The 57,671-nt window shown below is 40.1% G+C and carries 59 protein-coding genes (2 of these 59 running past the window's edge); 19 read left to right on the plus strand and 40 right to left on the minus strand.

Annotated features, from left to right (window positions below; translation table 11 throughout):
- The 3 genes from CH365_RS13780 to CH365_RS13790 form a co-directional block, all read right to left on the minus strand.
- On the minus strand, positions 1 to 184 hold the 5' portion of the coding sequence (locus CH365_RS13780; protein ID WP_208861212.1) for a trifunctional serine/threonine-protein kinase/ATP-binding protein/SpoIIE family protein phosphatase. It extends 5,084 nt beyond the left edge of the window; only the first 184 of its 5,268 coding nucleotides appear in the window; the start codon lies at positions 182 to 184; its stop codon lies beyond the left edge, outside the window.
- A 69-nt stretch (positions 185 to 253) separates the two neighbouring features.
- Positions 254 to 934 carry a transmembrane-type terpene cyclase gene (locus tag CH365_RS13785; protein ID WP_100769150.1) on the minus strand — a complete coding sequence of 227 codons (681 nt, stop codon included), beginning with the start codon at positions 932 to 934 and terminating at the stop codon, positions 254 to 256.
- A gap of 3 nt (positions 935 to 937) precedes the next feature.
- Positions 938 to 2,062: an oxygenase MpaB family protein gene (locus tag CH365_RS13790; protein ID WP_100769151.1), complete on the minus strand. Its 1,125-nt coding sequence runs from the start codon at positions 2,060 to 2,062 to the stop codon at positions 938 to 940.
- A gap of 98 nt (positions 2,063 to 2,160) precedes the next feature.
- Here CH365_RS13790 and CH365_RS13795 point away from each other — a divergent pair, with 98 nt between their 5' ends.
- Positions 2,161 to 3,549: an OmpP1/FadL family transporter gene (locus CH365_RS13795; RefSeq protein ID WP_100769152.1), complete on the plus strand. Its 1,389-nt coding sequence runs from the start codon at positions 2,161 to 2,163 to the stop codon at positions 3,547 to 3,549.
- Here CH365_RS13795 and CH365_RS13800 read toward each other — a convergent pair.
- Complete coding sequence (locus CH365_RS13800; protein WP_100769153.1) at positions 3,546 to 4,022, minus strand: hypothetical protein; 477 nt, start codon at positions 4,020 to 4,022, stop codon at positions 3,546 to 3,548. The two genes, CH365_RS13795 and CH365_RS13800, sit on opposite strands and share 4 nt — an antisense overlap.
- Before the next feature lie 120 nt (positions 4,023 to 4,142).
- On the opposite strand from CH365_RS13800, the gene CH365_RS13805 reads away from it, so the two are divergent.
- Positions 4,143 to 4,895 (plus strand): enoyl-CoA hydratase/isomerase family protein, encoded by a 753-nt coding sequence (locus CH365_RS13805; RefSeq protein ID WP_100769154.1) that lies wholly within the window; start codon positions 4,143 to 4,145, stop codon positions 4,893 to 4,895.
- On the opposite strand, the gene CH365_RS13810 is transcribed toward CH365_RS13805, so the two are convergent.
- Entirely contained in the window at positions 4,896 to 5,795 is a 900-nt protein-coding gene (locus CH365_RS13810; protein ID WP_100769155.1) for a haloalkane dehalogenase, read from the minus strand.
- Positions 5,796 to 5,956: 161 nt separating this feature from the next.
- On the opposite strand from CH365_RS13810, the gene CH365_RS13815 reads away from it, so the two are divergent.
- Positions 5,957 to 7,084, plus strand: a complete 1,128-nt coding sequence (locus tag CH365_RS13815) for an MBL fold metallo-hydrolase (protein ID WP_100769156.1) — start codon at positions 5,957 to 5,959, stop codon at positions 7,082 to 7,084.
- A gap of 34 nt (positions 7,085 to 7,118) precedes the next feature.
- Here the strand turns inward: CH365_RS13815 and CH365_RS13820 are convergent, their stop codons facing one another.
- The 6 genes from CH365_RS13820 to CH365_RS13845 form a co-directional block, all read right to left on the minus strand.
- Positions 7,119 to 7,994 (minus strand): sterol desaturase family protein, encoded by an 876-nt coding sequence (locus CH365_RS13820; protein WP_100769157.1) that lies wholly within the window; start codon positions 7,992 to 7,994, stop codon positions 7,119 to 7,121.
- Positions 7,995 to 8,096: 102 nt separating this feature from the next.
- Positions 8,097 to 9,176 carry a helix-turn-helix domain-containing protein gene (locus CH365_RS13825; RefSeq protein WP_100769158.1) on the minus strand — a complete coding sequence of 360 codons (1,080 nt, stop codon included), beginning with the start codon at positions 9,174 to 9,176 and terminating at the stop codon, positions 8,097 to 8,099.
- Between the two features lie 3 nt (positions 9,177 to 9,179).
- Entirely contained in the window at positions 9,180 to 9,791 is a 612-nt protein-coding gene (locus CH365_RS13830) for a LuxR C-terminal-related transcriptional regulator (protein ID WP_100769159.1), read from the minus strand.
- Between the two features lie 3 nt (positions 9,792 to 9,794).
- On the minus strand, positions 9,795 to 10,988 hold the full coding sequence (locus CH365_RS13835) for a sensor histidine kinase (RefSeq protein WP_100769160.1): 1,194 nt from the start codon (positions 10,986 to 10,988) through the stop codon (positions 9,795 to 9,797).
- A 235-nt stretch (positions 10,989 to 11,223) separates the two neighbouring features.
- Positions 11,224 to 11,904 carry a class I SAM-dependent methyltransferase gene (locus CH365_RS13840; protein WP_100769161.1) on the minus strand — a complete coding sequence of 227 codons (681 nt, stop codon included), beginning with the start codon at positions 11,902 to 11,904 and terminating at the stop codon, positions 11,224 to 11,226.
- Complete coding sequence (locus CH365_RS13845; protein ID WP_100769162.1) at positions 11,901 to 13,232, minus strand: hypothetical protein; 1,332 nt, start codon at positions 13,230 to 13,232, stop codon at positions 11,901 to 11,903. The genes CH365_RS13840 and CH365_RS13845 overlap by 4 nt, the downstream gene beginning before the upstream one ends.
- 107 nt (positions 13,233 to 13,339) lie before the next feature.
- Between CH365_RS13845 and CH365_RS13850 the strand changes: the two genes are divergently transcribed.
- From CH365_RS13850 to CH365_RS13865, 4 genes are all read left to right on the plus strand, one after another.
- A complete protein-coding gene (locus tag CH365_RS13850; protein ID WP_100769163.1) occupies positions 13,340 to 15,355 on the plus strand; it encodes a protein meaA in 2,016 nt (671 codons plus the stop codon).
- 3 nt (positions 15,356 to 15,358) lie between these two features.
- The gene (locus CH365_RS13855) at positions 15,359 to 16,312 is read left to right on the plus strand and encodes a P-loop NTPase family protein (protein ID WP_100769164.1); all 954 of its coding nucleotides are present in this window, start codon (positions 15,359 to 15,361) and stop codon (positions 16,310 to 16,312) included.
- A gap of 53 nt (positions 16,313 to 16,365) precedes the next feature.
- Positions 16,366 to 17,595, plus strand: a complete 1,230-nt coding sequence (locus CH365_RS13860; protein WP_100769165.1) for an ankyrin repeat domain-containing protein — start codon at positions 16,366 to 16,368, stop codon at positions 17,593 to 17,595.
- 168 nt (positions 17,596 to 17,763) lie between these two features.
- Positions 17,764 to 18,570 (plus strand): acyl-CoA desaturase, encoded by an 807-nt coding sequence (locus CH365_RS13865; RefSeq protein WP_100769166.1) that lies wholly within the window; start codon positions 17,764 to 17,766, stop codon positions 18,568 to 18,570.
- 52 nt (positions 18,571 to 18,622) lie between these two features.
- On the opposite strand, the gene CH365_RS13870 is transcribed toward CH365_RS13865, so the two are convergent.
- A complete protein-coding gene (locus tag CH365_RS13870; RefSeq protein ID WP_100769167.1) occupies positions 18,623 to 19,102 on the minus strand; it encodes a hypothetical protein in 480 nt (159 codons plus the stop codon).
- Positions 19,103 to 19,324: 222 nt separating this feature from the next.
- Here CH365_RS13870 and CH365_RS13875 point away from each other — a divergent pair, with 222 nt between their 5' ends.
- The 3 genes from CH365_RS13875 to CH365_RS13885 are packed head-to-tail and all read left to right on the plus strand — an operon-like array spanning position 19,325 to position 22,996.
- Entirely contained in the window at positions 19,325 to 21,706 is a 2,382-nt protein-coding gene (locus CH365_RS13875; protein ID WP_100769168.1) for a SpoIIE family protein phosphatase, read from the plus strand.
- 47 nt (positions 21,707 to 21,753) lie between these two features.
- Positions 21,754 to 22,656: a diacylglycerol kinase catalytic domain-containing protein gene (locus CH365_RS13880; RefSeq protein WP_100769169.1), complete on the plus strand. Its 903-nt coding sequence runs from the start codon at positions 21,754 to 21,756 to the stop codon at positions 22,654 to 22,656.
- Positions 22,649 to 22,996, plus strand: coding sequence for an STAS domain-containing protein (locus CH365_RS13885; RefSeq protein ID WP_100769170.1), 348 nt, complete (start codon positions 22,649 to 22,651; stop codon positions 22,994 to 22,996). Before CH365_RS13880 ends, CH365_RS13885 begins: the two co-directional genes overlap by 8 nt.
- Here CH365_RS13885 and CH365_RS13890 read toward each other — a convergent pair.
- The gene (locus tag CH365_RS13890) at positions 22,993 to 24,663 is read right to left on the minus strand and encodes a PhoX family protein (protein WP_100769171.1); all 1,671 of its coding nucleotides are present in this window, start codon (positions 24,661 to 24,663) and stop codon (positions 22,993 to 22,995) included. The genes CH365_RS13885 and CH365_RS13890 overlap by 4 nt on opposite strands.
- A 109-nt stretch (positions 24,664 to 24,772) precedes the next feature.
- Here CH365_RS13890 and CH365_RS13895 point away from each other — a divergent pair, with 109 nt between their 5' ends.
- A complete protein-coding gene (locus CH365_RS13895) occupies positions 24,773 to 25,267 on the plus strand; it encodes a hypothetical protein (protein ID WP_100769172.1) in 495 nt (164 codons plus the stop codon).
- Here CH365_RS13895 and CH365_RS13900 read toward each other — a convergent pair.
- From CH365_RS13900 to CH365_RS13980, 17 genes are all read right to left on the minus strand, one after another.
- Positions 25,248 to 25,769 (minus strand): hypothetical protein, encoded by a 522-nt coding sequence (locus tag CH365_RS13900; protein ID WP_100769173.1) that lies wholly within the window; start codon positions 25,767 to 25,769, stop codon positions 25,248 to 25,250. The genes CH365_RS13895 and CH365_RS13900 overlap by 20 nt on opposite strands.
- A 57-nt stretch (positions 25,770 to 25,826) precedes the next feature.
- Positions 25,827 to 27,656 (minus strand): molecular chaperone HtpG, encoded by a 1,830-nt coding sequence (gene htpG / locus CH365_RS13905; RefSeq protein ID WP_100769174.1) that lies wholly within the window; start codon positions 27,654 to 27,656, stop codon positions 25,827 to 25,829.
- Complete coding sequence (locus CH365_RS13910) at positions 27,653 to 29,248, minus strand: BatD family protein (protein ID WP_100769175.1); 1,596 nt, start codon at positions 29,246 to 29,248, stop codon at positions 27,653 to 27,655. The genes htpG and CH365_RS13910 overlap by 4 nt, the downstream gene beginning before the upstream one ends.
- The gene (gene batB, locus CH365_RS20165) at positions 29,245 to 30,954 is read right to left on the minus strand and encodes a VWA domain-containing protein BatB (protein ID WP_100769176.1); all 1,710 of its coding nucleotides are present in this window, start codon (positions 30,952 to 30,954) and stop codon (positions 29,245 to 29,247) included. Before batB ends, CH365_RS13910 begins: the two co-directional genes overlap by 4 nt.
- Positions 30,951 to 31,895: a VWA domain-containing protein BatA gene (batA, locus tag CH365_RS13920; RefSeq protein WP_100769294.1), complete on the minus strand. Its 945-nt coding sequence runs from the start codon at positions 31,893 to 31,895 to the stop codon at positions 30,951 to 30,953. The genes batB and batA overlap by 4 nt, the downstream gene beginning before the upstream one ends.
- Positions 31,892 to 32,794 (minus strand): LB_053 family protein, encoded by a 903-nt coding sequence (locus CH365_RS13925; protein ID WP_100769177.1) that lies wholly within the window; start codon positions 32,792 to 32,794, stop codon positions 31,892 to 31,894. Before CH365_RS13925 ends, batA begins: the two co-directional genes overlap by 4 nt.
- Complete coding sequence (locus CH365_RS13930) at positions 32,791 to 33,615, minus strand: DUF58 domain-containing protein (RefSeq protein ID WP_100769178.1); 825 nt, start codon at positions 33,613 to 33,615, stop codon at positions 32,791 to 32,793. The genes CH365_RS13925 and CH365_RS13930 overlap by 4 nt, the downstream gene beginning before the upstream one ends.
- A gap of 14 nt (positions 33,616 to 33,629) precedes the next feature.
- A complete protein-coding gene (locus CH365_RS13935) occupies positions 33,630 to 34,640 on the minus strand; it encodes an AAA family ATPase (protein WP_100769179.1) in 1,011 nt (336 codons plus the stop codon).
- A gap of 11 nt (positions 34,641 to 34,651) precedes the next feature.
- On the minus strand, positions 34,652 to 35,299 hold the full coding sequence (locus tag CH365_RS13940; protein WP_100769180.1) for an LIC20036 family protein: 648 nt from the start codon (positions 35,297 to 35,299) through the stop codon (positions 34,652 to 34,654).
- 124 nt (positions 35,300 to 35,423) lie between these two features.
- On the minus strand, positions 35,424 to 36,710 hold the full coding sequence (locus CH365_RS13945) for an LIC20035 family adhesin (protein ID WP_100769181.1): 1,287 nt from the start codon (positions 36,708 to 36,710) through the stop codon (positions 35,424 to 35,426).
- A 102-nt stretch (positions 36,711 to 36,812) separates the two neighbouring features.
- A complete protein-coding gene (locus tag CH365_RS13950) occupies positions 36,813 to 37,901 on the minus strand; it encodes a DUF1574 domain-containing protein (RefSeq protein ID WP_100769182.1) in 1,089 nt (362 codons plus the stop codon).
- 44 nt (positions 37,902 to 37,945) lie between these two features.
- Complete coding sequence (locus tag CH365_RS13955; RefSeq protein WP_100769183.1) at positions 37,946 to 38,311, minus strand: PLU-1-like domain protein; 366 nt, start codon at positions 38,309 to 38,311, stop codon at positions 37,946 to 37,948.
- 156 nt (positions 38,312 to 38,467) lie between these two features.
- On the minus strand, positions 38,468 to 38,890 hold the full coding sequence (locus CH365_RS13960; protein ID WP_100769184.1) for an SRPBCC family protein: 423 nt from the start codon (positions 38,888 to 38,890) through the stop codon (positions 38,468 to 38,470).
- 15 nt (positions 38,891 to 38,905) lie between these two features.
- Positions 38,906 to 39,718, minus strand: a complete 813-nt coding sequence (locus CH365_RS13965) for an SDR family oxidoreductase (protein ID WP_100769185.1) — start codon at positions 39,716 to 39,718, stop codon at positions 38,906 to 38,908.
- A gap of 50 nt (positions 39,719 to 39,768) precedes the next feature.
- Positions 39,769 to 41,055 carry an NAD(P)/FAD-dependent oxidoreductase gene (locus CH365_RS13970; RefSeq protein WP_100769186.1) on the minus strand — a complete coding sequence of 429 codons (1,287 nt, stop codon included), beginning with the start codon at positions 41,053 to 41,055 and terminating at the stop codon, positions 39,769 to 39,771.
- On the minus strand, positions 41,048 to 41,563 hold the full coding sequence (locus tag CH365_RS13975) for a low molecular weight protein-tyrosine-phosphatase (protein ID WP_100769187.1): 516 nt from the start codon (positions 41,561 to 41,563) through the stop codon (positions 41,048 to 41,050). The genes CH365_RS13970 and CH365_RS13975 overlap by 8 nt, the downstream gene beginning before the upstream one ends.
- 12 nt (positions 41,564 to 41,575) lie before the next feature.
- Complete coding sequence (locus CH365_RS13980; RefSeq protein ID WP_165782612.1) at positions 41,576 to 42,340, minus strand: SDR family NAD(P)-dependent oxidoreductase; 765 nt, start codon at positions 42,338 to 42,340, stop codon at positions 41,576 to 41,578.
- 137 nt (positions 42,341 to 42,477) lie between these two features.
- Here CH365_RS13980 and CH365_RS13985 point away from each other — a divergent pair, with 137 nt between their 5' ends.
- On the plus strand, positions 42,478 to 43,500 hold the full coding sequence (locus CH365_RS13985; protein WP_100769189.1) for a GGDEF domain-containing protein: 1,023 nt from the start codon (positions 42,478 to 42,480) through the stop codon (positions 43,498 to 43,500).
- Here the strand turns inward: CH365_RS13985 and CH365_RS13990 are convergent, their stop codons facing one another.
- The 4 genes from CH365_RS13990 to CH365_RS14005 all read right to left on the minus strand — a co-directional run bounded on the left by CH365_RS13990 (position 43,501) and on the right by CH365_RS14005 (position 46,500).
- Complete coding sequence (locus tag CH365_RS13990) at positions 43,501 to 43,899, minus strand: cyclic nucleotide-binding domain-containing protein (protein ID WP_100769190.1); 399 nt, start codon at positions 43,897 to 43,899, stop codon at positions 43,501 to 43,503.
- Between the two features lie 275 nt (positions 43,900 to 44,174).
- Complete coding sequence (locus CH365_RS13995) at positions 44,175 to 44,780, minus strand: NADPH-dependent FMN reductase (RefSeq protein ID WP_100769191.1); 606 nt, start codon at positions 44,778 to 44,780, stop codon at positions 44,175 to 44,177.
- Positions 44,781 to 44,888: 108 nt separating this feature from the next.
- Positions 44,889 to 45,590 (minus strand): ParB/RepB/Spo0J family partition protein, encoded by a 702-nt coding sequence (locus tag CH365_RS14000; protein ID WP_100769192.1) that lies wholly within the window; start codon positions 45,588 to 45,590, stop codon positions 44,889 to 44,891.
- Positions 45,574 to 46,500: a ParA family protein gene (locus tag CH365_RS14005; protein WP_100769193.1), complete on the minus strand. Its 927-nt coding sequence runs from the start codon at positions 46,498 to 46,500 to the stop codon at positions 45,574 to 45,576. The genes CH365_RS14000 and CH365_RS14005 overlap by 17 nt, the downstream gene beginning before the upstream one ends.
- Before the next feature lie 188 nt (positions 46,501 to 46,688).
- Here CH365_RS14005 and CH365_RS14010 point away from each other — a divergent pair, with 188 nt between their 5' ends.
- The 7 genes from CH365_RS14010 (at position 46,689) to CH365_RS14040 (ending at position 51,708) form a co-directional block, all read left to right on the plus strand.
- Positions 46,689 to 47,783 (plus strand): putative porin, encoded by a 1,095-nt coding sequence (locus CH365_RS14010; RefSeq protein WP_100769194.1) that lies wholly within the window; start codon positions 46,689 to 46,691, stop codon positions 47,781 to 47,783.
- Complete coding sequence (hemH, locus tag CH365_RS14015; RefSeq protein ID WP_100769195.1) at positions 47,780 to 48,883, plus strand: ferrochelatase; 1,104 nt, start codon at positions 47,780 to 47,782, stop codon at positions 48,881 to 48,883. The genes CH365_RS14010 and hemH overlap by 4 nt, the downstream gene beginning before the upstream one ends.
- 54 nt (positions 48,884 to 48,937) lie before the next feature.
- Positions 48,938 to 49,156, plus strand: a complete 219-nt coding sequence (locus tag CH365_RS14020; RefSeq protein WP_100769196.1) for an antitoxin — start codon at positions 48,938 to 48,940, stop codon at positions 49,154 to 49,156.
- A complete protein-coding gene (locus CH365_RS14025; RefSeq protein WP_100769197.1) occupies positions 49,146 to 49,583 on the plus strand; it encodes a PIN domain-containing protein in 438 nt (145 codons plus the stop codon). The genes CH365_RS14020 and CH365_RS14025 overlap by 11 nt, the downstream gene beginning before the upstream one ends.
- An 87-nt stretch (positions 49,584 to 49,670) precedes the next feature.
- Positions 49,671 to 50,027, plus strand: coding sequence for a YciI family protein (locus tag CH365_RS14030; RefSeq protein ID WP_100769198.1), 357 nt, complete (start codon positions 49,671 to 49,673; stop codon positions 50,025 to 50,027).
- A gap of 26 nt (positions 50,028 to 50,053) precedes the next feature.
- Positions 50,054 to 51,286 carry an RNA polymerase sigma factor gene (locus CH365_RS14035; RefSeq protein ID WP_100769199.1) on the plus strand — a complete coding sequence of 411 codons (1,233 nt, stop codon included), beginning with the start codon at positions 50,054 to 50,056 and terminating at the stop codon, positions 51,284 to 51,286.
- 5 nt (positions 51,287 to 51,291) lie between these two features.
- Positions 51,292 to 51,708, plus strand: coding sequence for an SRPBCC family protein (locus CH365_RS14040; RefSeq protein WP_100769200.1), 417 nt, complete (start codon positions 51,292 to 51,294; stop codon positions 51,706 to 51,708).
- Here CH365_RS14040 and hemG read toward each other — a convergent pair whose 3' ends face one another.
- The 6 genes from hemG to CH365_RS14070 all read right to left on the minus strand — a co-directional run.
- The gene (gene hemG / locus CH365_RS14045; RefSeq protein WP_100769201.1) at positions 51,709 to 53,013 is read right to left on the minus strand and encodes a protoporphyrinogen oxidase; all 1,305 of its coding nucleotides are present in this window, start codon (positions 53,011 to 53,013) and stop codon (positions 51,709 to 51,711) included.
- Between the two features lie 81 nt (positions 53,014 to 53,094).
- Positions 53,095 to 54,060, minus strand: a complete 966-nt coding sequence (locus CH365_RS14050; protein WP_100769202.1) for an LA_0442/LA_0875 N-terminal domain-containing protein — start codon at positions 54,058 to 54,060, stop codon at positions 53,095 to 53,097.
- Between the two features lie 123 nt (positions 54,061 to 54,183).
- Complete coding sequence (hemN, locus tag CH365_RS14055; protein WP_100769203.1) at positions 54,184 to 55,533, minus strand: oxygen-independent coproporphyrinogen III oxidase; 1,350 nt, start codon at positions 55,531 to 55,533, stop codon at positions 54,184 to 54,186.
- On the minus strand, positions 55,530 to 56,552 hold the full coding sequence (locus CH365_RS14060; protein WP_100769204.1) for a uroporphyrinogen decarboxylase family protein: 1,023 nt from the start codon (positions 56,550 to 56,552) through the stop codon (positions 55,530 to 55,532). Before CH365_RS14060 ends, hemN begins: the two co-directional genes overlap by 4 nt.
- Entirely contained in the window at positions 56,545 to 57,237 is a 693-nt protein-coding gene (locus CH365_RS14065; RefSeq protein ID WP_100769205.1) for a response regulator transcription factor, read from the minus strand. The genes CH365_RS14060 and CH365_RS14065 overlap by 8 nt, the downstream gene beginning before the upstream one ends.
- Positions 57,234 to 57,671, minus strand: the 3' portion of a protein-coding gene (locus CH365_RS14070; RefSeq protein ID WP_100769206.1) for a sensor histidine kinase. It continues 492 nt past the right edge of the window; the window shows 438 of its 930 coding nt (coding positions 493-930); its start codon lies beyond the right edge, outside the window — the gene reads right to left on this strand; it ends in the stop codon at positions 57,234 to 57,236. The genes CH365_RS14065 and CH365_RS14070 overlap by 4 nt, the downstream gene beginning before the upstream one ends.

Consider the following 57,671-nt stretch of genomic DNA (forward strand, 5'->3'; position numbering starts at 1 on the left):
TTCCCAATTCGAATTCATTTAAAAAGTATACCGAAGAGGTTTCCTTCCCCTCCGGTCTTTGTATCCGAATAATTTTTGGTTCTCTAGCCCGACCGAATTTTCCTCTATAAGTTTGGGAAAAACTGTCCTCGTACAGCAATTCCCCCAATTCATAAGGAACTCTGTCTGTGGACAAATCCTGCATAGTCTCCAATTTTATCTTTTTCGAAACCGAAAGCCGGTCCCGAATCCCACCCGAACTGAATTTTAAAGTTCACACTTTAGAGGGCGAATACTTTTGGCGCGTAAAGATCCAAACATAGTATATGTCGGCTATCGTTCCGAGTCCGCTCAATGTCTGAACAAAGTACTGCTCCGGAAAGTATAGGAAGATGAAGATCGTAAAGAACCCGTTCCCCAAAAATTTTGCCCAAGAAACCGAATATGAGAACATGCTCGGATTGCCGGTTTTTAGGAAAAGGATCGGATACATCACCGAAATGATCAGACTTAAAATATAAGCCGAATTGGATCCGGTAAAAAGATCATAACCTCCTTTATAGAAAGTATAGATCAATAGTCCCCAAGACACCACCAAAATGCCCAGAAGGAATTTATATCCCTTATCCGACAATGGCAAGGAAATTTGTTTTTTACCGAATCGGAACACCTGATAGAAAATCACTATGTCCAATACAAATCCGAGCCTATAGCCCCAGAGTAATATCGCACCCATGGGTTCTTTAAAGAAAAATCCCCATAATAATTCCCAAATAATGTTCCCGCAGGCGATAAAAACGGGCATCTCGACGAATTTTTTCTTAAAAGGTTCTATTAGAAGAACTGCATACATATAGGCCCAGAAAACCACACCTAAAAGCAGGCAAATATTCTCAAATAGAGTATAACGTCCGAAATATTCCGGATCCGTTGCTAAGGTCTGCCAAAAACTCATCCTTTATAGTCTCCAATTCTCTCTTAATGAAGGCGGAATCCAAAACCTGGCTTTTTTTCCGCCGTAATAAAAATGATCCATAGAAAAAAGAAGTTTGGAAGCAAAATAAGCGACTAACTTTCCGAATCCCTCATCGCCGTCTACATGAGTATCTACATCCTGAAAGATCTTTTCCATAAAAAACCCTAAAGGATTTTTAGGAGGCCACCCGATGCCTAACACTTCGCTTGTTTTTTGTCCCATATACGTTTGCAGAAAAAATATTGGAAGACTGTCGAATAAATTTCCTGGAAGCATATATTCCATAAAGTCCAACAGAGATTTTGCAAGTATCTTGCCCGCATCTGAAGGTTTCTGTTGGTCGTTAAATATGGACTCACCTAAAGAATGTGCGACATCATATCCCTCGGGACAAAGCTCAGGCTTTACTCCTATAAAATGTCCCGCCACTCTCCATAGATGAATGTATGCGTCTTTTTCTTCTTGAGTTAACTTTAAGGCAGATTGTGCTAAACCCTCGATTACCAGACTGGAAAAAGACTGCAGAGTTCCAGCCATATCTTCTTGGTTGATCGGTTGTCCCCAAGCAGGATCCCAATCTTTTCCTTTTCCAAGGAAGTAACGAATGGATGCATGCATTAATCTGACTTTCTGTGCGGTACGGATCCCTTTACCCTGCGGACCCAGTCCATTCTCCTGAGCAACAGAAATCACAAATTGAGTGGTTTCCATGAGTCTTCGATTGACCCCATCGATTACTCCATTCTGTTCTATTAATCTTCCGGTTTTGTAAAGTACCTGTGCTCCATCTCCGCAAGAGTACGCCATAGGAAGAGACTTCACACAAAGCATCATTAGGATCTGGGGACCATAAGTGGCGAATAACTGCTCGCCTTTCGCGATCTTGTTCTTGTCAGCCCAAGAAGGGAGATCTTCCGTCTCGTAGAAATATTTTTCAAGATAGTCAGGCAGACCGGAAGGAATCGGATCCGAGTTCTTGGAAAGAGCGTCGAAAAAGATCATCGTTTTCTGTCTGTCAAAAGCAGATTCAGTAAAATACTTTGTGACAATCTCGTCCGCCAATGGATCAGTTTCTTTTCGTAATGCGCGTAACTCGCTCGAATTCATTCTAAATTAAAGCCTCTTCTCAGGAATGCGCCAGTTTTATATTTTGAATTTTAAAAAGAAAGCACTTGTAAAAAAAACCGTACCGAATTCCTTGAAGCATGCTTTTTGGATCTAGAGTTCGCAAAAAATTCTCACTATTCATCTTGGCTATAATTTCTTTCCTAGCTCCTAAGTTAGAAGCTGTAGGACTTTTTCAGCCTTCTCATAACGCTAGATACGGCGGTATGGGAGGAGTGAATTTGGCCATAGGGGGATCTCCTATGGATATAGGGACCAATCCTGCAAACTTAAGTCTCAAAAACCGAAAAGAATTGGAGTTTGGAATTTCATTACCGTACATCCGTACAGTATACAAAGACAGATTCCTGGATCCGGACCCGAATCTTACCTACGAAAATTCAGAATCTTATAATGTGCTTGCCCCTCTCCCATATTTCGCAATCCGAATTCCTCTCGGCGAAAAATGGACTTACGGTGGAGGAATTTACATACCGGGAGGAGGAAATGGAGAAGTTTCCGGACTCACAAGGATCACACCTAACGGCCAAAGTTTGAACGATTGGTCAGGAATGAAACTCCCAAGTCCGATCGGAGATTCCAAAAGAATACAGGAGAGCTATTCTTCTACTTTTTATCTAGTCAAATCCACGCATGCACTTTCTTATAAGATTGGCGGGCTTTCTATAGCATTCGGAGTGGAAGGAATTTATTCCAGACAGATTGCTTATCAAAAGTTTTACGATATTACTGGGACAATTGAAGTGCCCGGCCAAGGTTTTGACTACAGAAGTAAAAGCGCATATGCACTCGGTGGGATTTTCGGGACTACTTACCAGATTACCGAAACTTTAAAAATTGCTTATTCTTACCAGACCTCCGCGAAAATCCCTTTGGATGGAAGTATGCAAGTGGGTTCTTATCCGAGTAGGACAGGAGTGTCTGCGACTTTCGCAGTTCCGGAAAGACATGGTTTAGGTTTTTCTTATGGAACAGATACATTCAAGATCGGAATAGACGCTTTATATTATAATTATTCTTCTTATACTTCTACATACAAACAAACACTGGCAGCACCCTTGTTTCCAACTGCATTCGGACAAACGAATGTGATCCCCCAAAATTTAAGTTATCACGATTCTTGGGCTTTGGGAATAGGCGGAGAATGGATTGTAAATGATTGGACTTATAGATTAGGCGCAAGGCATAACTCCGGAGTTTTAAGATCGGAAGGAACGAATGCACTACAAGCAGGTATCATGGTTCAGGATCTAGTTTCCGGTGGATTCGGATATTCGACCGGAAAATGGAAATTCGATTTTACACTTCTATATTATCTTCCTGTAAGAGTTTATAATGGAGGTTCTGCGGACTGGAACTTTAATCATGCGGTATTCTCCAAAGATGATATCCGAGTAAACGAATTCAAACATTCCTTAAGATCGGATATCCCTGCAATATTATTAGGAGCCAGCTATTCCTTTGATTAAGATTTTTGAATGGAATCTTCTTTTGAAAAGAGAACAGAACTCGCCAAAAGGCAGAACGCAAGAAAGTCGAAACTGAATGCCCCTACTTGTCCGAATTGCCAAGCGGATCTTATATTATTCCAATGTTCAGGAATAGTATGAGTGATTGTCCATTCTTTAATTTGAGAAGTAGCCGGAGCCACAAACAAAAACCAAACTCCTAAGGAAAAAATAAAGGAGGCCCCGCTCAAAACAGTATAACGAAAAGACCTTGTCCCCTTTGAAAAATAAGCGATTGTAAAAATAAGAAGAATGGAACCTATTTGCACGATAGGGCCTATGATCGCAAAATATTTATACAAACTAGTCTGGACTTGAAAATACAGGTCCGCTTCCCAATGCAATTTGGGTGCGGCTTCCATCACATGCGCAAATCTCATTCCAAGAGTTAAAGCGGCTAAAATAAGTGCGAAAAATCGGATCTTAGATAACATAATAGGCTCCTTTCCGTTTTCTTTAGTTTCTTCTCAGAACCAAAAAGGTTACCGAATTTCCATAAAAAAAGAATCCATTTTCATTTGAATTTTTAGAAATAAACCTTATCACAGCTCTCTATGAATTATAAACATCTAAGTTTGGAAAATAGGGACGGACTGTTGGTTGTACTTTTAAATCGTCCAGAATCCAATAATGCTTTAAATATCAGGATCCGAGACGAATTAGAATCGGTTTTTTCGGAGTCCAGAAAAGATCCTCAAATCAGAGGAATCCTTTTAGGAGCAAACGGCAAAAACTTCTGTAGCGGATACGATCTGGAAGAAGTAGTCGAAACTAAACTGCAATCCTTCCGTCATCGTATTTTAGAATATCATTATGAACTCTATTCTTTTCCCAAACCTTTGGTATGTGTATTAAAAGGTTTTTGTTCTGCGGGAGGTTTCGATTTAGCACTCTCAGGAGATTATATTCTCGCGGAAAAGAAAACATTCTTATTCCGACCTGAAATTCGTTTCGGAGGTCCACCTTTGATCACCACTTTAGCCCGAAAAGTAGGCCCTACCAAAGCATTATCTTTGACATTACTAGGAGACCCTCTTCGCTCTCAAGACGCATTGAAATTAGGAATTATAGACGAAGTCGTTACAGAAGGTGATTCAATCGCAAAAGGTTTAAAAGTATTGGAGAAGCTCTCCCAATGGGATCCCAAACTCATCCGAGCCGAAAAAGAAATCTCGAATAATTTCTTCCAAGGAAATCTTTACGAAAATCTAAAAAAAGAATTCGATCTATTCAAAGAATTTTTAGAAAATCCAAACTTTCTGAAAATAGTCTCCGAATATGCAAAATCTATTAAACAGAAGGTCTAACTACGGATTGTTCTGGATAAATTCAGAAAGAAGTTCTGCAAGTAGTTCACCTTTTTCTTCCTGTAAAAAATGTCCTGCTCCTTGGATTACAGTATGTTTCTGACCTTTTGCGCCCGGGATAGTTCTTCTAAAAAATATATCTCCACCCTTTGTAATCGGATCCGAATCACTAAACATAGTAATAAAAGGTTTTTTGAAGTTCTTGTAAAACATCCAAGCTTGGCGATTCCTTTCCGTTTCCGGATTATCAGGAGAGATCGGAACAAGAGTGGGAAATTTTCTAGCTCCCGCTTTATAAGATTCATCCGGATAAGGAGAATCATAGGCATGAATGATTTCCGGGCTTAATTTACTTACACATCCGTTTTGGATGATCTTTCCTACAGGAAGTTTACTAACTTCTTGGGAGAAACGTAACCATTTTAAAAAATCTTCCTTAGGAGGAATATCTCCTGTAGGTAAAAATGTATTCGCGGCACATACTCTAACAAAATGAGAATCCAATTCTGCTACTGCTCTTAAACCCAAAAGTCCTCCCCAATCTTGGCAAAAGAGTGTAATGTTTTGTAAATCCAACCCTGTAATCAGATTTTTCAGCCATTCCACATGGTTTTTATAAGTATAAGTTTTTAGATCCGTAGGTTTATCCGATTTTCCGAAACCGATCAGATCGGGTGCAATCACTCTATAACCTTTTTCTGATAAAGGAAGGATCATTTTTCTATAAAGATAAGACCAACTGGGCTCTCCATGTAATAATAAAACTGTTTCTTTTGCATTCTTGGGGCCTTCGTCCACATAATGCATTTTGAATTCTCCTACGGAAATATAATTAGGAGAAAAAGGATAATCCTTTATATCTGAAAAACATTCGGAAGGAGTTTCTAAATAAGTTTGCATACCAAATTTACCGGATCGATGTACTTTATCTAAGGGCACAGATCATAGATGCTCTGGAAATCTTGTCAAACTTCTTCCCAAAAAAGTCGGCTAACTCATATTTTCTGATTTTAAAAAACCTGAAAATAAGATCTTGTAGGACCTTCGTCAAAGAGAGTTTTATGTTCGGTAAAAAAGCCCAGAAAGTCACGATTTACACTTCTTTTGTTCTATTCGGTTTATTCTTATTGGTTTTATGCCAAACTGCTTGTTTGAGTTCCTTCGGAGGAAGCCCAAACGGAACTAGATTGGAAAGAATGAAAACTTCTAAGATGTTCCGTGATGGTAAGTTCGAAAACGATCCGTTTGTTCCAATGCTTAGTTCCGGAGCGTATTTCGGTGTTATAAAAAGACAACTTTTCGGTTCGGAAGTGAGGATACCGCCTTCTCCCCTACCTGTCCAAAAACCGGATTTAAAAACTTTTTCAGATCCTGTCGCACCGGGACTCAGAGCAATTTGGTTCGGGCATTCTTCCGTATTAGTTGAGATAGATGGGATACGTATCTTCACTGATCCCGTCTTTTCCGGGAAAGTTTCTCCTTTCGAAAGTGTCGGACCAGGGAGACTTTTTCCTTTACCGTTAGAACTATCAGAACTTCCTAATATAGATGCGGTTGTTATCTCCCACGATCATTACGATCATCTGGATATGATCACTGCTCAATTTTTAGCGAAGAAGGGCACAAAATATTTCGTACCCTTAGGTATTGGTGCTCATTTGGAATCCTGGGGAATTCCGGACAATCAGATCATAGAATTGGATTGGTGGGAGAAAGGAAATATTAAGAATATTGAAATTATCTGTACACCTGCAGTTCATTATTCTGGAAGGGGTTTATTCAATGGGAAATCCACTCTCTGGTCTTCTTGGAGTATAGTCGGACCTAAACATAAATTTTTCCATAGTGGGGACACAGGTTATTCTCCTCATTTTATTGAGATCGGCAAAAAGTTAGGACCTTTCGATCTGACATCTATTAAGGTCGGAGCATATGACTGGACTTGGGAAGGAATTCATATGAGCCCTGAAAGTGCAGTCCAAGCTCATTTAGATCTAAAAGGTAAAACGATGCTTCCTGTACATTGGGCCACTTTCAATCTCGCAATTCATTCTTGGGATGAACCTATTCTAAGAACTAAACAAGGAGCGGATCAAAATAGTGTCCGTTTAGCGACTCCTAAACCGGGAGAATGGTTGGATCTACAAAAAGACCTTATTTTCGAAAATTGGTGGGAAAAGGTGAAATGAGAAATCTAGTGTATCTAGATTTCTCAACAGAACATTAAGAATTCTGAATATTTTCCTTCGGGTTCCAAGCAACAATATTTGTGTTACTTTTGCTTTTGTCAATATACCCTTCCTTTTCCGCTCTAAAAGGGAGAAGCAAAAGTCGGATCGGACTTTTTTCTCTTTCTTCCGAATCGGGAAGAACATCCACTCCGAATTCAATTTCGGATTTGAATCGGATCGTACCAAAAATCCGATCCCAAAAAGAAAACACAGTCCCATAATTCGAATCCGTCCAAGGAAGTGTTTTATGATGATGAACCTTATGCAATCCGGGAGTGATAAATATTTTAGAAATTGTTCTTTCCCAAAACTCAGGCAAAACACTATCGGAATGGATCCATTGAGAGAATAAAAAAGTAATCGCTTGGTAAAGTACTAAACTTTCTGTCGGAACGCCTACAAGAATCACTGCTAAAACCGTAAATCCTACTCGGATCAGCGCTTCTAATGGATGATGTCTTAAAGAAGTAGTGAAGTCCATTCTAGTATCCGAATGATGCACTATATGCAATTTCCAAAACGCCGGAATTCTATGCGCCAATCTATGATGAAAATAAACGGCAATCAAATCCGTAAGAATAAATGAAAAAATTATCTTAAGATAAAAAGGTAATTCGAATAGGTACAATAAGCCCAATCTATACTTTTCTACAAATACACTGGCACCGGTAATTAAACCTGCAAAAATTAAATTAATCGCCAGAGTCCAAACCCAAAAGAATAAATTGATCTTTGCATGTTTATATTTTCCGGTTTTAAAAACACCGAAAGCAGATTCCAAAGACCAAAAAAATACAAACTCTATCAAAAGAATTCCCGCCTTCTGCCAAACATTTAATTTAGCAAAAAAGAATACTAAGGATTCCATACATAACCTCACTCGTGAAACATCACTGTTTCAGGATACGGGTTTTTTAGATTTAAGTCGTCCGGTTTGATAAAACCGGATCGGTTTTCAGGTCCAGGATGATCAAACTGAAATTTTCTTTCTTTTGTACTCGGAGGGACTGAGTTTAAATCTTTTCTTAAAAGCATCGTGAAATGCGGATTTAGATTGGAATCCGGACTCGAAAGCGATTTTTAAAACCGGCCAGTCCGATTTTTCTTTCATTAAGAGAATTGAATGATCCAATCTGAATTCATTTACAAATTCGCTAAAAGATCGATTCTCTTGGGTATTCATATATTCCGAGAGTTGATGTTTTGAAATTTTTAATTCTTCGGAAACGGAACTTAAGGAGATTTGATCATCTAAATATATTTTTTTGATCTCGAACAATTCTTTTAAATCCGCTCTAATTTGTTCCAGGCTTAATTTTCCAAGTTGGCTAGTTTTGTATTTCCTTTCTTCTCGGATGATTTGTTTTACATCTTCGAACAAGGTCGGATACCGAAGTTGTAAGATCAAAATACAGGGAATTAATAAGGATAGAAAGAAATAGGTAACAAAATAACCGACATCTACATTTCCGAAAGAAATTAGAACCCCACCGAGCGCGGGTAAACAGCTTCCTAACAATAATAGAATAACGATTCTTAAACTTTTAGTTTCCAAGAATTTTCGAAATCTAAAATCCCTAAACAAAAATCGAATCGTTAAAATTATATAAATCCCCAAATGAAGAATGGAAATAAACGGGCCCCAATTGTATGGAAATGGCCGGATATAATTCTGAGCGATCCTGATTTTTTCTTCGGGACTTTCCAAAAATAAAGGCAAATACAAAAAAATTGAAATCAACCCGGGAAGATAATGTAAGGGAGAAGATAAATATTTCGGTATATCTTCTTCCATAAAAAGTAAAAGAGATCTAGATAAGAGCGGCCCAAGCCAAAGTAAAATAGGAAGATGAAAGGAGTATAAGTAGGGAAATTTTACGAAAAGAGGAGAATGAACATAGGGATAATGGATTAAAAAAGATCCTACAATAAAAAATTCCCAGGCTACTATACTTCTTTTTTCAGAAGGTTTAGAATGGCCTATCTGAGCGATCGCACAAAAGAAAGCTAAACAACTACTGAAAAATGTGAAGTGATATAAAAATCCCATAGTTTAGGAGAACTTTCTCACCAATTCCAATCTAGAATTTACATGCAGTTTTCTGAATATACTTTTAATTTGAACTCGGACTGTTCCTTCTTTAGTGCCTAAGGAAGCTGCAATTTCTTTGGTTCTTTTACCATCCACGATCATATCCAATACCTTCTTTTCTCGGTTGGACAACACTTCCACTTCCTTATGGGAAGTTTTGCGGAAAGAATGAATGACTCTTGCAGCAAGCCCTGGAGAGAGTATCCCTCCCCCTTCCAGAAGTATCTCCGCTTTTTCTTGGATATCTCCTACATCTTTTTTTAATATGTATCCGGTTGCTCCCGCTTTTAATGCCTTGAATAATATCTCTTCGGATTCAAATGCAGATAGGATCGCGAAATTTGTTTTAGAATCTGCTGAATATCTTTCTAAAATAAAATCCAATCCGTTTTTACCAGGAAGATCTATATCCACGAATACTAAATCGTATACGATTTCCTTGTCCTTAGGAAATTCCTCGGCAGAATTATAAACTTCCACCTTGGTGACTCTATTCAATTTTTTTAATTTTTCTTTGCACTGACTCGCAAATACAGGATCATCTTCTAAAATCGCTATTTTGTATAATTTCACGAATCAAATTCTCCGTAACTGACGGATTGGGATTTCGAGGAACCCTTTAAAATCCCGATTTTCCACATTTTCTTTCCATTCCCCGTCGATTGCGGAGGTTCTATACCGAATAGTTTTATTTCCTTTGGAACCTATTCTCATTTCTTGGAAATTTGTGCGAGTTCGGATAGATATTTCTATAGAATCTTTTTTAGGGGAGAAGGTCCAATGAGAAGTTCCGGATCCATATTTTAGATCATTGGAACAGATCTCTGTTACGATTCCTAAAATTTGTTCTGCTTTTTCAGTATCGATATGAAAATCATCTTCTCCTTCTCTAGTGAATCTGACTTTTCTTCCCGCGTTACCGTATCTTCTTAACAATAAGACTCTTATTCCACTCCAGATATCTTCAGAGATCAGTTTAACATCTACCATACTCGCAGTGATTTCTCTAATCCCTTTAAAAATATCTTCGGATAATTTTTCCAATTTTAGAAGCGCATCCGTGTCTCCGTTCTTATAGACTTGGATGGAACGTACCAAAAGATTTAGATCGGTTACTTTTGCGCCTAGATAATCATGAAGGTCTCTGGTGATCGCCTCCCTTTCGTTATACAATCTCTCCTGAAGTTTTTTGGTCTTCTTTAAATGTTCAATTCTATATCCGTACCACCATGTATTACATAAACAGATAAACAATTGGAGAGCACTCATATTACTGATCTGCACCCATAAGGTCCTATCCGAAAAATGTCCGCTCCCTTCCGGAAAAATCCTAAGAATATAAAGGGCGACTACAGAAAAAGAATAGATAGCATAGAAGATCGGCCTTCCATTAAAGAATAAACTCACCAAAAAAAGGATCACTTGGTTAGTGATCCACATATTATTATCGTAAAAATAATACTCGTTATCGTGGAACTGAGTCTCTACTTCCAAGACTAGTAAGATAAATAACCCGCCGAATACGATCAGGTTCTTTCTGAAATAATTTCTAGAGTAAAATCGGATCACTCCCAAGCAGAACAAACAAATAAAGGCGGAAACTAAATCCAAATAGAGCAAAAGATAATTGGATCGAGCATATTCTAAAATAGCTCCCCATATGGTGATCGCGCATACGATCCCGAAAAAATAAGAGGCTATTCTGTAATTCTGAGAATAGAATTCCTCACTCGCAAATCTATCTCTGTCCTTTTCTTTTGTTATTTCCATATTCGCTTCTAATTAACGTGCAGATCATCGTTTGGCACATGCTATCTATCGGAGATTAAAACTCTATTCGAATATTTGTCTTCCTTAAGGTTTTAGAGACATATAACCCTTTTTGACCTTAGCACTTAAGTTATATACTAATCTTTTTCCCGTTTGGAACACCGAACAGAGGAGCCCACTTCTTCTTCAAGAGAAGTATATAATAAAAAATTAATATTTAAAAAGAGTATTAAATTCAATCGTCCACGAACAGCTCATCACAAAACGGGCTATCTTTCGTAATCCTACTTTCCAGAAGATTAAAAGCGACTCTTCTAAAATAAGGACGAATTAACTTTTCATAATACTTTTTAGATCTTTGGTGGGCATAAGGATCCGAAAAGTAGATCTCCTTCTTCATTCTTGTGTAATCATTCTTGGTCGGAACCGTAAAATAGAGATAATTCGTAATCTTATGTAGTTTTTCAAAGACCTTAGGTAGATGTTTGTCTTCTATATATTGAACCACAGAATTACAAATACCAAGAGTGAAAGGAGGAAGATGAATATGTTTCAGCTCTAGATCTTGGATCGTAGAATGTAAAAAGGAAAGATTATAAGAACGGATCCACTTCTGTTTAGCGATCGCATCTATCATTTCTTCAGATGGATCGACTGCAAATACACGATTCGGTTGGAATATTTTTACGAATTCTTTTAAAAGCAACGCCTTACCGAACCCGAAATCGGCGATACTCCTGGGATGCACCTGCATCAGATCAAAAACGGACTTTATATATTTTGCATGTTCTTTCGCGTTGAAAGAAGCATCTACGTCCTTCCCGCTTCCATAAATCTCATTCCAGTAGGAAGTTTCGAATGGTAGACCGTTGGCTCCGTAAGCGATATAATCGGAGTCTTGCGGTTTTTTATTCATACATCAGGAGCCTTGGAAGAAGAAAACCAAGAAATAAAGATTGCTTTCAGATCATCATAACCTTTTTGGTCGGAAAGTTCCGACTTAGCTTCGATGGATCTGGTCTTTAAAGTTTTTAAACTAGGATCAGTTTGTATCCTTTTCCATAAGAATCCATTGATCAGTATTCTTTCTCCAGATAAGAAAAGGAACGGAGTATTCTTCGCTTTTACTTCTCTCACTAAAAGTTTTCTGTCTACTGCCCAGACTTCGGATAAAAGAATATAATCTTTTTCTCTCATTTCTGGAGAAGAAGTGAAATTGGTCTTTTGTTTAGAAGTAAAATATAAATAAGCAGAAGTTTCAGGAGAAACATAGATCCTTTCGTCCTGATTTAGCACCAATCTTCCTCTTAAGGAGGAAACATCCTTTGCAAGCGCACTTAACCTTACCTTGTCCACACCTAAAATAGGACGGATTGTAAAATATCCCGAAACCGCAATCAATGCAAAAATCCCGATAGAAGCAGGAAGAGAGTTTAATTCCTTTTCAGAACGAAGTAGAAAATTACCTACAAACAGAATTAAAATAAAAGAGCCGAAACCTAATAAGTACTTCCATACGGCCCCGCCCATAAACGCAAAAGAATGAGCCCCGTAAAAATTAAGATTTCCTAATAGAATAATCCCGAGCACAAGAACGGAAAGATATCCGAATAAGAAAAGTTTAGGAAGGTTCCTTCTTTTGAAAAATACGGATTGTTGCTTCTTCTTCTCTCTGATTCCTACTGTCCCTGCTTTGATCACAAAAATGGTAAATCCGATCAGAAAAAAAGTGAAATGGGAGAAAAACCCAAGCACTGTGCAGGAGACTAAGATCAAAAGATCGATTACAGTTTCCATCCGGAAGGAAAGAAAAAGCACGAGTAAAAATGAAAAGCTTACCAATTCTCCCAGCATATTTAGAGGAACTAAATAAGAGAATGGATTAATCGCCGCTAGGTAACAGAACAGATAATGATTCAGTTTCCAGGTCTCTCTTTCCATAATATAAGCGCAAAGATGTATCCCTAAACTCAGGAAAAACGCTCCGAAAGATAGATAAGCGGGTATATAATTCAAACCAAAGATCGATTTCCAAAAGGATAAAAGCAAAAATGGAAGAGGTTCCTGGAAGGAGAAAAATTTTCCGTCTTCCGAAAGAGAACGTAATTCTGCCAATGTCCGGAAACTTTCTCCGTTGGAAGGATCTCCATGCCAGGAATAGAGAAGAGTCAAAAGACCGGTGAGAAACAGCGTTGAGAGTAAAATGAGCGCGGGGTTTGCTTTTCTGTTTCTTTCCAAGTCCATGCGGCAGAATTCTCTCCAACGGATTTCGGAGCTACGTTAAAAATTTAGGTGAAATTATACCAACACATTTTGAACTAAACTAAGAGGCATATTCCGAGGGCAAGAAGATGGAAAAAAAAGACCATATCCTTTACGATAAGACCGGAAATCCTAGCAAAGAGCCGGCTTGGATTTTCAGAACTTACGCGGGTCACACAAACGCGAAGGAGTCCAACGAACTCTTTAGAAAAAACCTGGCAAAGGGTCAAACTGGCCTTTCCATCGCGTTTGATCTTCCCACACAATGCGGTTATAGCTCGGATCATGCAATCGCTAAGCCGGAAATCGGCAAAGTAGGAGTTCCAATCAACACTTTGGAGGACTTCCGCATCCTATTCGATCAAATCCCGATCGAAGAAATGAACACTTCCATGACCATCAATGGTACTTCCATGTGGTTACTTTCGCTATATGTGGCTTTGGCGGAAGAAAGAGGAGAAGACGTTTCCAAACTCCAGGGAACCACTCAAAACGACATAATTAAAGAATATTTGGCTCGTGGGACTTACATTTTTCCTCCGGAGCATTCTATCCGAATCATCGTGGATATGTACGAATATTGTTTGAAAAGAATTCCGAAATGGAACCCATCCAATATTTGTTCTTACCATTTACAAGAAGCAGGAGCAACTCCTGTTCAAGAGTTAGCATTCGCACTCGCGACAGGAATGGCCATCCTGGATGCAGTTAAAGAAAGAAACTGTTTCACTCACGAAGAATTCGAACAATGTGTTGGTAGGATCTCCTTTTTCGTAAACGCAGGAATTCGATTCATCGAAGAAATGTGTAAGATGCGTGCCTTCTCCGATATGTGGGAAGAAATTACCGTAGGAATCTATCAGGTTAAAAATGAAAAATATCGCCGTTTCCGTTATGGAGTTCAAGTAAACTCTCTCGGACTCACCGAAGAACAACCTGAGAACAATGCTTGGAGAATTTTGATCGAAGCTTTAGGAGTTACCTTAAGCAGAGATGCAAGATGTAGAGCTCTTCAACTTCCTGCATGGAATGAGGCGCTTTCTCTTCCTCGTCCTTGGGACCAACAATGGTCTCTTCGTTTGCAACAGGTTCTCGCTTACGAAACCGACTTATTGGAATACCCGGACTTATTCGAAGGTTCCAGAGTTGTAGAAAGTAAAGTAAAAGATTTGGTGGAAAACGCAAACAAAGAGATCCAAAAGATCAAAGAAATGGGCGGGGCTATCAAGGCGATCGAGAATGGATATATGAAAGCCCAACTCGTAAAATCCCAAGCGGAAAGACTCGCCAAGATCAATAACGACGAACTTATCATCGTTGGAAAAAACAAATGGAAAGAAGGGATCCCTTCCCCACTTACAAACGATCCTGACGGAGGGATTTTCAAAGTAGATCCTAAATCCGCAGAACAAACCTTAAAAGTATTGTCCGATGTAAAAGCAAGAAGGGACGCGAAGAAGGTCGCAGAAACTCTAGCAAGATTGGAAGAAGATGCTAAGAACGGAAAGAACCTGATGTTCGCTTCCGTAGAATGTGCGAAGGCTCTTGTGACTACAGGAGAATGGGCAGATACACTCAGAAAAATATTCGGAGAATATCGCCCATCCACCGGGGTAGAAGGACAAAAACTCAATTTGGAGTCTGACAAAGTATCTAATGTCAGAAGCAAAGTAGAAAAATTCCAAAAAGCAACAGGTGCCCGACCTAAGATCGTAGTTGGTAAACCTGGATTAGATGGCCATTCCAACGGCGCAGAGATGATCGCAGTTTCCGCAAAACATGCTGGATTCGACGTGATCTACTCTGGGATCAGACTCACTCCGGAAGAAATTGTACAATCTGCAGTCGAAGAAAACGCGAATGTGATCGGAGTATCCATCCTTTCCGGTTCTCACGTAGAACTTGCAGAGCAAATATTCGCAGAATTAAAACATTATAAAGCGGATATACCTGTTGTCTTCGGAGGAATTATCCCTCAGCCTGATTTCGAAAAATTACATTCCATCGGAGTGAAGGCTATCTTTACTCCTAAAGATTATGATCTTATGGATGTAATGGATCGTATCATAGACATCGTATCCGAGAAGATCCCAGCTTCCGTTTAAGGCATGACCGTACGGTTTGCAGAAAAGGAACTCAAAGAACTGATCCAAGAAGCTTCCCAAGGGGAAAAATATCCTCTTGCGAAGCTGATCAGCGAATTAGAAAGGCCGAATTCATTCGAATTTCGTAAAGTTCTATTCAAAGAATTAGAAAACTCTGGCTTCAACGGAAGCCATTCCGTCACTATCGGATTTACAGGAACTCCTGGAGCTGGAAAGTCCTCACTCTTAGGAGAGATCTCCACCAAATTTTTACAAACAGTCCCCGACAAAAAAATGGCGGTAGTTGCCATAGACCCTTCTAGTCATATCAGTGGGGGTTCTTTACTCGGAGATAGAACCAGACTTTCTTTACCAGTACGAGAGAAGAGGATCTTTTTTAGATCCCAACCAAGTCAATTGGAACTGGGGGGTCTAAATCCTTACACATATCATGTGATCCGACTACTTCGTTGTTTTTTCGATTTTATATTCGTGGAAACAGTAGGGATTGGTCAAAACGAGATAGAAGTCTCCAAACTGGCGGATCTTTCCTTTTTAGTCATGGTGCCTCTAGGAGGCGATCAGATCCAGTTCATGAAAAGTGGGATCATGGAAGTCCCGGATGCATTCATATTAAATAAATGTGATGAAGAAAATCTTGCAAGAGCAAGTTATCATACTCTTTCCACTACTCTCGAGTTCTTGAGAGATATCGTCCCTGGAGGAAGTATCCCTCCTATTTTTCTGACCAGTGTAAAAACTAAAAAAGGAATCCAAGAACTCTTGGATTTTGTTTTAAAAAGTAAACCTCATCCCAAAAGATCTTCTGAAACCAAAATCCAGATCGAAAAATGGATCAAAACCGAGTATGGAAATTTTGGGCTTTCTTTCTCCGAAACATTGGGCAATTCTCCTCCAAAAAAATACGAAGAATGGGAAAACTTTTTTAATTCCGAAATTCGGAAAAGATTATCGTGAAATTTAAATAAATTATTGATTGATTAAAAAGAATTTTTTTGTCCAATCATTGGATGAAATTTTCGACCGGTTTATTCTTCTCAAGCCTCCTTCTTTTATTTTCTTTCAGTTCTGCATTTTCAGAAGAGCTTAAATTTGTTCATCCGACAAATGCAGTTGGTGGAACTTTCTCCGGTATTAAAAAACGAGCGGAACTTCCCTCACCTACTGTTTCCGGTACCGGCTTAAAAGCAGTCGCAATCGTTGGTGAAGTCGATGGGAACGAAGGACCCAAAACTAGAGAATATATAAACAATATCAAAAGTTTAGTAAAAGTCCTAAAAGATAGAGGAGTTTCCGTCAGCGAATTTTATCCGCCCAATAATCCTTGGTCGGGGATCAAAGAAGCATCACAAAATGCGAATATAGTTCTTTATGCCGGGCATGGAGTCGGAACCAATTTGGATCAATCTCCTTATGATCAAAAGTCCGTAGGTGGATTTTATTTGGGAAAAGAATTCGTTTCTAATGAGCAAATTTCTTCCGGTTTGAAACCTGCACCCGGAGCAATCGTTCTATTTTTAGGCGCTTGTTTTACGGCGGGAAATATGGCCTACGATATGGGAGTGATCCGAGACGAAGAAACTAAAAAAAGAATTTCCATGTATTCTTCTCCTTTTTTGGAGACCGGATTCAAAGGTTATTATGCTACTTGGGCCCCCTGGACCGCTCAGACGATTTTAGCATTATTATTTACTAATAAAAGCTACGGAGATGTTTATTTCAGCCAAACGAATCCTCAAGAAGTGACTAAAATTTCTCATCCTCGTTCTTCCGGATCTTCTTTGTATTATCATACTAAACCTCCTGCTTCCAAACCTGTTTACGATTATGCATTTGCAGGAGACCCTTCTAATGTTTTGAAATCCGAGAATTCAAATACGGATACCGAAACCAAAATTTCGGAAGAAGAAAGACTGAAACAAAATCGTATACTGATCGCAAGTCTTTACGATAAGAATGAAAACAAATCCTTGGAATCTTTAGAAAAAGGTGCAGATCCGAACGCAGATTATATGGGCTGGAAGCCTATCCATCTTGCGATCGTATTCGATCTTCCGAATGTAGTGAAAGAATTAGTCCGCAAAAAAGCTTCTATCAATGCTCAGGCAGAAGGTTATACTCCTTTGTCTATGGCTCTTGCTTATGAGCGTAAAGAGATCGCAGACTTTTTAGAAAAAGAAGGCGGGACTAGAAGCAGGGCAGCATTTAAAAAACCGAATATTCCGAATTTGAAAAAGTAGAAGTGCCTACATTATAGTAGCCCGATCCCTGCAAAAATCTGCCTTTTTTGCGGGGAAAACCTTCTAATGAGACCATAATCGCTTATATTTCCCTCTTTTCCCCTCACATTTTTTGCAACCTGCCCTCCCAAAATGACTCCTATCTTTTAGAAAAAAAGGGAGCCCTCCATGGCAATCATTCTAAGTTTTTTTGCGGCACACTGGATTTTAGCCGCTTTCGTTCAATCGTTCTATTTACATCGTTATTCTGCTCACCAGATGTTCAAACTGAACCGCTTCTGGGAAAAGTTCTTCTATTTCTTTACTTTTTTTGTGCAAGGATCTTCCTTCCTCAATCCAAGAGCGTATGCAATTCTTCACAGAAGACACCACGCTTACAGCGACACCGAAAAAGATCCTCATTCTCCTGTAGCTTCTAAAGGATTTTTCGATATGATGTGGACCACCGCAGTTGTTTACGAAAACATTTTAGATCGTAAGGAGGACGTGGAGAAGGAATTCAAAGGAAATTATCCGGAGATCCCTTGGTTCGATCGTTTTGCGGATTCTTGGTATGTTCGTTTGTTCTTCGGAACTGGTTATACTCTTTTCTATATGGCATTCGTCCCAGCTGATGCAGTTTGGTTATATGCTTTATTACCGATCCATTATCTAATGGGACCGACTCACGGTGCGGTTGTAAACTGGTGCGGACATATGTATGGTTACCGCAACCACGCAAAAAATCCGGACAATTCCAAAAACACTCTTCCAGTGGACTTCTTGATCATGGGAGAATTGTACCAAAACAATCACCACGCACACCCGAACTCTCCGAACTTCGCGTTCCGTTGGTTCGAGTTGGATCTTACTTACCAAGTGATGAAGATACTACATTTTATGGGAATTATCACCATCCAGAGAGCTGTGTGGACAGAGAAAGGAAGAAAAGAACTTTCTGGTACGGCACCTTCTCCTTTAGCTGATGTAGCTTAAAATTTTTCTAACTTAGTGAGTTTTAAAGCCGCTTGGAAACAGGCGGCTTTTTTTATTCTTCTCGGATCCTGTCCAAGTCCCCTCTCATTTCTTTGTCGTATTCTTCCATTAAGAGAGGATAAAATTCTGAGTTTAATTCTATTTTTCCGTTTAATACTAATTGGAATAATGCGCGGACCAATTCTTCTTTTTCGAAGCCTGTACAGATCCATTCCAGAAGTTCCAATGCCAGATCCAGTCTACCTTCTTCCGAGATGGTTTTGCGGAAAAGTTCTAAGACTTCTTTTTCTTTTCCAGCTTCCAGGAAACTCCTGAGTTCCACTGGCATACTTTGTAATAGAATCTGCTTTTTTGCGTTCGGAGTAAAAAGAAATTCCGGCTGTCCTTCGGGTAAATGAGAAAGAATTGCCTTTTGAATTTCTTCTTTAGAATGCCCTAATTTAATTAGAGTCCTTCCCAAAACTTCCCCCAGTACGAAGTCCTCCAGAGGGTGAAATGGAAATCCCTGCTTTTTCGGTTCCTGATCTTCCATCCTGTTAGAGTTCAAAACAGTTAGTCTGCGGTCAAGCAGAGCGAACAACCAACTAACGATTCATTAGGTGGGATATTTTTGTAACCTGAATTTCACGAAACCTTAGTACGAATGGGATTTTCCCGGTGTAAGGTTTGGGTCTCTTTTTTTAGGAAAAGAAAAAGGCTAAAAATACAAAGTGTGCCTTCCCGATCTAGGGAGATTTCATTTCCGGAACAATATATGAGCTTTAGACAAAAAATTTTTCTCATTCTGGGAGCAAGTCAGCTTCTTTTAGTACTTATTCTTGCGATCACATTCATCCAAATGATCGACCAAGTCAAAAACGAACCCCAGGACAAAAGAGCATTAGACCGCTCTCTGGAGTTCAGAAAAGAACTCAAACATAAGGAAGAGGTCATCCGACTTCTTCTAAAAGAAATAGAGAGAAACCAAAAGACTCTTTCTATTTTGGAGAACGGTTTGGGAAACAGAGGTATTCTTCAAGGCAACCTAGAATATATCAAAGGGATCATGACACAGTATGGTCTTTCTATCTTTGAGATTCACGATAAGACAGGACATGTTTACTTTAGATTCCATAGACCGGCCGATTACGGAGACGATAAGTCAGGGCAGAAGATCGTACAAGAGGCGCTTCAAGGTAGGATCGCTTCTACCCTTGAGATCGGACATAGCGGTCTTGGCCTTAGAGTCACTGCCCCACTGAAGAACGGTGGGATCATGATGGTGGGCCAGGTGGTGGACGATAAGTTTATCCAGGCAATCACGGGTTCCGAGGATGTTCATCTTGCCATTTATGAAAAAGAAAAACTGATCTCCTTTTCGGATAGTACCATCTCCAAATATTTGGGAGATAGAAAGCCGAAGGATCTTGCGGGAATTTCCAGATTCACTTTGGAAGGAAGACATTATTATCTTACTCAAGTACCTTATGAAAACCAAGGATTAAGTAATCTTAAACTGGATTTTGTTCTTTTGATAGATGAGACCGAATTGTACGAATCTACTCGAAATCTTTGGTTGTATTGTGGGTTGATCGCTCTTGCGGTTTTCGGCGGTATCTTATTCGCATCTTATAGATTTTCCAGAGATATTATAGACGCCGTTAAGGCTCTTAACTTCGCAATGCAGAACCCGAATGAGGACGAATCTAAAATTGTAGATTTAAATCGCTCCGATGAATTGGGAGAAATGGCAGAAGTATTCATCGAAATGAAGAAGGATCTTTTGGACCACCAAATGTTCTTGGAAAAGAAGGTGGAAGAGAAGACAAAAGAATTGCAGGAAACCCTGGACGATCTCCGCGCGCTGAAGGAAAAACAAGACGGAGATTATTATCTCACTTCCCTACTTCTTCGTCCTCTCGCTACCACTAAGTATGAGAGTCAGAATACTAAGATCAGCGGTATCTTAAGACAAAAGAAAACTTTCGTATTCAGAAAAAGAGAATCGGATATCGGCGGAGATCTGGTTTCGATCAGCGAGATCACGTTGTACGGCAAAAAATTCCTGAGCATCATGAACTCGGATGCAATGGGTAAATCCATCCAAGGCGCTGGCGGTGCACTTGTAATGGGAACCGTATTCAAAGCAATCGTAACAAGGACACAACTTTCCAGAAGTAACCAGAAGAAAACTCCTGAAAAATGGCTCAAAGACTGCTATACAGAATTACAAAATGTATTCGTTACCTTCGACGGAACAATGTTAGTTTCCGCATTACTCTGCCTTCTGGACGAAGAAACAGGAGCATTATATTCTATTAATGCAGAACATCCTAATATGGTATTGTATCGGGACGCAAAAGCAGGCTTCTTGGATTCAGACTTCCCCATTCGCAAACTCGGTTTCTCTGAAAACACTACGGAACCTTTAGTGAGAGTAGATAAACTGGAAGCAGGAGACAAAATTTTCTTAGGATCCGACGGAAGAGATGATATTCTTCTTTATGATCCGAATTCTCCAGAACCTGTGATGAATGAGGACGAAAATTTATTCCTTAGATTCGTGGAACTTTCCGGAGGAAATTTAGAAGATCTGGAAAGATTGATCAGTGCCGCAGGAGAAATTTCGGACGATCTAAGTCTTTTAAGTATCGGTTATAAAGAAGCAGAAGTGTCTTCTTCTCGCACAAAAGCGGTTTCCGAGGAATACAATAGACTTCTGCAAATCGGCATCAAGGAATACAAAAAAGGAAATACCGAAAAGACTAAGGAAGTTTTTGCACAAGCATTAGAGATAGACGATTCGGATCCTGCTCTCTACAAACAAATGGCGAGGATCTGTATCAACGCGAAAGAATTCGAAGAAGGTGCAAAATATTCGGATGCTTATCTTTCCAAGATCCCATTCGACAATGAGTATATCTTCTATCTTTCCTATTGCCTTAGAAAGACCAAGGATTACTGGAAGTCTCTGGAATTCGCGGAAAAACTCAGATCCAGGGAACCTGAAAATATTAGAAATTTAAAACATTTAGTGGCTTTATACAGACTTACTGGAAATCGAATGAAATTCAGAGCCACTATGTCCGTTCTAAAATTGATCCTGGCAGACTCGGATCCTAAGACAAATAATTCTTCGGAACCCGCATTGGTTTGATTTTTTTCGTTTTCTGGGAGACCTAGATCCGTCCAAATTGGTAATCCATGTCGGCGGAAATGCGAAAAAAGATCGAATCTGTTCTGGTTGTTATCAAAAGAACAAAGTACGAATTAGATCTGGAGAGTTACGGCTCTCTGGACGAATTCAAAAGAGTAGCAGAAATCCAAAATGATTCCTTCGCAAGGATCTACCAATCCCATCTCAGGCAGATCCAAAGTAGAGAACAGTTAAAAGTCACTTTTCCGAATGGAAAGTTTATCTTCCGAGAAGAATTAGAAAATATAGATATTGCTGACTACGATCTGGTCATCGCATTAGGCGGAGATAATCATTTTACTTATGTTGCCCATCATGCTTTGGACAATTTAGTTTTGGGATGTAATTCGGATCCTGAAACTTCTGTAGGAGCACTTCTATCCTTTCATACCTCGGATATTTCAAATGCAGTTTCCCGAAATTGGGAAAATATTAAAATAGAAGAATGGCCCAGGATCAATGTTAGAATCGAATATCCGGACGGCAAAGCGATTGAGACATTCCAAGGGATCAGTGAAATTTCTATTCGAAACAATAGTCCCGATTTAACGAGTCGATTCCTGATCTCTCATGAAAAGGTCTCTGAAGAACAGAAATGTTCCGGCCTTCTGGTGTATACCGGAGCGGGTTCTACTGGTTGGGTTATGTCTTGCGAAAATAAAGACGTAAGCTTTGACAAGCAGGAGCCATATTTCAAAGTGTACTGTAGAGAGTTGCGCAAGAAAGAAAGTTTCCAGTACAAGCTGGATCACTTCACGGTTCGCAATTCTTTCCGTCTAATATCCGAAATGCGCGGGGGGATCTCCATCGATTCCTTGGCGGAACGTATTTACGATTTCCCTCCCGGGGCCAAAGCGGACTTTTCCGTTTCTCCGGAAAGATTGCGGGTGGTGGTGCAAAAACATGGATAGTTTGAAAATTCTGGAACAGGATGCAGGCAGAGAGATCAAAGTATATTTGGTTTCCGGCCGACTGGACGAATCCACCTTCCCTCTATTTAAGGAAAAAGTATTGGATGTGACTCACGCAAGCAATACTGTCTTAAATTTATCCGATCTCAAATATGTTTCTAGTTCCGGCATTCGTGCAATCTTCGAATTAAAGAACAGACTTACTGGAGAAGGCAAAAAACTTCTGCTCACAGAAGCTGGAGAGAAGGTTATACAGATCTTCAATCTATTAGGTCTTTGGAAACCTTTCGCTCATTTCGAAAAAGAAGAAGACGCTATCGCTGCCTGTCTTAAAAACTAAGCTCTTCTGATCGCGACCACTGCTGGCCTGGGTATATCTCCCTTTGTTCTAGCAGGCCAACGGCTTGTAGGAACATCATAATCCCTAGTATCTTCTCCCGGATGCTGTACGGATAAGAATAAAAACTCTTCGTCAGGTGTAAACCATGGACCCGTGAGTTCTGCGCCAATCGGAGCAGAAGCAAATTGGAATGCCTTGCCTGAGTCTTCTCCGTTTGTAGGAATAAAAAATAGTCCGTTGTTCCCGAATTTTTTGAAGATGGATTTTCCGAGCAAACGCGTAGTCATATCCGTGACCATCCAAAGATTTCCGAAAGAGTCAAAAGCTAAATTATCCGGAGAAGAAAATCCACTCTTCCCTCCCCCCGCAACAAATACCTCGAACTCGAAACGAACAGATTCTGCATCCGAGTTTTCCTCTTTGATACGAACGATCTGTCCGTAAAAATTTCCATGTGAATCGTTATTGGTAAAGGAAACAAAAACAGATTTATCTAATGGATGAACTTCCAGATCTTCGGGTCTATCCATCGGAGTTCCGCCTGCAGTTTTTGCGGCATCTCTGCAGGATACCAAAACATCTGCTTGGGTTTTAAATTTAAGATTTCCTTCCTTATCTTTCGCATTTTTTAAATTCGGATTTTTTTCCAGATCCAAAGTCACCCAAACACATTTTTCAAAATTACCTACATATAATGTCCCTTCGTCCAAAAGTTCAGAGTTTGATTTTCCTTTTTTAGGATCGTAATTTTTTTCGGAAACGAACTTATATACACATTGGTCTTTGGAATCGTCCCCCATATACACGACTAATTTTCCGGAACGAGAAACGGTTAATGCAGCATTTTCATGAGAAAATCTTCCGAGCGCGGTATGCTTTATCGGTGTGGAAGTAGGATCAAAAGGATCTACTTCGATGATCCAACCGTATTCTTTTAAATCTTCCAGTTTACAATCTTCTACTACCATTTCATAATTTTCTTCACAGGAGAGGACAGTTTCCCATAATGTTTTGCCTCCGGAACAATTTGCAAATGTACCATATACTTTCGTTTTTCCGGAGATGGCATCCGAACCGGCGACTGGACCTTTGAGTTGGAATTCCGACCTTCCATGTAACCTTCTTCCGTATTTAGATTCTGGATCTAATACCCAAGTACCTTTGGATTTGTGAAGCCCGATCACGGAACCGCCTAATGAATATAGATATTTTTCGATCTGTTCAGGAGTTCTATTATTAGGACCCTTTTGGTTATAATCATAACCGGTCACATAATATTCTAATTCATTTAAATACTCATGATTAGTCCAAAGAAGTGCAGAATTCGGATCATTAGGAAAAGGAAAAAAACAATTAAAGTCGGCAGCGTATCCGAAAGTATCTCCTTTGGAGTTAATCTTATCTCCATACACTGCAACCAGATCATACGTAAAACCAGCAGCTAAGATCAGATCATCTTGGATACTAGGGCGTATCGGTTTAAAATTATTTCCAGGAATTTTAGAAGAGGTCTCCTTTTTTGTTTTTGGAGAAGGAGAATGTGTAGAATGTACTTTTTTAGAATGCTCTTTTGCAGGATCAGAAAATAGGTCCAAGGTCCGTACTGCAGTCAAAGCAAGCATTCCCTTTCCCATATATTTCAAAAAGTCGGACCTTGATACCTTCATATCCTAAGAATATCGCACCTGATTCTTTGGACCATTCGTTTTTTCTTCCTACAGAAAAAGGAAACTTGGTTGTAATAATCCCTATCGAAAAAGATGATAAAGCCTGAGAATGAAACCGAACTCTACCCCATTCTATAAGATCCTTTTTATCATGGGCTGGGTTTCTCTTGCATTTTTTCTTCCTCTTTCCGTCGCAGTTTATTGGGAAAACAAAAGTTTAGAATCGATCTACAAAAACTTATCCCTTCCAGGAAACAAAGAGTTCGGAGTCCTGGTAGAAAATACAAAACTCAATAAGTTAGGCAGAACTGTAAATGTGTACACCTATTTGGTGCCGGATGAACAGGGGAAAAAACACGAGGTCACTGAAGAAGTAGACCAAACTACAAATCGAAGGATGAGAGTGGGAGATACAGTCCAGGTCCGCACCTTAGTTTGGAATAGTTTCGGAAAAACGAAGATCCTAGGCAGGATTGTAGGAAACACTGCCCCGCCTCCCGGTTTCGGTTTTATGCAGGACTTTTTATTATTCGGGATCTTGTTCTCTTTGGGGCTGGTACTCGTCAGTCTTTATTTCAGAACGTTTAAGGCTGAGGTAGAGTAGAGTTATAATTACTATCTCTTTTGAAGATCAATTGAACTTGAAACGGAGTTTGAATATATCTAGAAGGGTTCATTTCGTAAGAAATAAAACAATAGTATCTGTCATATACGATCACGTACATATACTCTTTAAAACGTATATGCCCCATTTGTTTGCGTATTCCCCGCATCCAAATAGAATCCTCAAAAACCCTTTCATAACGCACCGAACTCGAATTGACCTTTTTCAATTCTTCCGAACTCATCTTGTCTGGATCGACCTTTCTTAGTTCGAATTTTAGAGAACGGATCAAATTATATTCTAATTTCTCTTTTTCTATAATATCCGTATTTGGAAGAGTTTTGAAATAATATTCGTAATATTCTTTGTCCAACGACTTTAAATCGTTATGGACTTCTCCCTCCGTTTCGACAGGTTTCCCTTTCCCCGCATCTTGCGAATACAGGTCGCCAAAAGACGATAAAACAGAAATGATCAAAATCAGGAAAATCGGTGTCCGCATACCGGTACCAATAAAGATATCGGTACGATCTCCGATTTCCCCCCTTTTTTTTCGGAATTAATCCGAGGAAAGATCTTCCAGCAAATCCCTTTGGCGGCGAATCAGATCGCTCAATTCTTCCTCTCCAATCAGCTTTGCGCCTAACAAAGCAAGATCGTACACAGAACGGGCTAATTTTTCCGCCTTCTCCGGATGAATACCTTTGGAAAGACCGAGGATGTTTTTGACCAGCTTAGATTTACGATTCAGAAGAAGAGTATGATTCTTCAGAAAATCACCTGGTTTTTGCCCATACATCTGGCCCATTTCCGCCAAACGTCTCAGATGTTCAGGCAGCAAGATCACAGAAGGAATATCCTCGGACTTCAATGCCTCCGTTTTGATCTCCACACCTTCTCTTGCAATTGCCTTAGTAAAAATTTCCTTAAGCCTGTCTTCCGTTGTTTTGTTGTCTTGGTCTGCGAGATCAGGGCTTGCATCCTTATCCAATACTTGATCCGCGAGTTCCGAATCTACTCTTTGGAATTTCCAATCGGGATTTTTGCCTTCTAAAAACTGAAGGAAATGATTATCTATTCTGGAATCTACAAGCAAGGCTTCCAATCCTTGGGACTTGAGAAGGTCCATATACACGGAAGAAAGTTCTGCTTCTCCCGCATAATATACTTTGCCTGAATTTTTTTCCTTATTTCTTTCTACATATTCTTCTAGTTTCGTCAAATCACCGTTAGATGAACGGAAGAAGATAAGATCTTTTGCAGATTCGTAAAATTTCTCATCGGTCATCATTCCGTACTTAACGAATAAGGAAATTTCATCCCAGTTCTTACGGAATTCTTCCGGGTTTTTAGTCCATTCTTCCTGAAGTTTATCTGAAACCTTTTTGACTATATGAGAAGAGATCTTTTTTACCAATGGATCGTTTTGCAAATACGATCTAGAAACATTCAGAGGAAGATCCGGAATATCCAATGTCCCTTGTAAAACGGTCAAAAATTGAGGAACCAATTCTTTTGCTTCGTCGGAAACAAACACATGATTACAATAAAGTTTGATCCCCATCCGGTTGGCATCTAACTCATGTTTGAGTCTCGGGAAATATAAGATCCCTTGCAATCTAAAAGGATAATCCACATTCAAGTGAACATGGAATAGAGGCTCTCCCGCAAAAGGAAACAGATACTGATAAAATTCATCATACTGTTCTTTTTTAACGGAAGAAGGTTGTTCGCTCCATAATGGGGTCTGTTTATTCGCCTTCTCCCCTTTTACGTAAATCGAAACGGGAAGAAAATCGCAATATTTACGGACTAATTCTTTCAGTTTCCATTGGTCCAAATATTCTCCGGAATCACCGTCCAGATACAAACTGATCTTTGTTCCTCTTTCCGATCTATCGCCAGATTTTAGAGAAAACTCTGTGCCCGACTCACTTTCCCAAACAACAGGTGTGCTTCCTTTTTTATACGATTTGGTCTCTATTTTTACCTTAGAAGAAACCATAAAGCTGGAATAAAATCCTAAACCGAAATGGCCGATGATCTCCGGCTTGTCTCCTTCGGATTGGTACTTTTTTACGAATTCTTCTGCGCCTGAAAATGCGATCTGGTTGATATAACGGTTCACTTCTTCGTCGGTCATCCCGATCCCGTTATCCTGGACTGTTAAAATCCTAGTTTCTTGGTCGAAGTCTAGATCGATCCGATAATCCGTCCCGCCTTCAAATTCTTCATTCAAGGAGATTTTTTTCAGTTTAGCGATTGCATCGCAGGAGTTAGAGACCAGCTCTCTCAAAAATATATCTTTTTCAGAATATAACCATTTCTTAATGATAGGAAAAATATTCTCCGTTTCTACGGAAATCCTACCTTTTACTTCTTCGCTCATTCGGATTCCTCCTCTTTTAATTTATCAGACAACCAATATGAAATTCTAATAAGAGTTTCTCTAGAAGAAGGTCCTAAACTTTTATAAGTTTCGATCAATGGCACCGTATCGGATTTCCAACCTGCAAGAAGAGTTGCTTCTTCCTCCGGCAACCCTTTGGTCATCACGGAATGTTTCAAAACAAAACCTCTTTTGGAACCTATCCAGAGGTCAAGTCGTTTCAATACTACGTTTTTTTGATGCCTTTTGCGCATTGCTAAAACCACAAATGTACTAGCCCCTATAAATGCGAAAGAAAGAAGAATGGAAACTAATAGAAAAGATCCGCTCTTTCCACCCGAGTCCTCCGTAGTAATTTCCTGCTTTGGTTTAAGAGGCCCGATCTCCAAACCTGGAAAACGAAGAGAAACGGATTCATATCTTCCGGAACTAGGATTGAAAAAAGTGAATTTCAGATCGTCCGGTTTCCAAACACCTTCTTTTTTAGGAAGTACTGAATAATGATAAGAATGATTTAGATAGAATCCGAACTCTCCCGGACCAAGCTCTCGAAAATCTCTTTGTTGTCTAGTCTGTAAAAAAGTAATCTCAGGATGACAAGGAAGATCGCACACACTCAATAAAGGATCCTTAATGGAAGAAAGGTTCCCATTCCCGGAAATAGTAAGCTTAAACTGAAAAGGTTCTCCTAAAAAACCCGCCTTAGGATATTCTTCTAATCCAATCTTAAAATTACCAACCGCTCCTTTAAACTCAAGTGGAGAAGGAGAAGGTAGATCCTTTACGAAAATTTTACTCGGTATCGTTTTAATACTTCTCATATGAAAGAAAGACTGTTGCCTTCCTTCTAAATGAAATATCGTGGAGCCTAATGAATATTCCCCCTTTTTCAAGGGTGTCAGAATAAAAGTTTCCTTATTATAAACTGCTGTTTCAAATTCTAATCCTTCGTAAATAACCTGTTCAGGGATCAAAAGATTGATTCCTGAAAGTGCCTCACTTCTAAAATAAGGAAACTCGATGGAGCTGGAAAAATCCCGGTCAATATAAGGACGTATTGCATTTCTATAATATAATGTGAAAAATCCTAAAACAGGCTCCCCTACCCAGACTTGATCTTTATTCGTTCTGAATAATACTTTCAAGTCCCCATCTTCGGGCCCGTCTGTTTCCTCGCTGAAGAAGTAACGATTAGAAAAAAATCCGGAGGATTTATTGGTAGAGGAACTTCTGGGAGAAATTTCCAGAACCATCATTCCTGATTCCACTTTTTGTCCGTCCACTTCCACTTCTATTTCCGGAACGGAAAAACGCCCAGGCGCGGAGACGGTAAGCCTGTACTTAATTAGTTTTTTGCGATATACTTTAAAGTTGACTATAGTTGTATTCTCCTCAGTACCCCAATAAACCGCCTTGATCCCTTGTCCGGTCCATTCCTTTTCTATTAAGCGAACCTGAGCACCGCCCTCCGTTTCTAAAATGAGAAATACCGCATCTCCCAAATCCGCTCTGGTTTGGCTGAGATAAAATTTGGACCCTTGTGCAAATAATGGCAAAGCTCCCAATAATAAAAGAAGAAGGAAACGTTTCACCAGAACACCTCTTTGTTCCTAGAACCTGGGCTCCTTCTTTTCACAGAATCCAGATCCATAGACTCCATGATCCGATCTAATTCATCTTCCATCTTAGATTTGTTTTTATCTTTTTGGTCTTTTCCGGCCCCGGATTTGGATTGTTTTTCTGCCTTCTCTTTTCCTTTGGAACCTTGTTTAAATGCGGAAGACTTTTCCTCTTTTTCCTCGGAGGCGCTTTTTTTATTTTCCGAACCTGCCTTACCTTCCGGAGGAGGAAGTTTACGTAACCATTCCAAGTTCTTTTTAGCGGATTCTAAATTAGGATCTTCTTTTAAAGAACGAAGATAATGTTCCGCAGCTTTTTTGCGATCTCCCAACTTTAAATAAGAATTTCCTAAATTAAAATGGGATTGTGCTCGCAAGGCCGAATCCTTTGAGTCCGCAGACTTTTCGAAGTGACGAATTGCCTTATCTAAGTTTCCGGACTTGTATTCACTGTCTCCTCGATTGAATTCTAATCTAGGGTCTTCTGGAAAATAAGGATCCGCTTCTTTATACCTTTCTAAAGAACTTTTATAATCTCCTTGTTCATAAGAGTTCTTACCTTCTTTGATCCTATTTCCACCTGGATCCAACTCGAAAGAATAGACATCACTCCCCCAGAGAGAGAAAAAAAACAAAAGAACTGGAACGACTTTTTTAGAAAGTCCTAGCAGGTATTTTCCCCAGAACTCCAACATAAAAAAATCAAACAGTAAAAGTAGAAGTGCAGGTATTAGAAATTTTTTGGCACCTTCTGCCCTTCTTAAATTACGAATTCTTTGTCCTGTATTTTTTTCCATGGAGTCAATCCAGGATTTTATATCGCCAATCTCAGGACTTTCGGAATCCAAGGATAAAAATCTACCTTCGTTTGCATAAGCCAGATCTTTCAAAAATCCAGGATTAGATTTTGAGATGATAACTCCTGGAGAATTTTCATAAGGAGCCAAAGATCCGTCTTTAGTCAAAAATCCGTAAACTCTGGTGCCATCTTCGGAGTATCCGATAGGCCCTCCTGTTGGAGTTCCTACAGACCAGACCCAAACTTCTGCCGGAAATTTTACGATACCTGGGGAATCCAAGTCTTCTCCGTCCGAGATTAAAACCAAAATACGATTTCGTAAAACCTGATTGGAGTTCAAAACTTCTTCCGCTTTTTTAAATGCGGATTTTAAATCCGTTCCTCTATCCCCAACAATATCCACATCCAAACCTCTTACATACTCTGAAAATGCGCGAGCATCCGAAGTCATTGGACAATACACGAACGGAGAAGCGGCAAAAACGATCATACCAAACCTGTTCCCATTTAACTGAGGAAGAAGTCTCAAAATTGTTTCTTTTGCTCTAGTGATTCGAGAAGGACGAGTATCTACAGATTGCATAGAAAGACTTACATCCACTAAGAATAAAAAGTCCACACCTCTCGAGACTTCCTCTTCCTTAGACTTGATCGATTCCGTTCTTTGGTATGCGAAATAAGAAAGACAGAATACAGAAGCAAGCAGCAAGATCCTTACTAACACTATATAAAAAGGTGGGACCTTGGACTCTCTAGGTAAACCAGGATAGGACTTTCTCCAGCGACTCCAATAAAAATAGAATACCAGTTTAAACAAAGAATAAGCGAAGAAGATTAGTCCGAGAGAAATCCAAAAAGATTCTAAAAAAGTTTCGCTCATACGTAATACCGAAACACCCAAGATCTCAAAAGCAGATCCAAACCTAATAGCGCCAAAGCATAGGTAAGAAAAATTAAGGATTCTGATTCTCTTACTTCTTCCGGAGGAAGGATCAGAAGATCTTTTTCTAAGGAGTCAATGGAGGCCAAAACCTCTCTTAACTCACTAACATCCTCTGCCCTATAAAATACTCCTCCCGTTCTTTTGGAAAGTATATCTAAAATTTCAAAATTCACCTCATAAGACTGATCTTCTTTTCCGATGCCTATGGAATAAATTTTTACTCCTACACCTTTTGCAATCTCGGTCGCTGTCACCGGATCTATACGGCCGGTATTAGAAGCTCCATCTGTTATGAGTACGATTACTTTGGATTTTGCGGGAGACCTGCGCAATCTATAACAAGAAAGAATAAGTGCATCTCCAATAGCCGTTCCTTGTTCCGGGACAGTTTCTTCTTCTGCTTGGCTTAATATTTCTTCCAATACTTCTCTATCGCTTGTTAGAGGCGACTGCAGATAAGCACCTCCCGCAAATACTACCAAGCCTAAACGATCATTTTCTCTTTTTCTAATAAATTCTTTGAGTAATTTTTTAGAAACTCCCAGTCTAGTCTCAGGCAAGAAGTCCCTACTTTTGGACATGGAACCGGACACATCCAATGCAAGAATGATATCCACTCCCTTTGTCTCATCCGGCAGGAATCTATATCGTTTCCCGGGACCTGCCACGGCGATTACGAATAATGTTAGAGTTACAGGGCGAATTAAAGGAGTCACCGATGATAAAAAACGTTTTAAATGAAATGTTCCTGATTGGACCCGTCCGGGGATTCTAAGTTCTATTCCCAAGGCCGGTTCATTTTTCCAGTAAGAATAAAATGTCCAGATCCAGATCGGAAGAATTAGAAAAAGATAATATGGAGATTCCCATTCCGTCATTTGGAAAGTGCCTCCTTCCAATAATCCCAAGCCTTTAATGCTTCGGAAGAAGAGATCTCCACTTCTTCTCCTGAGTATTGCGCCCTACGGAAAGTATTCTCCCAATTTTTGACTTCCTCTTCCTCCAATCCGAACGAATCATAGATTCGTTGGAATAATTCGGCCTCCGTTAAATGTGCAAATGGAGCATTCATCTTTTGAGACATACTCTCCCGGATATATCCTGAGAGAACTCTATAAAAGATCCTAGCAAACACCGGAGGAGCATTAATGATCTCATCCAATTTGCTTTCGTATATTAGAATTTTTTGAACCCAAGGATCTGCTTGTACAAGCGCGTCCATAGTTCTTTTGGATAGAGTCTGGTTTAGATACCAAGCATAAAAGATCCCTAAACCTAATGCTGCAAGTCCCGCAAGGATCGCTGCTAATTTCCAGCCGTACTTTCCAGAAAATTCCAAAGGAGGCAGGATTTCCTCTGGGGATTTATCCTTCTCTCCTAAGGAAGAACGGACTATCAATACGGCTTCCGAATGGAATTCTTTCCCGTCCTTGTCTTTCCAACTGATAGGAAGAGAAAATTTTCCGGAAGTATAATAGGCAACGCTTAGTTTGATCTTTGAGTCCGAAACTTCGGAAGAAATCACTTCGAATAGTGGAAGATCGGGAGAATCCGGATCCGGAAACATTCCTTTCGATGGAATCTCAGGATTTTGTATTTCTCCCTGTTGGAATTCCAACAAGTATTCCGCCTGATCTCCTATTCCTACTTCCTTAGGCTCCCAATCTTCTTTCCATGCAAATATAGGAACCGCAAACAAAAGAAGGGACAAATAAAAAGTATAATATAAAAATCGAATACGATCCGAGGATCCAGAACGAAAGATCCCCAGCTTCATGATACACTTCTCCAATACTCCAAAAGTTTATTCGGGTCCGTATCCTTTCCTTCCAATTCCAAACATCTGGACTTAAACAAAAATTCCAGATTTTTACGGATACTTCCGCCGGCGGGAGAAGGAATAGAGCCAGTTTCAGGATCTTTTAATAAGAAAAATTGGAAAAATCCTCTGGGAGCACTCTCTTCCAAACGATCCTTAAATCTGATCGCATGTAGAGTATGAAATCTCCTGAGTCCTGTAAGCTTTTTTAAAGAAGGAAGTCCATGAAAATCGGAAAGTATATAAGAATCAGTATACCTTCTGATCCTATTTTTCAAAAGTACGAAAGGAAGTTTAGGATCCGTTTTCAATTTTCGATGCGGGAAAGAACGGACCTTCTCCAATACGGAAAGAGCTTCTTCCGTGTTACGAATATAACCCGTCTCCCATTCCAATCGATCCGAATACAATAAGATCTTAGCGAGATTTCCTTTCCGTACATAAAGTAAAACTAATAGAGCCAAAACCTGAAAGGCATTTTCCGCTTTAGTCCATTCGGAACTGCTCCAATCCATGGACTCGGAAACATCCAGGAAAAAAACTCCTAATCTCTCTTTCTCTTCGTAGAATTCCCTTACATGCAATTCTCCGAATCTAGAAGTGACATTCCAATCAATGAGCCTTGTATCATCTCCAACGGCATACGGACGAACATCTTTGAAATCCACTCCTCTGCCCTTTCGTGTACTTGTAGCCGTGCCTTGTCTACTCCGAAGAGAAAATCCTCTCTCCTTAAAATCCAAAAGTTGGATCAGGCTTTGGTATTCTTTACGGAACATTTTTGTAGACTAGATTATAGCACCTGAGTCGCGTCTGAAACGATCCTAACTACGGACTCTATCCCCACGTCCTCGGAGATCGCTTCGAATGTAAGTAAAATTCTATGACGAAGGATTTCAGGAAGAACGGCCTTCACGTCCTCCGGAGCAACATAGTCTCTTCCTTCCCATAAAGCCTTTGCCTTGGATGCTTTCAGTAGGCTTAAACTTGCTCTAGGAGAAGCTCCGTGTTTTACATAGGGAAGAAGATCCGGAACTGTCTTTTCCTCCGGACGAGTATTTCTTACCAAACGAACTATATAACTTTTTAATTTTGGCTCTACATGGACCCTGTCTACTAAGGAAGAGATCTTTAGGACGTCTTTTGCAGTTGCAGTTTTCTTAATACGTTTTGGACCGGTCGCGAGCTTGCCATGTTGCTCGAGGATAGCAAGTTCTTCGTCCATATCAGGATAATCTACGAGAACCTTCATAAAAAAACGATCCATCTGCGCTTCCGGTAATGGATAGGTTCCGTCTTGGTCTATCGGATTTTCGGTAGCCAATACCAAAAAAGGTCTCTCCAAAGGAAAAGTATTTTCCCCTATGGTGACTGTTCTTTCTTCCATACATTCCAAAAGAGCAGATTGTACTTTTGCAGGGGCCCTGTTGATCTCGTCTGCAAGTAAGACTCCTGTAAAGATTGGTCCTTTGCGCGTAGTGAATTCTCCATTTTTCGGATTGAACACTACAGTTCCTATCAAGTCTGCAGGAAGAAGATCAGGTGTAAACTGCACCCTTTTAAAATCTAAATCCAATGCAGAAGACAAAGATTTTGCTAGAAGTGTTTTTGCAAGTCCGGGCATTCCTTCCAAAAGAACATGGCCTTGGCAAGCCAGAGAAATAAGTAGATTTTTAACTACTGCTTCTTGGCCTGTTATTTCTCCGGTCAGTTCCTGGCGAATTCGATCTAATGTATCCTTTGCAAAATGTATATCCTGCTCGGACAAAGGAATATTTTCACGATCTTTAGCAATGGATTCCATAATATTTCCTATTAACGTTCCGCAAGCCAACGGCCGGAACTATTCGTGCCTTGGTAAGCGCCTTGGATTTTTTTACCGTCCAGATCTCCGGTATAAGTTTGAGTAAAAGGAACATTGCTGCCTATCTCAGAACATCTTACTCCTGCACAAGATCTTACAAAACGAATGGACTTACCTGTCACTCTGATCCCTGTTAGGATCTCGTTCGATCCTTTGCCCCAGTTCGTAAAACGTAAAGTGGCTCCAATCCCCCCAGTTTTGCGAGGAAAGATGCTCAATACTCCTTTGTGAGTCCCAATCTGCAATTTATAAGTTCCCACGAACGATTTCTCCGCGTCACTCAAAGGAATTTGGTTCGGGTTTAAACTTTGAGCATCCTCTAAAAATTCTATCTTCTCCACTGTTTCTAGGGGAATAGAGAAATCAGGGTCTTGCAATATTACGTTTTTAGAATTTAGGGAAACCAGCGTCCCTTCCGTAAAAGAACCGCTATAAGTTACCTTTGCTTGCCGATTTACGGAACTACATCCTCGGACAAAATATCCAAGCAAGAAAAATAAAGGAGCAGCTACCAGTATCCCTAGGCTGATTTTTTTGAGATCGTTATTGGTGATAATTTTTTCCAAGGCAAGGATTCCCTTTTTCCATTCTGTATCCATGTTGGAATTCCAACACCAATCAGAGAAGGATTTTATGGACTGAGAAAAGCCTTTCTAAAAGTCGCAAGCTCGGAGACAACTCCGAGCTTTTTACATTCAAGATTGAGTGACAGAAAGCTGAAGATCACTTACAGCCTTGTAACTCTCCCATTTTAGGATTCTCTCTACCGTTCACGTAATATTTTTTACCCTGAGGCGTGGTCCAACAATCGTTTTTTTGGTTGGTCCCAGGCATAATTGGCCCCTGTCCCACCTTAGCTCCGGACTCGTCATACTCGACCGCAGTACCGTTTGCAGCTATTTCGAAGGACTTCTTGCCGTTTTTATAATATGCGAATGGGAAATCAGGCTTGTACTTGGCCTTTAGCTCGTCCGTTTTTTCATCCATGAGAAGAAGGTCAAAAAGAAGTTTTCCTTTTCCGACAATGGTCCCGTCCTTATCGTATACTTCTGCGGAACTCATCATCATCTCATTCATCATCGTTCCTTTATATGCCGGATTCCCGGTACTCCAATAGAAGGTCCAATCTCCCTTACGAGTATGATCCCTCTGGCCTTCCGCGAATAGCTTACCGTTTTTGTAATATTCTTTCCAGGCGCCTATTCTGAGAGATTTTTTATCCGCACCTGCACCTTTCGGAGCATAGTTACCTTCGGATTGAGGGGACCCGTTTTCGTAATAGTTTTTCCAATAACCCGTTTTTAGATCATCCGAATTGTTTCCTTCGGAGGAAACAGTGTTCCCGTCTTTATGATAATTCGTTTCTTTACCGCTTTTTTTACCGTCTTTGAACTCGATTACGGATTTTTTAGCTCCGTCTTCGTTATAAAAATCTTTCCAGGTCCCTACTTTTTTGTCGTCCGCGTAAGTACCTTCATCGCTCAAGATTCCTTTGTCTGTTTTAGACCAGTATGGACCATTCTTTTTGTCAGCTTTATAGATTGTGCTTTCAAGTTGAGTCCCGTCTTTCGCGAGTTTTTTCTCTTCACCTTCTTTTACTCCAGCAACATAAGGAGTTTCTCTTAAAGTTTCTCCCGTTTCGTATAATGTTTTCCAAATACCTTCTCTTTTATCGTCTTTGTAATCTCCTACACGGACCAGAACGGAGAATTTATTTTTTTGAAGATCTTCCTTCTCCACATATTCTTTCCAAGAGCCGTTACGTTTCAGTTTTTTGATCTGGTCAGGAGTTAATGCGCTGGCTTGGTCTGGAGTACATGGTTTACCGGAACAGTCTAAGTTAACCGGACCTTCTGCCTTTAAATTGAATGTTTCTTTGAATTTTTCTACTCTGATATTCGGCTCTAAAATTTGGAACTCTGCAGCCTTGCCCTTGTTCTCAACGACACTCGCCGAAGAACATCCGATCAAAAGAGAAATTGAAACCGCTGTGGATATAATTTTTTTCATGGGTTCGCCTTTTGGGGAAAATCTAACGAAGCAAAACTAAGGCAGACAATTCTTCTCGTCAACCTCCTTTCCCCGGCGAAATATATAGAAAGGAAAGCCGAATTACTCTCCGGGATATCTCATCCTCAAAAAGCGTAAGAATGGACGGTAACAGTCTACAGCCATATGACCGCTGTCCGCAAATGTATTACACTCGTAGTCGGAAGCTTCCGCCATATCTATGATCGGGATCCCAAACTTTTGGTTGATTGGGCGAATTCTTTCCCACCAAGGAGCTGGGATATTCATTTCTTTTAGAAGATTTTCCAAAGGAAGAGAAACTTCAGGACGGACCACCAGGGTAGGAACTCCCTCTTCCTTCACTTTATCTAAGATCTTTTCGTAAAAGGAAAATTGCATTTCGGAGGGAGAATATTTAGGATAAATCCAGCCAATCGTACGGACAGAACTTGCTTCTAATCTTCCGTAGTCCTTCTCCATAAAACCGCCCGCAGGAGAAAGAGCATTCCCTTTGTCTTTATGTAGAGAATCTATAGTCAGTTTTTTGATCAGATCCGCTTGCTCGAATTTTTTATTGGTAAGATGAGAATACACATTTGCCAAATAAGGTTTATTCTTACTCACTCCGAAGAAATAATTCCCCAGATAATAATTCACATTCTCCTTACCTAGATCCCAGGCATTGGAAAGAACAAATCTAAGATCGAAACTATTCGCTAAATTCGATTTTTTGAATGTAGTACTATTTGCATTAAATTGAAAAGGATCCGCTTCTAAAACTAGAAAGTCCGGTTTTACACCCGCTTCGAACAATCTCTCTAAAAAGTAGAGATAATACGCAGGAGTAGTTACGGCAGAAGAAAGATTATACACTTCCCAGTCAGGATAGAAGTCCAGGATCTCTTCGTTCTTGAAGTATAACATCCTAGAAGAACCCATAAGAAGTACCAATTTTTTGTCGGACTTCTTTTCTGCGTTCTTGCCGAACTTAGAGATCATCTCCTTTAAGAGATCTTGCTTAACGTCGTAATAAATATAGGTCAATTCGACTTTTACATAGTCTCTGACCTTATCCAAAAAGAAAATTTTATCTAGAGTGAATATGAATATAAAAAGAAGTACAGGATAGAATAGAAAAGGATGAGTGAAAAAATTAATTTTTTCGTTCTGTGGACGTTCGTTTTCGGACACGAACTCAAGACTCCCCGGCTGACCGGGGATGTCAATAGATTATATCAAGCAGTTGCGAGAGTTTCGGTAGCTCTACGGCGTTTTTGAAGATCTGCCAACCATTCTTCGGTTGTTTTGCAGTATCCTACCAAACGTTTTACATGCATACGTCGTTCAGGATGTAGGATCTCCCTCGCTTCGCGGACGATCTCTTCTACTATTTTGATATGAAAGGAAAAGTGGCTGGTGAATAAGTTAAAGTATTCTTTATCTGTATTGAGCCAATCTTTGGATTGGATATCATTTAAGAAGTTTTCCATCTTAGTGATATCTGAGTCGAATTCGGAATCGTACGGAGAGTTTAAAATCGAAATCGTATCTGTGATATCCGTAAGACTTTGAAAATAAGAGTCTAGTTCTGGAAAGTTCACTGTATACCGCCTTGAAAAGCAGCTCGCGAGCCTTGGTCCTCTGGATGGAGAAAAGACCGCGAACACCCTATAATCGGGGCTCTAATGTCATCTTTTTTTAGGGACCCGAGAGTTCAAGCGGAAAATAAAAACATAATCCGACACTAAAGAGATATCTTAATTTTTCCTAAGGTATTGGAGCAAATGCATACTTTCTTCGTCCCAGCCTTCGGAAGCAGCCTCGACCCAATGGTCGAACTTATCTCCAGTCGGATATCCTGAGTTGGTGAGTTTAAGAAGAGTGGCATCATCTCCGTCTTTTTCAAACTCGAGTTTGAGTTCTATATCACCAGCAGGATGGTCTTGCCATTGCAGTATCAGCTCTTGGAAAGGAACGATCTTTTTATAAATACCTGTAGACGTAAGTTCTCCTTCAGGGCCCAAATTCCAAGTCCAGGAAAAAGTGCCACCTAACTTAGGGCGTCCTGTAACCTTATCCGCTAACCAATGGATCAATTCCTCGTTTACAGTGACAGCACTCCAAACTTTTTCCAAAGGAAAATCATATTTGAATTCTTTAATAATGCTTCTAGTTTCCATATAGATTTAAGTCCTTTAATGAAAGTCCTTATAAAGTTTTTTATATAATACTTTTTCCAAAAACGAAGGAGAAATATTTCTCATCCATTTGACAAACCATCCGCTTTTATCCATTACTACAAGTCTTGAATTTGGATCTTCGATAGATCGGATCATTTTCTCTGCAACTTCTTGTGGAGTTTTACTTTTACCGGAGTAATGGGATTCTCCCAATTTCTGACCGTCCCCGTCTATTCCGTTAGATCTTAAATTCGTTTTGGTATAAGGAGGACAGAATATAACAAAACGAAGACCTTCTTCTGAAAGTTCTATACGAGCGGACTCCATAACGGCGTGTAACGCAGATTTCGAAGAAGAATAAGCACTTCTCGCAGGGATCCCATAGAGTCCACTGACGGTCGAGGTAACCATGACTGCCCCCTTATTCTTTTTCAAAAAAGGAAGAAGTCTCATCGTAAGAAAAACAGGACCGAAAAAATTCACATCGAATGCCTTTCGAAAGGCATCTATTTGTGTTTGGTCGAATCTAGAATGAGCGGTTATACCTGCGTTATTAAAAAGTACATCGATACCGTCAGTCAGTTTTGCCAACTTAGATACCGCTTTGTTGATCTCTCTTTCGGAAGAAAGGTCCGCTTGGATATGAAAAATTTCCGCAAGCCGCTTTTCCTTCTTTTTAGAAATTTTACGAACTAACTCCGGCTCGGATCTGGAAAGATTGATAAGCTTGCAAGGAATCTGGGACAAACTTTCTAATAAAGCCTCCCCTATCCCGGAAGAGCCCCCGGTAATTACGATTGTTTTGCCTTTCCAAAGATCAGTCCGCATCGAGCTTATTCTTTTATTATGTACGACCTATTCAAGGATTATTTTCGGCTTTAATTTGGTCGAGAAGATCCGACGGAATTGGATTCAACCTCATCCTGGATCAATCTTGCCTCTGCACGAAATGTAATATAAGACCAAACCCAAGTAATGAAGATGGAGATCTTATTTTTAAATCCTACTTGATAGAAAATATGGATGAATAACCAAACAAACCATCCGAAAAATCCTCGCAGTCTGAAATTCCCGACCTGTGCAACTGCATCTTGTCTTCCGATAGTCGCCATACTTCCCTTGTCCAAATAATGGAAAGGTTTTCTTTTTTTAGATCTTAGATCCCCTCGGATCAGAGAAGCAACATATCTTCCCTGTTGCATTGCGACTGGAGAAACACCCGGTAAAGGTTTTTCTAAACCTTTGGAATAATTTGCGATATCACCTATCACAAAAACTTCAGGATGACCTTCCACATTACAGAACTCATCCACCATTACTCTCCCCATTCTGTCTGTAGGAGCCCCTAAAGAAGCACCGATAGAATTTGCTTGTACTCCTGCAGCCCAGATCACTGTAGAAGAAGCAATCGTCTTACCTTCTATCTTGACCCCGTTCTCGTCTATCTCCAGGACTTTGGTGCCGGTTAAAACTTCGACTCCTCTTTTTTCCAAACGGACTTTTGCGAATTCGCTTAACTTAGGTGCGAATGCGGCCAGAAGTCTGGGAGAAGCCTCGATCAAAGTGATCTTTGCTAAAGCAGGATCAATTGTATGGAATTCGTTTCGAACGATCTCATGAGAAAGTTCGGCGATGGAACCTGCGAGCTCCACACCTGTAGGACCTCCACCAATAATTACATAATTCAAATGTTTTTTGGCTACTTCAGGATCTCCCGCAAGCTCTGCCTGTTCGAAAGAAGTTAAAATTTTAGTGCGGATAGAAAGTGCATCCTTCAGGGACTTTAATCCTATCGTATATTTTTTCCAATGATCATTCCCAAAATAGCCCGATTTAGCACCGGCAGCCAATATTAGAAAATCATAATCTTCTGAATGCCCTTGGAAGGTGACCTTTTTAGCCTGGATGTCTACCTTCTCCACTTCTCCCAAATACACTGTTACGTTTTTTTTATCCCCGATAAGAGATCTGGTAGGAATAGCGATATCTGCGGGGCTTAGTACTGCTGTAGCTACTTGGTACAATAAAGGTTGAAACAAATGGTGATTTTTTTTATCGATGGCGACAATTTCCAAATCTTCTTCTTTGGATAATTTTTTGATCGCTTGCAATCCGCCGAAACCTACTCCGATTACTACTACTTTCTTTTTTTCACCCTTAGGCATTCTTTACTCCATTTTTGCTCAATACGTAGTCCAGAAATCCTTCCGAAGCCTCGGAAACTATCTGGTGAACTTCCTCGAAGTCCTTTAAAGTTCCATAATATGGATCCGGAACCTCGGAATCTTTTCCCTGGCCCTTCTGGAACTTTCTAAATAAATGAATTTTTTTTCTTTCTTCTTCATTCGAAGCGAGCGCCCCCAGATCCTTATGGTTGGATCTATCCATCGCCAGAATAAAATCATAATATTCAAAATCGGATCTTTTAAATTGTCTCGCTTTATGAGTGAGCTCTATTCCCTTCTTACGGGCTGTTTGTCTGGTCCTAGGGTCGGCCAATTCTCCAATATGGTAGCGAGAAGTTCCGCAAGAATCCACTTCAAAGAGAGAAGAAAATCCCCTCTTCTCCAATAGATCCACGAATGCGCCTTCTGCTGCAGGAGATCTGCAAATATTCCCCAAACATACGAAGAGAACCTTGCAGATATTCGAAGAGGTTGGAGTTCCTACCATATGCAAAAACCTTTATCTAGGTCCGATCTTCTCCCATAAAAACTCAGGGACCGATTTCATCAGAACTCCGACCAATGCCCAAGGAAACCAAGGTACAGTAGCGGACCGAACTCCTGATTCTATCCTATCGTAAATTTTTTTAGCACCCTTTTCTGCGGAAACAAGAAAAGGACGAGACTTCAGCTTTTGATTGATCGGAGTATCTATAAAGCCTGGATGAATCACTGTGACCTTCACTCCGAACGGTCGGACTTCTCCTCTAAGTGCTTCCAAATAAGTAGAAACCGCTGCCTTAGAAGTAGAATAACTTGCCGAACCGGGAAGGCCTCTAAAGGAAGCTACTGAAGAAATTCCTACTATCTGCCCACCTTTCTGGTCTCGAAAGATCGGTTGTAAAGCGGAGATACCGGCCATAAGCCCAATCAAATTTGTATCGATTACTGCCTTATCCGCTTCGAAACTTTTTTTACCAAAAGAAGAGTTAGTAGAAATCCCGGCATTCGCTATGAACAGATCTACTCCACCTAGATCCTTGGCAAGTTTCGGAAGAACTTTAAAATTGTCTTCGGATTCAGAAACATCTAAGGAAGCCAAAATCACCTTACCACCTTTTTTAAAGGAACGGATCTCTTTTGCAATATCCTCTAAAACTTTCTTACGTCTGGAAGTGATTGCCAGATCGTGCCCCTCTTTTCCGTATAAAAGAGCAAGCTCTCTGCCGATACCGGAGCTAGCTCCTGTGATAATAATTTTTTTCTTGTTAGGACCTTTGGACATAGATGAAACCGCCAAGTAATTCATTAAATTGGTTTACCCATAGGGTGGAAAAGAATTATTTTACCAGTATTCCATAACAAACCGGAAAGTTAGGAGTTCCTACCCCGGAATCTTCGACCCATATCCCCCGAACCAAGATGCGAAATCTACAAGAAGAACTAAAAGAAAAAGAAGAGGAAATCCGAAAACTCAAGGAAATATTGGAGCTCTACGAAAGAGTTTCCAAGCTGGGAGAAGTAGAATTACTCGCAGCAGAACAGATCCTGAACGCCCATGAAACTACGGCAAATCTTGCCAGAAACGAACTCATAGAAATGAGGGACAGGTTCAAGGGACTAGGACAGGTTAACTCAGAAAGAAAAACCGCAATCTTAGAGATCGTAAACGATAAAGAAGCACCTCTTCCCAGCCTCGCCAATAAATTCGAAGAAATGGGAAAAAAGGACGATTATTTCTACTCCGACTTTTTCAGAATTATCGCAAACCTGGACCTACCGGAATCCGAGGCCAGATCACTATGGAAAGAGATCTATGCTCACGCAGAAGGTTTGAGTAAACAGCTGGGCAGAAGTATGAATTTCGTAGTCGCACTTCTAGATTATATTTATCTAAAGAATCGGCTGATAGAAAATCCAAAGATCGTGGATATATATTCCTTCGAAGAGATCATACTAAACGCAGTCATAGACGAAGGAACAGGGATTTATAATAAAAGATATTTCAACCTGGTCTTAAACAAAGAAATTACTAGAAGCAAAAGATATAAAAGAAGTTTCTGTCTCTTCCTATTCGATCTGGACAATTTCAAAAGGATCAATGATACCAAGGGACATTCTTTCGGAGACGATATCTTAAAACTGGTGGCCGGAACATTGATGTATGCATTTAGAACCGAGGATATCAGCTGCAGGGTCGGAGGAGAAGAATTTGCGGTCATTCTTCCGGAAACCAGCAAAGAAAACGCAAAAGTAGCTATCGAAAGATTCAGGACCTATTTGAGAAATTCCTCCAAGAACGACTTCGGGATAGAAGTCACAGTATCCGGTGGAGTCGCCGAATACCCTGGAGACGCAGACGAAAGTAATAGATTATATTCGTTTACAGACGCAAAACTGTACGAAGCAAAAGCCGCAGGTAAAGATCGTATTACGTATGTTTGATTATTTTTCTTCTATTTGATATTCGATTTCTTTCGTAGTAATTTCGTTCAGTTTGGAGATCAAAAGTTCGTTTGTATTCGCCAAACGATCCGCCAAAATCCTCACCATTTTAGCTGCAAATTCAGGATTAGCGAGTAGGTATCTTTCCAATTGTTGTTTGGATTCCACCGCGACCATTTCAGTGTCCATTACTGCTCTTGCAGTCGCAGTCCTTGGCTTAGCTCTAAACAAAGCCATCTCGCCGAAAAAATCTCCCTTTTTCATCAAGGCCAAACGAGTGGCCGAGTTCTTATGAGTAAAAAATATTTCAACTGTCCCGGAGGTGATGATATACATCGAGTTATTCAACTCGCCTTCTCTAAAAATAATCTGGCCGGCCTGGATATTAATTTTATTCATGAATTCCTAACTTTTCGATTTAGACCAAGACATCTAAAAATCCGGTCCGTCTTATCTGACTTCGAAACTTTCCGTTTCCTAACTGGGAGCCAATATTCTGACATCCCCCAGGATATATCATCGGGTTAGAAAAGACAATCTTTGAGCCAAATCTCCGGTGAAGGAACTCCCCTCCCCCATCAGTTAGTTGGCATCTGACATTTGTAGAATTATGTCACATTATAGACTTTAAATAAAATTTGGGGAGGCGGTATTCTCAAAAAAAAAATTTAAAATCAGGACATTCCGTTCTTAAATCTAGGATCCTGGACTACGCCAGACTCACGGATCTCAGACAAAGAATTCGCATAAGCGACTAAAATTTTCAAAGCGAATACACTTCTTTCTCTGATAAAACTGTCTTCCGGAGAGACTGGTTCTCCACCATTAATCAAATGTTCCACATCCCTGAAGATCAATTGCTCCGGGATATAACAGATCTTGGTATTTTTATAACTGCTCGCCCTCATTTCATTGATCGGAAAAGCCCCACCTCTACCTGAAGAAACAGAAACAAGTAGCCCAGGTTTATGGCCCAGTTGGACAAGTCCCGCATGAAGGAAGAAATTTTTAATAGCAGGGCTTGCCATGCCGCCGTATTCGGGAGTGATAATAACAAAACCTTCTGAACTTTTTAAATTTTCGTCGATAGGCTTCCAAAGGCTGGTCCAAACCTTATCGTCGCTTGTCTGAGTTGAATCATATAGAGGAAGTGGATTTTTTCCCAGATCTAATGTCCAAGTTTCCACAGACATTTCTTTTAATTTAGAATTTAAAAATTCGCCTACCTTAGCGGATTGAGATTCTTTTTGTTGGGAGCCAACGATGATTCCAAGTTTCATTCTATTCCTTTATTAGAAACCCGAGTGGGATAAAAAAAGATCACCCAAACGGTCGTATGAGAACAGAATCAAGAGCCTTGAGTTTTCTCCAACGAGAAAAAAATCGTCTTAGCTCAATCCGTATTTTTTCTTTAGGTTAGAAAGTTCCCTTAGGAAAGACTCTCGATTCTTAACAGTCAGAGGTTTAAGATCTAGGGTAATCCTTTCTCCAGGTTTACGGGGTGAAATCGTTTCACCCCCCCGTCCTTCTTTCTTTTTCAGAAGGGTTTCCAGGTTTTTTACGGAAAGATCACTCCCACTTTTAAGCAATTCCGAAACGGATTTCTGATCTAACCTAGCAATAGAACTTAACTGTTTCACATACCTTTCGGTATAACCTAGGATCTTACCGACTTCTTCTGCGGTTTTTTTTCTTTCCTTTCTTAAGAACTGGATTGCCCTTCCTACTTCCCAAGGATTCAAACTTTTACGTTTTTCGTTTTCCGCCAAGGCAATCTCATAACATCTGTCTTCGGAAGCTTCGGTCTCTACAACAGGAATGGACTTCCAGCCAATCAGTTTAGCGGCTTGGAACCTTCTTTCTCCGGCGACTATTTGAAACTTCTTACCTAACTTGCGAACAACGATTGGCTCTATTAATCCCAAACGTTTCATTGATTCCACAAGATCGCTTACGTCTTCTTTTCCGAAAACCCTGGGTTGTTCCGGATTAGTGATAATATCCGAAAGAAGAATTTCTTTTTTGAGGGATTCATCCCCGCCGAAAGCCGTTAATAAATCCAGCCCCGCAAAATCAGCTCTTTTTGCCATTCGCTCTCCTCATTACTTCTTCCGCTAAGGTAGAAAACATCTGCATTGCTTTAGGATCATATTCGGATAAAAGTTTACGTTTTGCTTGGGACTGAGGAATTGCTTCTCTTCTATACACAACGGAATCAAATACCGGAAAATATTTCCGAACAGTTTCTGCAAGTCCCGAAAGCGCCCTGGAATCCTCGTATTGATTTAATACAGCACCCAAAAGTCCGAGGCCTGGATTTGCTTTTTTACGGATCTTCTCAATTGTACCATGTAGATCTTTCAGGCCTTGGACGCTAAATGCTCTAGTCTGAATCGGAACCAAAACAAGATCCGCTGCGATCAAAGCATTCTCCAAGATCAAACCAAGAGAAGGAGGACAATCTATAATAATATATTCGTAAGAAGAACGGACCGGCAATAACGCCTCTTTCAAAAGATCAAAATCGTCCCTCTCATATGGAGTGGTAAAATTCGCCAAATGAATAGAAGAAGGAACCAAATCCAAACCAGGAGCAAGGTTCACGATAATTTCGGAAATGTCTACCTTGGATTCTTCCTTATAACCCAGGCTATGAAAAACGGATTTGTCCGCCTGGCCCACATACAACTGAGTGATATTTGCCTGTGCGTCCCAATCTAGGAGCAGAACTTTTTTGCCTGATTTGGCCAGTGCTTCCGCGAGACAGATGGAAACTGTGGTTTTACCTTCTCCACCTTTTTGATTGGAAACTGCAATGATCACTGATTCGTAGGAATGTTTTACTTTTTTGGAGAAGTACTTATCCAAAACTTCCGTCTTGTACTTGCCCTTATTATCTTTTGGTAGGGACCATTTTTCGGCCTTCTCCAGGAACTCATCTTCCGAACTTAAAACGTATTCGGAGAGGACTTCTTCCACACTTAAAACTTTGGCTTTCACTTCAGACCTTGACCCTGATAGTAGATCAGCCTAAAGACCGAATTTGTCAAGAAAACCTATGTCTCATATAGGTTTAAGAGCGAAAAAACCGAATTGAAACGATAGGGGAGGGGAGAATGCTTAGGTTGCTTCTCGGAAAAGGAATTCACTGGGGATGAAATCATTTCACCCCTATTCTCTAGGATGAAATGAAAATTCAAATTCGAATTATAGCCATACTATTCTGCCTATTTGCCACGACTCACCTCCCTGCGCAGGAGCTTGAATCTCCTAAAGAGATAAAACAAGACACAAAACTCCCTGGAACTGCGGCATCCCAAACAAAATTCCAGGCACTTCTATCCGAACTAATGACCAGAAGTTCCATCACGGGGATCTTTGGAGAAAATGGAGGCCAACATATTTTCGAATCGGGGACAAAGTTCCCGAATCTTTCCGGATTAAAAGCAGGGTCCAGGATTACCTATGACAGAGAATTCGAATACGGCGGAATCGGTTTAAAACATTGGTGGGAAACCTGGGAGATCAACTTGGAGTATAGGACCACTTTTAAAAACCAAAGAACTGGAGAGGGAAGGGATGAGGACTTTTTCTTAGGAAGTGTGAGCAGAGAGAAGGGAACCAAGATCGATTTTGCGAACGCAAGTTTTTACGATACACCATATACTTTCACAGGAACCCAGAACTTTGCGGATGGTAGAGGCAAGCTTAAGATGAAAGATGATAGGATCGGATTTCTTGCCAGAAAATATTTTGGCGGAGCGAGTCCCGATCCGAGAAAACCAGGCTCCGGTTTCTATCTTAACGGCGGAGCCTATTATACTTATTATAAATATTATTTATATGATGTAATGCAATGGATCGCAACTTCACCCGTAACCTATGGTCCAATCGGAATAGGACTCAGCTATTCTATCTCAACATGGGAGATTCCATTCGGATTCGGCTATAGGTATTCTAACGGAACTTGGTTATTAGAGGCAAGTTTTTCCGGTAATGTTTGGTATTCACATTTCAGGGACTATCATTACCAACGAAATTTAAACTTCATCGGAGATTCCTCCGGCTTCGGAGTGGAAACAAATTTAGGAGCGGGCTACATACTGCCCTCTTGGTTATTTTTCGTTAAATTAACGGAGCATAGATTGTACGGAGAAGGAAGTTTTCAAACCCAGGGAGGCCTGAACAATGAAGACATTATTTCCAATTATTCGGGAAGATATAGAAATTATCTGAGCACAAAGCAGTATTCTGTGGAATTACAGGTTAGCCATTTTTTATGAAAAACAAACTTCTTCTGATCAATTTGGGCGGGCCTAGGAACGCCGGAGAAATCCCCAAATTTTTGAAAGACCTATTCGAAGATCCTCTAGTTTTTGATCTTCCACTCCCTGAATTTCTTAGGATTAGACTCGCTAGAAAAATTGCGGAGACTAGAGCCAAAAAAGTAGAAGAAACTTATGCCTCAATGGGATTCGGAGGAGGCTCCCCTCTTGTTTCCGAAACCGAAAAACAAGCAGATGGTTTAAAAAAACTTTTGGAAGAGTCCGGAGAAAAATGGGAAGTCAGAACAGCAATGTGCTGCGGCTATCCGGACATCAGAGAACTCCCTCCCGAATGGACAGACCCTAAAGAAGGAGTTGTACTTCTTCCCTTATTCCCCCATTTTTCCAGATCAACGGTACTTTCCACCGCAATGCTCATGGAAAAACAATTGGGATATTGCCCTGCATCCAATCCACTTTGGGTCAGACCATTTTCCGATAGAAAAGAATATTTAGAATCAATCCGAGATTTGATCCTGGATTTTTTCCAAGGAGAATTGACCGAAAAAGATTTTTTACATATCAAACAGGAAAAGATCCAAGATTGGCAAAACCTGGATATAGTCTTTAGTGCGCATGGAATCCCTCTTCGCCTAATTAAAAAAGGTGACCTCTACACAAAAGAAATCGAAGAGAATGTCCAGGCACTCACTTCACTATTGCGAGAAAAAGGTTACAAAGGACAAATTCATTTATCGTATCAAAGTAGGGTAGGGCCGAGTAAATGGACCACTCCAAACACCTTGGATAAGATACAGGAGTTAGGACAAAAAGGTATCAAAAGGATCGCAGTCTATCCGATCAGTTTTATAAGCGATCACTTGGAAACATTAGAAGAAATTGGAGTCCAGATCAGGGACCATGCATTCGAAAATGGAATATCCGAGTATTATAGAATTCCAGCACCAGGTTCTTATCCGGCATTCCTAGAAGCATTAGCAAAGTTCGTATTCGAAGCCAAGTATTCTGCGCAAAAAGGTAACCGCTTAAGCTGCATCTGCAAGTCTTCAGGTGGATGGGATCCGAAAAAAGAGAAAGTTACTTGCGATTGTGCATAAGAGAACAGAAAAATCGCACTTGACGATTGCACAGAAATCGTGCAAAATCAGGATATGAAAAACGTCACTTTCAGGATAGACGAAAGCCTGATCCAAAAAGCCAGAGCAAAAGCGATCGACCTAAATAAGTCGCTAAACGAACTTTTTGTAGAGTGGCTTACTACATTCTCCAATGATAATCGTGAGTCTTTGGATTATAAAAAATATATCAACAAATACTCTCATATCCGGATCAAAGAAAAATATTCGAGAGCTCAGATGAATGAGCGCTAGGATATTTTTAGATACAAATATCTTATTATATCAATTCGGAGAAGACGGGGATAAACGAGCGAAAGCAATCGATATTCTGGATCAAGCAGTCAAGACGGATAATTACGTTATCAGCTACCAAGTGATCCAAGAATTTTCGAATGTCGCATTGAATGAAAAGAGAAAATATTTTTCAGTTCAAGAGCTGAAAAGTTATCTACAAGATATCCTGATCCCTCTTTGCAAATTTTATCCTTCCAGCGATTTTTATTTGGAAGGTTTAAGAATTAAAAATAAATATAAATACTGCTTTTATGATAGTCTCATTTTGGCAGCTGCAATAAGACTCGGATGTTCTCATATATATTCAGAGGATCTGCATTCAGACCAGAAATTCGAAGGGCTACAAATTCAAAACCCATTTAAAACTGGATCTAAAAAGAAATAAAATTAGAGTCTTTCTTCATGCTCCATGTCCAATTTTTCAAAACTCAATTGATTTAGAGATGAAACCCTAATTCCATAGGAGTAAAATATGGACGAATACTTAATTTTAATGCGACTGGATCTAATCACAAAAGAGGCGCAACCTTCTCCAGAGCAGCTGCAAACATATATGAAAATGTACCAAGACTGGGTAGGAGGAATTGCCGCTCAAAACAAATTTGTAGGAGGCACCGGGCTATCTACGGAGGGAAAGGTTATCAAATCCGGACAGATCATCACTGACGGGCCATTTGCCGAAACAAAAGAATCAATTGCAGGCTTTATAACGATCAAGGCCAAAAATTTCGAAGAAGCCGCTAATATCGCAAAAGAATGCCCCATCTTGAAAGGGGAGGGGAATAGCGTGGAAGTAAGAAAAATTGTCGGTGTAGATAATACACGTTAACCGACACCTAAAAACATTCAGGTTTTATGCAAAGTTCGGAGATATTACCTCATTTATTCAGAAATGAATACACTAAAATTGTCTCCGTTCTTTGCAAACATATAGGTTTCGAAAGACTTGAGATCGCGGAAGAAATCGCAAGCGAGACCTTCTTAACTGCGACAGAGTCCTGGGGGATCAAAGGAAATCCACAAAATCCGACTGCCTGGCTTTATTCTGTGGCAAAAAATAAAGCAAAAAATTATCTACAAAGAAATTCAGTCTTTCAAAACAAAATTCTTCCGGAAATAACTAAATCACTATCAGAGGATTTGGAACCGGAGATAGACCTTTCTCCAGAAAATATATATGACAGCCAACTCAGCATGATGTTCGCAGTCTGCCATCCTTCTATTTCCCCAGAGGCACAAGTAGGGCTTTCTCTCAGGATCTTATGCGGGTTCGGAATAGAGGAAATTGCAGATGCATTCCTAACTAATAAAGAAACGATCAATAAGAGATTATTTAGGGCCAAAGAAAAATTAAGAGAGGAAAAAATCCTCATTCAACTTCCAGCACCGGAAGAAATAGAAGATAGATTAGACACTGTCCTTTCTACGATCTATTTATTATTCAACGAAGGTTATCATTCTATCAGCCAAAATAAAGCTCTGCGAAAAGATCTTTGTTTAGAAGCAATCCGTCTTTGCAGCATGCTTGCAGAAAATAAGATCACTGACAAACCTCCAGTATATGCACTTCTCGCCTTAATGTGTTTTCATACTTCCAGATTCGAAGCAAGACAAGACGAGAATGGGGAACAGATCCTATACCAAGACCAAGACATAAACCTTTGGAATTATGAATTGATCGGCAAGGGAGAAATTTTTCTAAATAAAGCGGCCAACGGAACCAAACTTACAAAATATCATTTGGAAGCCGGAATCGCTTATTTGCACACTCAAAAGGAAGATACAAAAGAAAAATGGGAAAATATTCTGCAGTTATACAATCGTCTACTCCAGTTACAATATTCTCCTATTGCCGCTTTAAATAGAACATATGCTCTTTCTAAAGCGAATGGAAAAGAAGAAGCAATCATAGAAGCGGAAAAATTAGAACTGAAGGAAAATCACTTTTATTTTGCTCTTTTAGGAGAACTATATTTCGATATAGATAAAACAAAGTCGTTAGAAAATTTTCGCCAAGCATATTCACTTGCAAAAACCTCTCACGATAAGACAAGTATCCAAAAAAAGATCGATCAATTCTCGATGTAAATATCATGCTTAAGACTAAGAACACAAAACATATTAGCGTTACCATTCCTGTTTCCCGAAAGGCAGCTTACGAATATCTTTCCGAACCTAAAAATTTCCCGGAATGGGCCTCCGGATTATGCAAGTCCATTTCTCCTTTAGGAAATGGAGAATGGTCCATAGATTCTCCCATGGGCAAACTCACCGCAAAATTTACGGATAAAAACCAATATGGGATCCTCGATCATTACGTGATATTCAGTCCTGAAAATATTTCCTATAATCCTCTTAGGATTATAGGAAACGGAGAAGGGAGTGAGCTCATCTTTACATTATTCCAAACAGAAGGAATGACTCTCGAAAAATTCGAAGAAGATTCCAACTGGATTAAAAAGGATTTAGAGGAACTTAAGGGAATTTTAATAAAGAAATTTGCTCTCTAATCAAGCCGAAAGATTGGGATGATAAAGGGAGAAGGCACGCTCTATAATGGATTTTAGCCCTATCCCGTTCCTAAAATTCCCCTCCACCCTGATCTCGCCCGGAAGGACTCTATCCAAATCTCGATTGAAAGCATGCAGTTGAGGCCCGTATACAGGGAGGGCATCTTTCCAAATAGTCACATAGTGATTCAAAGGAATCCCACCTTCGGAAAATAGTTTTTTGCGATCTTCTTCCACTACGGAGATGATCTCCTCTTCCGTTTTAGAGGAAATTTCTCTATCACCTGCTCCACCCATGATAAAAGTTTCGGAATGAATTCCATCGGAGGTCCTGCCGGAGAATATAAAATCGTTAAACAAGATCCCTCTGGATCTGATCCCTAGCTCGGAGGAAAAACTTTTATGATCTTTCGGGAATAATACTCCGAATCCTCTTTTTCCATTTAAGATAGAATCCCTTCCGAAACGGGTAACACTAACGATCGGCAAAGTATCCAACATTCCTTGGTAGGACTTAAACTCTTTATATTCCGATTTTAAAAGTTTCAAAGCCGTCGATAGATTTGTCGCGATAGTGATTTTGGATTTTGGATAACTAACTCTTAATTCTTTTAAGTTAGTGATGTCCTGATTATATTTGATCTTTCCTTGAGAAGATACTCTTGCTTCAAGGGCACCAAGTAAAGTTCCGAGGCCGCCTCTAAAACTTACAGTTCCTCTTCTTCCCGGAAGAATTTTTGGTTTTCCTTTTCTGGAATTTCGAAGATGCAGAATATTTTTCCAAAGAGGTGCCTGTTCAGGTAAAAATTTTCCGAGCACCAGCTCGGCAGACATTGCATCCAGATCACCGGCATATATTCCGCCTAATGCTGGCTCTAACACCTTACTAAGTGTTTTTTCTCCCAATACTCTTTTGCCCCATTGGTAAATGGATTCTCCCGGAAGAGGTTGGGAAGGTACAGTCAATGTTGAAAATACCAGAGATATTATTTCGAAAATGGAAAGAGGCAACCTTCTCATTTTTCCGTCTGAAAATATATAACGTTTTTTAGATGTAGGATTGGAGATTAAGATATCCAATCCCAAGCGTGCAGCAAGGCTTTCCAATTCCCAACAATTTAGAATTCCGTTTGCTGCCGTTTCTACGATCCCGTATTCCGTTCGAACAGAACGGATTAGTCCACCAGTACTTTCTCTTTTTTCCAGTACTAATACGGACTCGCCCTTCTCTAAAGCAAGAAATGCATGCAGAAGGCCGGTAAAACCCGCGCCGATTACTATATGATCCGGAACCCATTTCGCCACGGATACAAAGTAATGGGATGGAAACTATTGGCAATAAAATCCTAGATTTTCTTTCAAATGGAAGAAAAGTTTTTGTCAGGATCAGAATTCGAATCTGTAACCCATCGTATATTTGGTTTCCATTCCGGAGAAGGTCCCATTACCTGAAAATCCACTTCCTGCTCCGACGCTCGCAGGTATTGCAGATATCACCATTCCCTTGCTTTGTCCGTCTGAAAACTGAACCACTGATTTGACAGAATTTGCAAATAAATACGAATCAATCAGATTCAAAAGATAAATCCCGCCTAACACGTATAAGGCGCCTTGGTATTCTTTAAAGTTTTTGTCGGCTTCTTCTCTTTTAAGTTGAACCTGACTAGATTGATTCGCTAGATATGCATCAATAGGAGATAAAGACGGTGTAACCGCCGCTTGGGCTTGACCAAGTGCCGCAAGTGTCAGACTTTCTCTTGTGTACGGATTTCCCAAATCCCCATATTCTTTTACAGAAGTTCTATAAACTCTAAACTTATCGTAAGCCACAAATGCTGCAGCCGCAAATAGGGTAGGGTAGAGAAGGGACTGAAATTTTCTGTCCGTATAATATTGACCCCAACCCGGTATAGCCGCAGATCTCATGAGTGCATTCAAAGGACGTTTAGCTTCTTGTTTACGAAGTTCTTCGAGGCGGCGAGCTTCTTCGTCGGCGGCTGCTTGTTTTTTCAGATCTTCTTCTTTTTGTTTTTCTTCATCCAATTGTCTTTGAGCAGCTTCTTTATCTTCTTGCTCTTTTTTGTCCGCGGCTAGTTTGTCTTCTTCCTCTTTGCGGATCTTTTCCTCTTCGTCGTCGTTTACGTCTTGGAAAAGTATTTTAAGGATCAGATCTTTATCTACTTTACGTTTTCCTGATTCTGTTTGTAAAAGAACAGAATGCTGGTTTTGGGTAATGATATCCCCTTTTACTTTTCCACCTTCTCTCAATAGAACGGTGACGGGAAAGATCCCGATAGGAGCAAAAACGATCAATAAGATCGGAATTATTTTTCTTAAATGTAAAGATGACATTTCAAAAACGAAAAAGTGTTACGCCACTAAAGTCCCCAGAGTATTGGACGAAAAGAAATTAATTTCCAAATGAGTCCTCTAAGGGAAGAACAGCTATTGGACCCGAATATTTCAGAAAGAGAGTCAAATAGACTGAGAAAACACCTTGGTTTCAGGACTTTTTCTTCTCAAACGCATGTCCAAACCTGTACACGCATTCCTTAAGAAAGGTTTTCCCAGGTCTGTTAAAACAAGGGTTTTTCCTTTCCACTCAATTAAATTATCGTCTTCCATACTGGCCAAATAGAGGCGAACCTCTTCAAAAATTGGATCCGGAACCTCCACTTTTCCCAAAGTAGAAAGTTTTAGAATGAGTTCTCTTTGGACCAAATCTTCCGAATTTAATTTATGTCCCCTGAGAATTGCCTGTCCGTTTTCCGAAATTTTTCTTTGGTATTTTTTCAGGATCTTTTCGTTCTGATAAAAACAATCCCAACTATCCGAAATTGCAGACACCCCTAAACCCAAAAGTAGGTCAGTGGATTTAGTGGTATATCCCATAAAATTGCGATGAAGATTTCCATTCCGATAAGCTGCATAGAGTGAATCGGACTCAAGAGCAAAATGGTCCATTCCAATTTCCTTATATCCTGCGCTTAAGAAAAGTTCTCTTCCGATCTCATAGAGTTCTCTTTTTTCTTCTCCCTTAGGTAGATCATCTTCTGTGAATAATCTTTGGGCAGCTTTAATCCAAGGTACATGAGCATAACTATAGAAAGCGATACGATCAGGCCTAAGCTCCAATGTTTTTTGGATGGTCTGCCTCATACTTTCCTTGGTTTGTTTGGGAAGTCCATAGATAAGGTCGAAATTTACCGAATGATAACCCAACTTGCGTGCACCCTGAGTGATTGTTTCAGTTAGTTCATAAGGTTGGATACGATTTACCAATCTTTGCACTTCAGGATCAAAGTCTTGAACTCCCAAACTAATTCTTGTGAATCCGTAATTTGCTAATACTTCGAGTTGAGAAATCCTAGTCCTTCTTGGATCCACCTCCAAGGAGAATTCAGGAGAATCGGATACATTCCAAGAATCTAAAATTGGTTTTAACAAACTTTCCAAGTTGGATTCGGAAAGATAAGTAGGAGACCCTCCGCCCAAATGTAACTCTCTCAACTCACGTTTAGTCAATTCAGGAAGTTCTTCCCGGTATTTTCTAAATTCCTGGAGAACGGTCTCCACATAAGGATCTTCTACAGTATGATTTTTGGTGATAGAAGTATTGCAGCCGCAAAAAGAACAAAGTGTCTCACAAAATGGAATATGAAGATACAATGCAACGGAAGAATCATCAGGCACCAACCTTCTACGAAGTGATCCTATCCATTCTTCTCTGGTAGGATTGTCTTCCCAATAAGGCACAGTAGGATAACTAGTGTATCTAGGTGCAGGGACATCGTATTTTCGGATTAAATCGGATTTGGAATTCATACGAAGGCCTCACGTATCGTATTTACGAAAGTTCTAATATTCGCTTCCGGGGTTTTTGGAAGGACTCCATGTCCCAAACCGCAGACCCATCCTGCTCTTTTTTCCGGGACCAAATCCAAAAACGGTCGGATCCATCGATTTAAATATTTCTTAAATTCGCCCGGCTCCATGAATAATAACGCTTGGTCGAAGTTTCCCTGCACAAAATGAGAACCGTTCCCTAAAAAACCTACGATATCGGTTCGATGATCCATCCCGAATCCAATAAGACCCGAAATTTCTCTCAAAGACTGCAAAGAGCCTGGAGCCAGATTTTTAGCATAATAACCGATTTTGCCAGGGAACGCCTCTACCAAAACTTTAATGGTAGGTAAAATCGCCTCTTGGAAGAATACAGGAGAAGCATCTCCTGCAGCGGTATCAAAGACCATTACGATCTCAGCACCACCTTCCAATTGCAGACGTATATTTTCTTTTAATAATGCCAAGATCTTCTCGTAAAAACCTTCTCTTAACTCCGCAGAAACTTTAGGAAGTATTAGGTTTCCATCATGTTTTCCTTGAGTAGCGTAACAGAATAAGGTCCAAGGCCCTCCGACAAATCCGATCAAAGACTTATCTTTTGGGATTCTTTTCCTCGTGCGAATCACGGCGTCTTTTTGAAATCCCATAAACTCTACTGCTTCTTCCAAAGAGTAAAACTTATTTAGATCTTCCAAAGTAGAAAGATGCCAGCCCAGTTTGGGGCCTTCTTCGCCGAAACGTAAACCCATTCCAAATGCTTCTAATGGAAAAAGAATATCGGAAAATAAAATTGCAGTATCAAAATCAAAATCATCCACAGGACCGAAAGCGACTTCTGCAGCCAGCTCAGGCACCTTACATAATTCTTCGAAAGAATGTTTTTTCCTTAAATTTTGGTAATGCCAATGATAACGACCGGCCTGGCGCATCATCCAGATCGGAGGAGTGGCCTGTGGTTCCAGTTTAAGGGCAGCTTGAAATCTAGTATTAGACATTTTTTAAGTCTCCGATCCATTGATAGCCGACTCCTCTTACGGAACGGATCGCATCTTCGCCCCTATCTCCAAAGGCTTGGCGTAATCTAACAATGGAATTATCTATAGTTCTATTTGTAGGGAATTTTTCCTCTCCCCAAAGGCGATCTAGAATCTCATCTCGGCTGACAGTTCTTCCTCTTTCTTCCACTAAGAAGTTCAAAAGAGCACAATCTCTTTTGGAAAGATGGATCTCTTCTTTAGAAGGTGTATGGATGCAGTATCCGTAAAAATCCAAAAGGTAACCTTCATAAGAATATTTAGCCTGTTTTATGGAATGTTTATGAGATTCTAATACGTGTTTGACTCTAATCAGTAATTCTTTCAGATGAAACGGTTTAGGAATAAATTCTTCAGCGCCTAGTTCGAATCCTCTCAAACGTTCCGGCGCACCTGAATGTGCAGTTAAAAATAAAAATGGAGGACAATCTTTTCTGGATTTTAATTCTTCTGCCAACTCAAATCCATCTCCGTCCGGCAAACGTACATCCAAGAGTATAAGGTCGGGCTTGGAATCTGCGGCCAAAACTTTTGCAGACTGAGCAGAAACAGTCCAGACCATTTCGTATCCTTCTTTTTCCAAACGTTCCTTTAAAGTTTCACCTAAGGAGCGATCATCTTCTACTAATAATAATTTCGCCTTCATACGCCGTTTCTCCCTTTGGAAGAATAAGAGGGGAGAACCAACTCCGCCAAAAATCCACCCGACTCGGAATTTCGAACGGAGAAATCTCCTCCCATTCTTCCGGCTAATTTTTCAGCGAGATATAATCCCACTCCAGTTCCACTTGTGCTCGTATGTCTTAAGAATAATCTTCCCAATAATCTAAAATCGCCTGAGAAACCTTTCCCGTTGTCTTCGAATCTAAACTTGATCTTGTCTCCAGAAACGGATTCTGAAAGAATTTTTACCTTCGTAGCTCCTCCGTGTTGCACGGAGTTTTCTAAAAGATTTCTAAAAATACTTTCTAAGGCTCTTCTATCCGCTAACACTTTGGTTTCTTTCCATTCCGTTTGGATATCCAACTCGGACCATTCTTCTCTTAGACTTTCTTCCCAGTGTCGGAGGTCCAACTCTTC

It is taken from the genome of Leptospira neocaledonica (assembly GCF_002812205.1).
Lineage (GTDB): Bacteria > Spirochaetota > Leptospiria > Leptospirales > Leptospiraceae > Leptospira_B > Leptospira_B neocaledonica.

Bases quoted from the DNA above. Each gene is read 5' to 3' on its own strand.
- CH365_RS13805 (WP_100769154.1), top strand. From the start codon at position 4,143: ATGAATTATAAACATCTAAGTTTGGAAAATAGGGACGGACTGTTGGTT.
- CH365_RS13940 (WP_100769180.1), bottom strand. From the start codon at position 35,299: ATGGATACAGAATGGAAAAAGGGAATCCTTGCCTTGGAAAAAATTATC.
- CH365_RS14060 (WP_100769204.1), bottom strand. From the start codon at position 56,552: ATGTCTAATACTAGATTTCAAGCTGCCCTTAAACTGGAACCACAGGCC.
- CH365_RS13960 (WP_100769184.1), bottom strand. From the start codon at position 38,890: ATGGAAACTAGAAGCATTATTAAAGAATTCAAATATGATTTTCCTTTG.
- CH365_RS13855 (WP_100769164.1), top strand. From the start codon at position 15,359: ATGACCGTACGGTTTGCAGAAAAGGAACTCAAAGAACTGATCCAAGAA.
- CH365_RS13825 (WP_100769158.1), bottom strand. From the start codon at position 9,176: ATGGGATTTTTATATCACTTCACATTTTTCAGTAGTTGTTTAGCTTTC.
- CH365_RS13930 (WP_100769178.1), bottom strand. From the start codon at position 33,615: ATGTTCCGTAAAGAATACCAAAGCCTGATCCAACTTTTGGATTTTAAG.
- CH365_RS13965 (WP_100769185.1), bottom strand. From the start codon at position 39,718: ATGCGGACTGATCTTTGGAAAGGCAAAACAATCGTAATTACCGGGGGC.
- CH365_RS14025 (WP_100769197.1), top strand. From the start codon at position 49,146: ATGAGCGCTAGGATATTTTTAGATACAAATATCTTATTATATCAATTC.
- CH365_RS14065 (WP_100769205.1), bottom strand. From the start codon at position 57,237: ATGAAGGCGAAATTATTATTAGTAGAAGATGATCGCTCCTTAGGTGAA.
- CH365_RS13980 (WP_165782612.1), bottom strand. From the start codon at position 42,340: ATGTCCAAAGGTCCTAACAAGAAAAAAATTATTATCACAGGAGCTAGC.
- CH365_RS13810 (WP_100769155.1), bottom strand. From the start codon at position 5,795: ATGCAAACTTATTTAGAAACTCCTTCCGAATGTTTTTCAGATATAAAG.
- CH365_RS13870 (WP_100769167.1), bottom strand. From the start codon at position 19,102: ATGGAAGATCAGGAACCGAAAAAGCAGGGATTTCCATTTCACCCTCTG.
- CH365_RS14020 (WP_100769196.1), top strand. From the start codon at position 48,938: ATGAAAAACGTCACTTTCAGGATAGACGAAAGCCTGATCCAAAAAGCC.
- CH365_RS13945 (WP_100769181.1), bottom strand. From the start codon at position 36,710: ATGAAAAAAATTATATCCACAGCGGTTTCAATTTCTCTTTTGATCGGA.
- CH365_RS13925 (WP_100769177.1), bottom strand. From the start codon at position 32,794: ATGAAGCTGGGGATCTTTCGTTCTGGATCCTCGGATCGTATTCGATTT.
- CH365_RS13975 (WP_100769187.1), bottom strand. From the start codon at position 41,563: ATGGTAGGAACTCCAACCTCTTCGAATATCTGCAAGGTTCTCTTCGTA.
- CH365_RS13800 (WP_100769153.1), bottom strand. From the start codon at position 4,022: ATGTTATCTAAGATCCGATTTTTCGCACTTATTTTAGCCGCTTTAACT.
- CH365_RS13865 (WP_100769166.1), top strand. From the start codon at position 17,764: ATGGCAATCATTCTAAGTTTTTTTGCGGCACACTGGATTTTAGCCGCT.
- batA (WP_100769294.1), bottom strand. From the start codon at position 31,895: ATGACGGAATGGGAATCTCCATATTATCTTTTTCTAATTCTTCCGATC.
- CH365_RS13895 (WP_100769172.1), top strand. From the start codon at position 24,773: ATGAAACCGAACTCTACCCCATTCTATAAGATCCTTTTTATCATGGGC.
- CH365_RS13790 (WP_100769151.1), bottom strand. From the start codon at position 2,062: ATGAATTCGAGCGAGTTACGCGCATTACGAAAAGAAACTGATCCATTG.
- hemH (WP_100769195.1), top strand. From the start codon at position 47,780: ATGAAAAACAAACTTCTTCTGATCAATTTGGGCGGGCCTAGGAACGCC.
- CH365_RS13890 (WP_100769171.1), bottom strand. From the start codon at position 24,663: ATGAAGGTATCAAGGTCCGACTTTTTGAAATATATGGGAAAGGGAATG.
- CH365_RS13845 (WP_100769162.1), bottom strand. From the start codon at position 13,232: ATGGACTTGGAAAGAAACAGAAAAGCAAACCCCGCGCTCATTTTACTC.
- CH365_RS13880 (WP_100769169.1), top strand. From the start codon at position 21,754: ATGTCGGCGGAAATGCGAAAAAAGATCGAATCTGTTCTGGTTGTTATC.
- CH365_RS14040 (WP_100769200.1), top strand. From the start codon at position 51,292: ATGCTTAAGACTAAGAACACAAAACATATTAGCGTTACCATTCCTGTT.
- CH365_RS13935 (WP_100769179.1), bottom strand. From the start codon at position 34,640: ATGGAATCCATTGCTAAAGATCGTGAAAATATTCCTTTGTCCGAGCAG.
- CH365_RS14050 (WP_100769202.1), bottom strand. From the start codon at position 54,060: ATGTCATCTTTACATTTAAGAAAAATAATTCCGATCTTATTGATCGTT.
- CH365_RS14035 (WP_100769199.1), top strand. From the start codon at position 50,054: ATGCAAAGTTCGGAGATATTACCTCATTTATTCAGAAATGAATACACT.
- htpG (WP_100769174.1), bottom strand. From the start codon at position 27,656: ATGAGCGAAGAAGTAAAAGGTAGGATTTCCGTAGAAACGGAGAATATT.
- CH365_RS13795 (WP_100769152.1), top strand. From the start codon at position 2,161: ATGCTTTTTGGATCTAGAGTTCGCAAAAAATTCTCACTATTCATCTTG.
- CH365_RS13785 (WP_100769150.1), bottom strand. From the start codon at position 934: ATGAGTTTTTGGCAGACCTTAGCAACGGATCCGGAATATTTCGGACGT.
- CH365_RS13995 (WP_100769191.1), bottom strand. From the start codon at position 44,780: ATGAAACTTGGAATCATCGTTGGCTCCCAACAAAAAGAATCTCAATCC.
- CH365_RS13900 (WP_100769173.1), bottom strand. From the start codon at position 25,769: ATGCGGACACCGATTTTCCTGATTTTGATCATTTCTGTTTTATCGTCT.
- CH365_RS13875 (WP_100769168.1), top strand. From the start codon at position 19,325: ATGAGCTTTAGACAAAAAATTTTTCTCATTCTGGGAGCAAGTCAGCTT.
- CH365_RS14000 (WP_100769192.1), bottom strand. From the start codon at position 45,590: ATGGCAAAAAGAGCTGATTTTGCGGGGCTGGATTTATTAACGGCTTTC.
- CH365_RS13850 (WP_100769163.1), top strand. From the start codon at position 13,340: ATGGAAAAAAAAGACCATATCCTTTACGATAAGACCGGAAATCCTAGC.
- batB (WP_100769176.1), bottom strand. From the start codon at position 30,954: ATGAGCGAAACTTTTTTAGAATCTTTTTGGATTTCTCTCGGACTAATC.
- CH365_RS14010 (WP_100769194.1), top strand. From the start codon at position 46,689: ATGAAAATTCAAATTCGAATTATAGCCATACTATTCTGCCTATTTGCC.
- CH365_RS13835 (WP_100769160.1), bottom strand. From the start codon at position 10,988: ATGGAAATAACAAAAGAAAAGGACAGAGATAGATTTGCGAGTGAGGAA.
- CH365_RS13820 (WP_100769157.1), bottom strand. From the start codon at position 7,994: ATGGAATCCTTAGTATTCTTTTTTGCTAAATTAAATGTTTGGCAGAAG.
- CH365_RS13985 (WP_100769189.1), top strand. From the start codon at position 42,478: ATGCGAAATCTACAAGAAGAACTAAAAGAAAAAGAAGAGGAAATCCGA.
- CH365_RS13840 (WP_100769161.1), bottom strand. From the start codon at position 11,904: ATGAATAAAAAACCGCAAGACTCCGATTATATCGCTTACGGAGCCAAC.
- hemN (WP_100769203.1), bottom strand. From the start codon at position 55,533: ATGAATTCCAAATCCGATTTAATCCGAAAATACGATGTCCCTGCACCT.
- CH365_RS13860 (WP_100769165.1), top strand. From the start codon at position 16,366: ATGAAATTTTCGACCGGTTTATTCTTCTCAAGCCTCCTTCTTTTATTT.
- CH365_RS13885 (WP_100769170.1), top strand. From the start codon at position 22,649: ATGGATAGTTTGAAAATTCTGGAACAGGATGCAGGCAGAGAGATCAAA.
- CH365_RS13970 (WP_100769186.1), bottom strand. From the start codon at position 41,055: ATGCCTAAGGGTGAAAAAAAGAAAGTAGTAGTAATCGGAGTAGGTTTC.
- CH365_RS13990 (WP_100769190.1), bottom strand. From the start codon at position 43,899: ATGAATAAAATTAATATCCAGGCCGGCCAGATTATTTTTAGAGAAGGC.
- CH365_RS14030 (WP_100769198.1), top strand. From the start codon at position 49,671: ATGGACGAATACTTAATTTTAATGCGACTGGATCTAATCACAAAAGAG.
- CH365_RS13815 (WP_100769156.1), top strand. From the start codon at position 5,957: ATGTTCGGTAAAAAAGCCCAGAAAGTCACGATTTACACTTCTTTTGTT.